A 56,487-nucleotide genomic window follows, 5' to 3' on the forward strand; every position below is an offset into this window, starting at 1 on the left:
CGGCGCCGTGCCGCTCCTCATCGCCAGCGGCGCGGGCGCGGAACTGCGCCAGGCGCTCGGCACCGCGGTCTTCTTCGGGATGATCGGCGTGACGGCGTTCGGCCTGCTCTTCACCCCCACCTTCTATGTCGTCTGCCGCGCGCTCGGCGACCGTATCGCAGCCCTGCGCGGCCGCGGCGGTGCTGCCGAGCCCGCGCTGCAGCCGGCGGAATAGATAGGGTCATGGCCAATATCCGTGTGTCCCCGCGAAGGCGGGGACCCATCACCGATCGGTTCAAAATAGCACCGGCCCGAGATGGGCTCCCGCCTTCGCGGGAGCACACCGCTTTCTTTTGAAGGCAGAGTTTCAGGAGACCTCCAATGCTTCTTCGTTCGCTTCTCATCACCGTTTCCGCGCTGACGCTTTCGGCGTGCGCGGTCGGGCCGGACTTCGTCGCGCCCACTCCCCCTGTGACGGCGTCCGGCCCCTTCCTCTCGACCAAGGCCGGGGTCACCAGTACCGCTGCCGCCGATGCCGAATGGTGGCGGCTGTACAAGGATCCGGTGCTCGACGGGCTGGTCGCGGACGCGCTCGCGGCGAACACCGATGTCCGCGTCGCGGTCGCCCGCATCGCCAAGGCGCGCGCGTCTTTGCGCGAAGTCCGCGGCGACCGCCTGCCCTCGACCAGCCTCAGCGCCGGTGCGACCTACGGCCGCGTCAGCGAGGGTCAGGTGCCCGCGGGCGCCGACCGCACCGGCTGGCAGGTCGATGCCGGGCTGACTGTCGGCTATGAGGTCGATCTGTTCGGCCGCGTGTCGCGCGGGATCGAGGCGGCGCGCGGCGATGTCGCTGCCGCCGAGGCCGACGCCGACGCGGTGCGCGTCACCGTCGCCGCCGAAACCGCGCGCGCCTATGCCGATGCCGCCTCGGCGGCCGAGCGGCTGGGGGTCGCCGAGCGGATCGTCGCCTTGCTCGACAAATCGGTCGCGCTGACCGCGCGCCGCGCCGAGGTCGGCCTGACGACGAAGCTCGATACCGCGCGCATCGCCGCGCTTCGCGACCAGCGCCGCGCCGACATCCCGGCGATCGCCGCCGAGCGCGACGCCGCGCTGTTCCGTCTCGCGACGCTGACCGGCCGTGCGCCCGCCGAACTGCCGCAGATCGCGGCGGCGCGGACGACGACGCTGCGCCTCGACCAACCGATCCCGGTCGGCGACGGCGCCGCGCTGCTGGCGCGCCGCCCGGACGTGGCGGCGGCCGAGCGCCGCCTCGCCGCCTCGACCGCGCGCATCGGGGTCGCGACATCGGACCTTTATCCGAAGGTCACGCTCGGCGCGTCGGTCGGCCAGACCAGCTCGGGGCTGGGCGACCTGTTCGGCGGCGGGCCGCTGCGCTGGCTGCTCGGCCCGCTGATCAACTGGAACTTCCTCAATCAGGAAGGCGCGCGCGCGCGCATCGCTGGGGCCGAGGCCGATACGCAGGTCTCGCTCGCGACTTTCGACGGCACCGTGCTCCGCGCGCTCGAGGAGACCGAAACCGCGCTCTCCTCCTATGCGCACCAGCTCGACCGGCGCACCGCGTTGCAGGCGGCGCGCGACCAGGCCGAGACCGCAGTGAAAATCACCCGCGCGCAGCAGCGCGAGGGGGCGATCGACGGGCTCGTCGCGCTCGATGCCGAACGCACCTTTGCCGAAGCCGAAGCCTCGCTGGCGCTTGCCGACGCGCGGATCGCCGACGCGCAGGTCGATCTGTTCCGCGCGCTCGGCGGGCGGTGGAACCGGAGCTGACATTGCCCTGTGTCCCCGCCGTCACGGGGACACAGAATTTGTTTCTGCGGGCATAGGCAATCCGCCCGGACCGCGCCTTGTCCGGCGACATTGGTTTCCCAATATAAACGATGCGCGCGGCACTTCCGCCGCCCCGCGATCCGCATCGGGAGTTTGTCACCATGCAGCGCTACGCCCAGAAAATCTTCGTCGCCTCCGGCCTTCGCACCCCCTTCGGACGCGGCGGCGGCGCGCTCGCCGACCATGACGCGATCAGCCTGTCGGTCCCGCTCGCCAAGGCGATGGCCGATATCGCGCGTCCCGACCTGTTCGTCTGGGGTACGGTGATCCCCAGCCTCGGGTGGAGCAATATCGGCCGTGAAGTGTGGCTCGACGCGAAGCTGGACCCGACCGTCCCCGCCTTCTCCGCCGTCCTCGCCTGCTCGACGAGCATGGTCGCGGCCTTCGCCGCAGCCGGAATGCTCGGCGGCAGCGCCGACCTTGCGCTTGTCGGCGGCGCCGAGGTGATGAGCAATCCGCCCATCGGCCTCAAGCTCGACGTATCGAAGCGGATCACCAAGCTGTTCCGCACCGACCCGCCCGCCGCGATCGCCGCCTTGCAGGCGCTGACCGCCGACGATCTGACCTTGCCCGTCAAGGGCTGGGCGAACCGCATCACCGGCCGCACGATGGGCGACCATATGGAGGAAACCGCGCAGGAGTGGGGCATCACGCGCGCGGCGCAGGACGATTGGGCGCTGAAGAGCCACCAGCGCGCGGTCGCCGGATGGGAGCGCGGCTTCTTCGACGATCTCGTCCTTCCGCTCCCCGAACTCGCGCGCGACGCCAATACGCGCGCCGACACCTCGGCCGAAAAACTTGCCGCGCTGCCCCCCGCCTTCGACAAATCGGGGAAGGGATCTTTGACCGCTGGCAACAGTTCGCCGATCACCGACGGCGCCGCCGCGCTGTGGGTCGCGACCGAGGCGGGGCTGTCGCGCCTGCCCGCCGGAACGCCCTTCGCCGAGCTGGTCGATCAGGAGATCGCCGCGGTCGATCATCATGTCGACGGGCTGCTGATGGCGCCGAGCTTCGCGATCCCGCGCCTGCTCGCGCGGCACGGCCTGCGCTACGAGGACGTCGCCTTGTGGGAAATCCACGAGGCCTTCGCGGCACAGGTGCTCGCCAACGTCGCCGCGCTCGAAAAGCCCGGCTGGACGAAGGACCGCGCGGGCGTCGATTTCGACTTCGGCCCCTTCCCGTGGGACCGCGTCAACCCGAACGGCGGCTCGGTCGCGATCGGCCACCCCTTCGCCGCAACCGGCGCGCGCGACCTCAGCCAGGCGGTCAAGGAACTGTCGGCGCTGCCGTCCGGGTCATGGGCGATCGTCAGCGTCTGCGCCGACGGCGGCCACGGGACGGTGGCGCTGCTGCGCACGCCGTAAGGCCAGCGATCGTTCGTCGATTTCGGAAAACTGGAGCGGGCGAAGGGATTCGAACCCTCGACCCCAACCTTGGCAAGAAATTACTGCAAATACCCCAGAGCTTCTTTTTCTACGCCAAGGTACGAAAAACCAAGCTTTTGTTGACTTCAGCCTACGATATTCTATCCTCGACCTACCCTGCGAAGCGGTGATTTTCTATTACGTCCTTATTACTTTTCGAATCTGCCACCCTCGCGTAATATGATGGAGGAACTTGTGGCGCTTGCAAAGCTCAATAAGCGGACGGTCGATGCGCTGGCTGCACCAGCGACAGGCCAGGCATTTCTTTGGGATACCGAGATCAAAGGTTTCGGTGTCCGTGTCGGCGCAACCGGGACGAAAACCTTCGTCATCCAGTATATGAATGAGGAAGGCCGGGTTCGGCGAGTGAAGATCGGGCGCTTCGGCGTGATGACGGTCGAGCAAGCCCGCGAGTTGGCAAAGATCCAGTTGGGCAAGGTCGCCTCTGGCGAAGATCCCGCAGAGGAGTCGCGCCGGGTACGGAAGGATCTCAATGTCGCCGAGATGTGCGAATGGTATCTCGTCGAAGCGCGGGCCGGCCGCATTCTTGGACGGAAGAACCGCCCGATCAAGGACACCTCGCTCAACATGGATGAGAGCCGCATCCGGACGCATATCATCCCGCTGACGGGTAAACGCCTCGTGCGGAAGCTGACGATCGCCGACGTCGAGGCCATGCAAAATGACATCGCCACCGGTCAAACCCGAAAGCCTCCTTCGGGCGGGCGCGGCGGCCGCCCGACGGGCGGTGCCGGCGTCGCCGGGAGGAGCCTCGGCACCCTTCAGGCCATTCTCGGCCATGCAAAGCATAAGGGACTGATTGCCGAACACCCCACGAAGGGCGCGAAGAAGCTCGCAACCAAGAAAAAGACCCGGCGTCTCAGCATCGCCGAGATCGAGCTGCTCGGTCGGGCGATCGGCCGGGCCGAACTGAGTTCCGAGAACCCCGTTGCGCTCGCAATTGTCAGGACTCTCCTTCTGACCGGCTATCGGCGGGAAGAGGCGCAGGCACTGCAGCGGCAGTGGGTCAACCCCATCTGCGGTTACGTCGCGTTCCCCGACACGAAGAGCGACGCGCAATATCGGGCGATCGGACCCGAGGCGGTCAAGATCGTTGTCGCACAGCCCGAAATTGCCGGCTGCCCCTACGTCTTTCCCGCGTCGAATGGCGAAGGCCCTTTTACCGCCGTCAGCGACTGCCTGGCTCGCCTGTGCCGCTCGGCCGGCATCGAGGGTGTAACGCCGCATACGCTGCGCCACACCTTCGGGAGCATGGCTGGCGAACTCGGCTTCTCCGAGCTCACGATCCGCGCGATGCTAGGCCACGCGTCGCAAAGTGTGACGCAGGACTATGTTCATATCGATGAAGCTGTGAAGCTGGCGGTCAGCCGCACTTCGGACGAGATCGCAAAACATCTCGAGACTGGCGTGCGGAAGGCGGCAAAGATGAAGTTCGCTCAATGACTCTTTCGGTCAGCGCATCCGGAGCGCGGATTGATCGGGTCGATCGAGTGCGCGGCTACTCCGGGAATGCGCTGGCCTTCAGCAATGTCATAGCTCATAGCGCCTCCCGGCAAGGTCGCCTCGTTCCCCTTTCGAAACCAGCATCGACTTGCTCCGCAATGCAGCCGGCAGGCTCGTGCAATCGGCGGCCCGGACGGGCCCAAGAATCCGGCAAACCTCGGCAAGATATTCGTCTGGAACCCGCATCCGGGCGCCTTGCAGGGCGGCATGAAGCATGACCGCTATCTCTTCTTGATTCAGCACGCCGCGCGTCACCGGACTCAGTAGCAATTCTGCCGAGCTAACGATTGGCAAGGCCGGGAAGCGCCGACTAGCGAGGCCGATCGCCTTGCGCTCGTCAATCATCGCGGTACCGCCGATCTGGAGGGCGTGCGCCAAAGTTGCGGCCTCACCATCGTCGAGCGTCTCGCTGATCGAACCGACGACGAACCCCATGAACAAGGCTTCTGCGTCCGCGTGCAGCTCGGCGACTTCGACCAGCCCCATCTCGATCAGCTCGGCCATCCTCTCGGCCGTCGCTCGCCCCTTGTCGCGGCCTCGCTCAAGTTCACCGAGCACAATGCGAGGCAGGATGGGCGGGCGGACAAGCGCTCGAAGGATCGCGATGGCCTGTCCCCCTGCGATGATGTTGATCCAGACGCTGGCATCCGCGACGAGCGGACGGCCGCCATCAAAGCAGGAACGAGGGGGACTCATCGGTCTCCGCTCCTTCCGCTTCGAACTCGTCGATCAGCGCGCGGGCATCCACGCGGTCGATATGCAGCAGACGCGCGACCTGGCCTTCGCTGATCAGCTCGCGGCGCCATGCCTCGCTCGCCATGAGGCTCATGCGCATCGACACCTGGCGCCGTGCGTCCGCGCGCGCATCGTCGGCCGGAATCGCGTCGCCGAGCACTTCGCGCGCCTGGACGTCGGTGATGCGGCCCTGATGCGCGAACCAGTCCCAGGTCCCCGCCTTAGTTAGGCCAAGTTCCTCGAGCCGGCGCACCATCGCCTCGCGCGACACACCGAAATAATGCGCGAGCAGGATGATATGGCGGCGAGTGAGCTTCGCCGCGCCCGCGGTCAGCTCTTGGAACTTGGCCGCAACAGCCCTCGCCGGGGTCAGGAAGCAGCGCCCGAACGCATTGGCATAACGCTCTTCGCGGCTGGATTCGGGGGAATTGGCATGGAGCGCGTCCGGCGACCTCCGGGTCGAAATGAAATGGCCAAGCTCATGCGCCCCGGTCTGGGTGCGCCGGTCGCGCGGATGGGCGGCGTTCAAAAGAATGCACGCGCCGATCGCATCGTCAAAGGCATAGAGACCCGAAATCTTCGGGTCGATGCGGCGGATGAACACTCTGGCGCCCAGCTGCAGTTCGAGCAAGGAGACAATGTCGTGGATCGGCGCCAGGCCGAGCCCCAGCAGCTGCCGCAGCTCCCACGCATCCTGTTCGGCCTGGAGCAGGACATTGCCCGGCAACAGTGGGCGCTCGGGCGGATCGAACCGCACGCGCTTGATGCCAAGGAGATTTTCCAGCTCGAGTTCGGCCTGGACAAGGCTGTTGAGCAGGTTGATCGCCGGATCGATCTCGTCGCCCTGCTCGCCGGCTTTGCGGAAGCGCGGCCGCAGATCGACCTTCGCGCTGTCCTGCCGGAGCAGCACGTTGAGCGAAGTTCCATAGAGCGCAGCCAGCTTCTGCAGTTCATCGACGCGCGCGCGGCGTTGCCCCTGCTCGATCGCGACAAGTGTGGTGCGGGCGACATTGAGCGCCGCCGCAGCCGCCGCCTGGGTCATCTTGGCATTCTCGCGCGCGTCGCGCAGCAGCTCGCCAATGCCTTCGGCGGTCAGGGATCCGGTGATCATTGCCATGGCGACACCATCGCGATCCGCGAGACGAACGATTCCTTGCCGAGGCTCGCGAGAAAGGCGAGCCATTCCGACCGGTGCCGTTCGAGCAGATCGAACATTTCCCGCTCGGCGACCGCCGCTTCTATCCCGAGCCCGTCGGCGGTTTCATGCGCAACGCGCCGCACTGCGCGGCGATGCAAGTCCGAGCGCGCGAGGGCGGCGAGATGATCAAGGTGAAGAATCCCCGCGATCGCATAATCCTCGAATGCCTTGCTCATCCGGGCAAACCCTTTGACGGTGCCGCCGTGAATGTCGCTCGCACCGAGATTTTCCCAGATATATTCGTCGGATGCCTCGACGATCCCGGCGGTGTGCATGCTCATGCGGCGCAGCATGCAGGCCGCGCAGATGCCGCACTGGCGTCGGCGGCCGCCGAAACTGACACGCCGCGAATCCTGCCAGCACGAGCGCGTGTCGTGCCAGGTCGGAGCAGCCTCCAGCGCGTGAGCCGCGGCAAGAGTCTCGCCCTTCGTATACCAGATGCGCGGATACTCGTAGGTCGGGACGCTTTTTCCCATGGCCGCGAACAGCTTCTCGATCCGCTGAGTGAAGGCGGGATGCACGCGATAATCGGGATAGATCTGACCGCTCGACGCGATGATCGGACCGAGTGCGCCTTGTCCGCTCTCGGTGACGACAATCCGATCGACCTTCGCCAGCTGCGCGGCGATGCCAGTGATCATCGCGAACTTGAACCCGCGTGACCGCGCGGAGGATTCGACGCGCTGGCGCTTGCCCAGCTTCACATCGAACGGAACCGCAGTGAACCGCCGCTGCTTGCGCGGCGTCCCTTTAGTGTCGGCCCCCTTGGTGCCGAGACGGACCCGCACCAGCCCGCCTTTCTCCTTTGCCGCGACGAGGGCGGCCACGGCCCGTGAATCGAGACCATCGCTATAGGGCATGATGATCTTGTCGGGGATCGAGAGATCAAGCTTACGCGGACCGACCTCGACGACATCGTGCTGGCGCCGGACGAAGCTCAACGCCCAGCGGTCGCCGGTGAGAAAGGCAAGTGCTTCCCCCAGCGCTTGTCGCACCGATGGCTTGTTCCAGAGGCTGTCGTCATGAACGGCGACGCGCAGATCGAAGGCGCGCGCCCAGCCCCACGCCGGACGGCGCACGCTCAGATCGCAATATTCGACGGCGGCAGCGATGATCATCAGGTCGACCAGCTCGGGATGCCAATCCGCGAAGAAGAAGTCCTTCAGCCCCTCAATCGACAGCGTGATGCTCTTGCCAAGGATCGCGCCCTGCGCCCCGTCACGCAGCGGCTCGTCTTCCTCCACGGCGTCGATCCGAACGCCTTCCGCATCCGCCACATGATAAGCCTTCACATTCACAGCGGCACTCCGTCGTCTAGGCCGGAATAGGTGGCAGCGGCCGGAGCCTGCGGGGCATCCGCGGTGCGAAGCACTTGCCGCGCCACCGCGGAAATATCGATCTCGCCATGCGCGCCTTCGAGACGCGACCGCACAGCGCGAGCGCGCTGGCCGGACGCCTCGCGGAACATATGCTCTTCGACCTGGCGAAATCCTGCGAGCAGCCGGTCGGAGACGGTGCCCTCGGCCGCCTGTTGCAGGGCGTCGGCCGGAGCGCAACCGTCATTGAGGGCATCGACCGCGTTCCGAAGGAAGCTCGCCTCCATCGGCGAACTGGCCTGGGAGTGCATCGCGCGGAGATCGGCAACGGGGAGGTCGCGAAATAGGCCAGGTTCATCAGGGCCGATGATCAGGCTGGACACCCTGCTGAGAAAGCCTGGCGACAATTCGGCGCGGCAATCCCGCTCGGCAGCAGCATGCAGCGCGTCGGCAATCTCGCGGGTCGAGAAAGCCTCAACATAAGCGCATTTGGCCGCGAGCTTCCAACGTGGCGACATAGGCAGTGAACGATAGGGCCCATCACTCATGGCAGATCTCCTGCCACGCTAACTAATTAGCAATCTGACATTGTCAATAATAATTTTTTATAAAGCTGACATTTCTCGCATATTGCCTTCCCCGAGCAGGCGCAGTCGGTCGCCAGCGGCCAACCCGCTGGTCGTCTCGGGGCCTCCGCAGACTTGTCGGTGCTCAGGCGGACTGCAGGTCCGGAAGCGACATTTCGGGTGCCTATTCGACGCTGGCGAAAGTCCGCGAACCCGATGGCAAACTGATCACGCCGGCTTCGCCGCCGTCGCGGGTATGCGGCATCCTCTGGCGGGGAGGTGTCGACACCGACCGGTTTCGCTTTGCCCTCAGCTTCTGCCGTCGATTCGGAACGGGGTACCTCCAATTCCGCCGCTGCGAGATGCGACAGCACCGCCGCGTAGCTGCCGAGACCGCGCACCGTTTCCGCCGAGATCAGGATTTCGTCATCGTCCGAGGCGCTGAAACGCCGAACGGTCGTGCCGTCAAAAACCACCCGCTCCGGGCCGAACGCCCCGGGAGCGCCGCCAGCCCAGCGCGCGAATACAAGGGCATGATCGACACAGAAAGTCTCGATCGCCTCGAACCGGCCCAAGGCAACATCATGGACGGCCAGGGTAAGCGTCCGGATCCCCTGGACAGGCAAAATCTGGGACAAAGCCGTCGTTAGCAGGTCAGACGGCGTCCGTCGGCTTTCGGTAAACGCGGACGTTCGATGAGCTTCCCTTCAGAGACGTGGGAGCCAAAGAGCAAGAAACGCCGCTGCGTTCAATTCGTAGCCAGCAGCGCGCGGGCTTCAATGGGCTTGTTTCTGCACTACCGCGCCCTGCGAATCCGGATCACCTGTACGAATGACCAAATAACGACGCTCGGCCGGGGCAGCATCCGCGACAATCTGGCGGATCGGCCCGACGGCGTTGACGATGGCGGCGCCGGCCGGATTGGTCATGAATTTGGCAAGAGGTTGAATCGCACCCGTCCCGTCTGCTTTGGTCGCCAGTCCAAGCGTGAACGGTTGCTTTGACGGCAGGCCCGCGACGGCGGCCTGCAGGATCTGGACCTGCCCCTGATCGAACAAAGTGACCTGGCTCTGGCCCTGGCCTGACAGGGTCAACTGGACCTTGCCGCTGGCCATATCGAGCGGGACCAGATTGGCCATGCCGTCGCCCGAAGGCACCGCGCCCGGCACATAGGCGACGCCCTGCGGCCCCTGACCGATAGGGATGGTCGTGAGCAGGCGGTTGGTCGCAGTATCGATGACCGCAACGCCGTCGCCATTCTCCAGCCCAACATAGATGCGGGTGCCGTCGCCCGAAGGCCATAACCCGTGCGGCAGCGCGCCGACCGGGACGGCGGCGACCTGCTCGAAAGTATCGGTCCGGAACACCTTGACGATATTCTGCGTGCCGACCGTCACATAGGCGAACTGTCCGCGCGACGTGCGGGCGATGTTGACGTGATTGGTGATGGCGCCGGTGTCGATCGTCTTAAGGACAGCGAACGGCGGCTTGGCATCGAACACCATCACCTTGCCGACATCTTTGAGCGTCAGCCAGACCTGCCTGCCATCGGGGGTCGCGGCGATGTCGGGGCAGAAGGGGCTAGCTTGGGCGACACGTCCGACAATCTTCTTGGCTTTGGTGTCGATTACGACCGTCTCGGGCGAGAAGCTCGAGCAAACGTACCCGTATTTGCCGTCGGGCGAGAAGATCGTCATGCCCGGGCCGTTCGGGACGGTGATGCGCGTGGCAGGTTCGAACGTCTTGCCATCGAGCACCTGGATATAGTCCTCGCCGCGAACGCTGACCCAGACCTCGCGCCCGTCGGGACGGAAGAACGCCTCGTGCGGCGAGCGGCCGACATAGGCGGTGTGCTTGACCGCGTTGGTGGCCGTATCGATGAAGGTCACCGAGTTCGACCCGATCGAGATCACCGCCAGCGTCCTGCCATCGGGTGAGAAGCCCATGCCGTGGACCAGAAGCTGACCCTTGTAGAGTGGGCTCAGATTGGCGGGCGTCAGATCGCCGAGCTTGATGACGCCGAGCAGCCGGTTGGTTGACGGGTCGATGACCGATACCGTGTTGGAAAACTGGTCCGAAGTATAGAAGCGGTCCTGCGAACTGATCGGCCGGTCGGGCGTCGCATTGGGCACCTGCTGCGCGGATGCGGTGTTTGCAAGCAGGCCGAGGGCGGACATGGCGAACGCCGTCTTGAGGTGATTCATAATCATTTTCCGTCTCCCTGATGCTGGTGAGGCACACTCGGCGGTGCGCCCTTCTCGGCAAGGATCGCCTGCATGACCTCGATCTCCTGACGCTGTTCAACGATGATGCCCTGCGCGAGACGGCGCAGGCGTTCGTCCTTGCCGTAGCGCAGCTGCGCCTGTGCCATCTCGATCGCGCCCTGGTGATGCGGGATCATCATCGCCGCGAAGTCGCGGTCCGGATCGCCGGACGGCGCGACCATCATCTCATGGTGCATCTGCTCCATCGCGGCGGCCATGTCGGTGGCGAAGTCCTGCGGCGCCGCTGCGAGCGCGCCTGCAGATGCCGCGAGGCCGAGGCCGGCAAGACCCAGTATCAGTTTCAAGCGCATGCCCCTTCTCATGATAGTCTCGCGATAACGCCTATGATGGCAGCCAGTGTCATCATCGCCGCCGGCAGCAGGAATATTTGCATCGTCGCCTCGCGGCCGCTGATCGTCAAGGCGAGGATTTCGACCGTACCGTTCAAGAATTCGCCGAAGCTACGCTGCCGCTCGCCCGGCACCGGACTGTCGGCAAGCAGGATGCCGCCCACGATCAGCGAGAAGTAGATGACCATGAACAGGGTCACCATCACCAGTACGCTGGCGGCATAGGCATCGCGTGCAAAGAAGGTCCAGAAGGACGCCACCATCATCGCGTAGAAGCCGACCAACGCGACCAGCACATGCGGATGCACGCCGCGATTGGCGACGCCGGGCGCCGGACGCTCCAGCTCCGCATAGGGATCGTCGGGCCGGACCAGCCGTAATGCTGGCTTGGCCGCCGGCTCGACCTGTGCCTCGGCCTGAAACTCGGTCTGCTTGATGCGCGTTGCCATGTCGGATCTCCGGATCGACAGCGCTGCGAAATGAAGCGTCGCTGTTCCTGTGATCAAGATGACGGCTCACCAGTCATCGATCCAACCGATGATACTTGTCGTTCCGATCACGAATGGAGATGAATGGCCTGGCTCGACGAACCCGACCTGATCAAGCGACGGCGGCAGTCCTTGGCGGATACACATGTCGCACAGCTCGAATGCTGGCGCGAAGGGCTGTTGGCCGACGGCAGACCTGTGCCGCATTTCGACCCGGCGGACGGCGGGATCGACGCCCGGCTGCTGTTGCTTCTCGAAACCCCGGGTCCCGGGCCTGAGCGCACGCGCTTCGTGTCGCGCGACAATCCGTCCGGGACCGCCCGCAATCTGCGGCGCTATCTCGACGAGGCCGGCATCGACCGGTCCGATTGTGTGCTCTGGAACACCGTGCCTTGGATCATGCATCCACCCGGCGCCCGCAATCGCACCGTGCGCAAAGCCGAGATCGATGCCGGGCTGGCCACGCTTCCCGGGCTTCTCGCGCTGCTGCCCAAGCTGAAAGTCTGCTTGCTGGCCGGCCGGGTGGCGACCAAGGCCGGACAACTCGTGTCGGCGCATGATGCTTCGATCAAGATCATCCCGATGCCGCACCCCAGCCCGGCCAACGTCTGTACAAGTCCGCAGGTTGGGGATCGCCTTCGCGCGGCATTCAGCGAAACAGCGGCCCTGCTCGACCAATCGTAAATGACGATTGGAACGATCCAATCAACAAGTTGGAACGATTGATCGCGCCGGTCTATTGATCCCTGCAGGAGATCGATATGACCCTCGAACAACTTCGTATTTTCGTTGGCGTCGCCGAGCGCGAGCATATGACCCGCGCCGCCGAGGCACTCAACGTCACCCAGTCGGCGGCGAGTGCCGCCATCGCCGCGCTCGAAGCGCGCCACGACGTGCCGCTCTTTCACCGGGTCGGGCGCGGCATTGAGCTCACCGAGGCCGGCCGCATGTTTCTGGACGAGGCGCGCGCCGTCCTTGGCCGGGCCGCGAGCGCCGAACTGGCGCTGTCGGAGTTCGGTGGTCTCAAGCGCGGTACGCTGCGGATCGTCGCGAGTCAGACCATCGCCAGCTACTGGCTGCCTGCGCGCCTCGCTGAATTTCATCGCCGCCATCCGCTGATCGGCATCGAACTGGTGATCGAAAACACCGACGGTGCTGCTGCGCAGGTGCTCGACGGCACGGCCGAACTGGGCTTTGTCGAAGGTTCGGTCGACCAGCCGGCACTTGCGCACTGGAAGGTCGCCGAGGACCGGATGCTACTGGTCGGCGCAGAGCGAACCAGGAATGTTGATGAAAACTGGATCCGCGAGGCCAACTGGATCGTGCGCGAACAGGGATCGGGCACGCGCTCGACCTTCGAGGAAGTGCTGCGCCATCGCGGCATCGATCCCGCTGACCTGCGCATCGGCATGACCCTGCCGTCCAACGAAGCGGTTCGTTCGGCGGTCGAGGCCGGCGCCGGGGTGGCGGTGCTGTCCGAGCTGGTCGTCCGCCGTGCGCTCTTGGCCGGGCATCTCCAAGATCTTGGCCTCGGACTGCCGGCGCGTCCGTTCGAAGCGCTGCGGCACAAGGAGCGCTTTCGCACCAGGGCAGCCGATGCGCTGACCGATCTCGTGAAGGAGCTTGGATGATGACCGGCGATCTCAAGCCCGTGCTCGACGGCCTGCGACCGCTCTCGCGGCTCGATCATCCCCGCGAGATGATCCGCCAGTTCACGCCCAACTGGTTCGCCGCGACCATGGGCACCGGCATCCTCGCACTGGCGCTTCCGCAGGTGCCGGGCATCGGCCCGACGCTGAAGCCGGTCGGCGAGGTGCTTTGGTTCTTCAATATCGCGCTCTTCGCGCTCTTCACCGGTATCTATTCTGCGCGCTGGATCCTGTTCGGCCATGAGGCGCGGCGGATCTTCGGCCATAACACGGTGTCGATGTTCATCGGCACCATCCCGATGGGCCTCGCCACGATCATCAACGGCTGCCTCGCCTTTGGGATCGCCCGGTTCGGCGACGGCATCGTCGGTGTAGCGCATGTCTTGTGGTGGATCGACGTTGCGATGGCGGTGACCTGCGGTGTCGTCATTCCCTATTTCATGTTCACTCGCCACGAGCACAGCCTAGATGGCATGACTGCAGTCTGGCTACTTCCAGTCGTCGCGGCCGAGGTCGCGGCGGCGAGCGGCGGCCTGCTCGCGCCGCATCTCGCCGATCCGCATGCTCAGTTCGTGACGCTGCTCACTTCCTATGTGCTCTGGGCCTATTCGGTGCCGGTCGCCTTCAGTATCCTCGCGCTGCTCATCCTGCGCATGGCACTGCACAAGCTGCCGCACGAGGGCATGGCCGCGTCGAGCTGGCTCGCGCTCGGCCCGATCGGCACCGGTGCGCTGGGCATGCTGGTGCTGGGCGGCGACGCGCCCGCCATCCTTTCCGCACACGGCCTCGCGTCGATCGCCGGCGTGGCACAGGGCCTCGGCAGCATCGCCGGGCTGCTGCTCTGGGGCTTTGGGCTGTGGTGGCTGGCGCTCGCGATGCTGATCACCTGGCGCTACTGGCGCGCTGGCATCCCGTTCAACCTCGGCTGGTGGGGCTATACCTTCCCGCTCGGCGTCAACACGGTCGCAACCTTCCGCCTCGGTACGACCTTCGACCTCGCCTTCTTCGGGATCGTCGGGACGGTGCTCACCCTTGCCCTCGCCATGATGTGGGTGGTAGTCGCCGCCAAGACGCTGACCGGCGCATGGAAGGGGCATCTCTTCGTATCGCCCTGCATCGCCACACCCAACTGATCGCCTGAGGCGATCAAAATCGAAAATCCGATCGCTTGGCTCGACGAGCCGGGTCGGCCACGTTCGCCCGAAGAAGGGAATGCTATCATGGACAAGCTCGACACCTGGCTCGCCGCGCAAAGCAGTCGTCGCCGTTTCCTCGGCCAGGCCGCACTGGGCGGTGCCGCGCTCGCCGCAGGCCCAGCGCTCGCACAGAGCCTTGTCGATCTCCATCTGCCAGGTGGCAATGCCGGACGGCCGATGACCAGCGCCTTTCCCGGCAAAGGCAGCATGATCCTCCAGCGCATGCACCCGCCGCTGCTCGAGACCCCGATGGAGGTGTTTGACCGCGACGTGTTCACTCCCAACGACCAGTTTTTCGTGCGCTGGCACTGGGCCGATATCCCGACGTCGATCGATGTCGATACCTTTCGGCTCACCGTTCGAGGCCACGTCAACCGGCCGCTATCGATCAGCCTTGCGCAGCTGCTCCGCCTGCCGCGCGTCGAGATGGCCGCGGTCAATCAGTGCTCGGGCAACAGCCGCGGCCTGTTCCAGCCGCGTGTGCCCGGCGCACAATGGGGCAATGGTGCGATGGGCAATGCCAAATGGCTCGGCGTGCGGCTGCGCGACATCCTCGATTTTGCCGGCGTGAAGCCGGGCGCGGTGCAGGTGCGTTTCGGCGCGCTCGACCAGCCCGTCGTCGCCGGCGCGCCGGATTTCGAGAAGGCGCTCGACATCGATCACGCCCACGACGGCGAGGTGATGATCGCCTTCGGCATGAACGGTGAGCAGTTGCCCTTGCTCAACGGCTTTCCCTGCCGGCTGATCGTGCCGGGCTGGTATTCGACCTACTGGGTCAAGATGCTCAACGACATCGAGGTGCTGCCCGGCCCCGACGACGAATATTGGATGGCCAAGGCTTACAAAATCCCGGCGACGCCTGGCGCCAATGTGAAGCCCGGTGCCAAGGACTTCCCGACCGTCCCGATCAACCGGATGATCCCGCGCTCCTGGGTAACGAGCCTCGGCGAAGGACAGGCCATTGCCTTTGACCAGACGATACCACTCGGTGGCATCGCGATGGGCGGCGATTGCGGGGTCGCCAAGGTGGATGTCTCCACCGACGGCGGGCGTACCTGGTATCACACCCGCCTCGGTCCCGATCACGGCAAATACAGCTTCCGCCGCTGGGACACGCAGGTGCCGCTGCCGGCGCGCGGAAATGTGCGGCTGATGTCGCGCTGCTGGAACACGGCCGGGGTCGCGCAGCCGATGGCGCCGATCTGGAACCCGGGCGGGTTCATGCGCGGCAATATCGAAACCACCAACATCACTGCGTCCTGAGGAGAGCCGAGATGAAAGTCCCTTCGATCGGCACGCTCTCGTTCGGCGCAGTCGGCCTTGCTGCCCTCGTACTAATCGCGATCGGCCCGCCCGGCAGCCGTGTAGCCCCGCCACCTCCGGCTCCCAGCGGGCCGGCGCCATCGAGTGTCGCGTTTGGAGGCTTCACACTCACATCGGACGCGGTCGACCTGCCGCTCGACGACCAGCAATATCCTGACGGACCGCACGCCGACGTGATCAATGCGAACTGCACCTCGTGCCATTCGGCCAGCATGGCGCTGACCCAGCCCGCGCTCACGGCCGACCAGTGGAAGGCGACGGTCACCAAGATGAAGGAGGTCTATAAGGCACCGGTCTCGGAAAAGGATATCCCGGCGATCGTCGACTATCTGACGGCGCTGAGCGCGAAGCAGGGCAGCGCGGCGCCGGCCGGCAAGGAATCCGGAAGTCAGGGCGCTCCCGACGCGTCGGGCGGGACTGGCTGAGTGACTTATCGCCGCGCGCCGCGTTGCTTGAATGAAGGAGGCGCCCGATGCGTATCGAGAAATTTGTGCATAGCTGCCTGCGGCTGACGCTCGACGGCAAGCGGCTGCTGTTCGACCCGGGCAAATTCTCGTTCGTCGATGGGCGCGTCGATCCTCGCGACCTCAGCGACGTGGATTTCATCCTATTTACGCACGGCCATCCCGATCATTTCGACTGCGAGGCGCTACGCACCATCGTCGGCGATGGCGAACCGCGGATATTCGGAGGCAACAAGGTCGCAGCCACGTTGCGCAGCCAGGGCTTCACCGTCAGCGAGGTCGGAGAGGAAGGGCTCGACCTTGGACCATTCACGGTCCGTGCCCTGCCGGTGCGCCATGAGCCGATCCTCGCCGAAGAAATCCCGGCCGTTCTGGCATTCGTCGTCAATGATCGCCTTCTCAATCCCGGCGATAGCTTTGATGAACGGCTCCACCAATTTGCTGGAATTGAGGCGCTGGCGCTGCCGGTGATGGCGCCGTTCCTGACCGAGATCGGCGCCTACGAGTTCGCCAGCTCCATGCGTCCAAGCCATGTGCTCCCGGTCCACGATGGCTATGCCCGCGACTGGTTCCTGACGCAGCGCTACGATACCTATGAGCCCTATTTCGAGAAGGCTGGCATAACCTTCCACCGGCTCCAGCAGCCCGGTGACGGGTTCGACCTGTGACCGACGACACCCCGCCGGACCCGGCAAAGCCCGCCCACGCGGCCAAGCAGTTGGTCAAGAGCGCCGACAAGCTCGCGACCAGCGCCGAGCAGCAGACCAACAGCGCCGATCGCCGCACAGTACTTGCTGCGGATCGGACCGTCCTCGCGGCCGAACGGACCTATGCCGCCTGGGTGCGAACCGGGCTCGCTGCTTTGGCAGCCGGCATCGGTGCTCGCGCCTTGCTCGACAAGCTGGTGCCCGACTGGATGATCGCGGGCACCGGCTCGGTTCTGGTCCTATTCAGCGCCCTGTGCTTTATCGCCGCGATCTGGCGCGAGTTCGCACCGGGTGTGCCGCCGCCCAAGCCCGACACGGCGAAGCTACCCGGCTGGCTATTGATCCTCGTCAACGGATTCCTGGTCATGGTGTCGATCGCAGCGCTGATCGGGCTCTGGCTCGCCTGATCGCGGCGTCGTCAGCTGTAGTACCGGATGCGCGCTCGGCGCAGGATCTTGTCTTCGAGTGAGTAATAGAGCCAGATAAGCGCAATGGCTGTGCGGATACCCTCGAACCACTGCGGTCGCCTTCACGGCCGCAGGCAATAATTTCGAGCTCGCAATCGCGGTCGCGATCGCCGCCTTCGGCCTCGCCTCGCCAGTCGCGTTTGCAGCCGTCATCGGCCCGCTCGTCGAAGTCCCCGTCCTCATCCTGCTCGTCAGCGTCGCATTCCGTCTCGGACGGCGCTGGTTCCCGGCAAGCACGCCTTCGGAAGCCTGACACTCATGACCGAACAAAATTTCACGCGTCTGCGCGTCCTCGCCGACGCAGACCATCTCCCGGCTCTAAGCCCCGAATATACTCGCTCGCAACCCGCACTCGGCCTCGGGCCGCTCGATCCGGCGCCGCGCATCCTCCTGCTGTACGGAAGTCTGCGCGAACGATCCTTTTCACGCCTCGTCGTCGAGGAGACCGCGCGCCTGCTCCAGCTCTTTGGCTGCGAAACCCGCATTTTCGACCCGTCCGACCTGCCCCTTCCCGACCAGGTTGCCGATGACGATCACCCGGCGGTCGAGGAACTCAGACAGCATTCGATCTGGTCCGAAGGTCAGGTCTGGTGCAGCCCCGAGCGCCACGGCCAGATCACCGGCATCATGAAGGCGCAGGTCGATCATCTGCCGCTCGCCTACAAGGGCGTTCGCCCGACGCAGGGCCGCACGCTCGCGGTGATGCAGGTGTCGGCGGGCTCGCAGTCGTTCAACAGCGTCAATACGCTCCGCATCCTGGGTCGCTGGATGCGGATGATCACAATCCCCAACCAGTCGAGCGTCGCCAAGGCCTGGCAGGAGTTTGACGAGGCGGGGCGCATGTTACCGTCGAGTTATTATGATCGCATCGTCGATGTCGCGGAAGAGCTGGTGCGCTTCACCGTGCTCACGCGCAGGCATGCCGACCAGCTCGTCGACCGCTATTCGGAGCGCAAGGACCGCAACGAACCGGTCGCGACGCCCGCCGACCTGGCGGACCTGCCCAGGGCCTAGCGGTTTGCGCTGCGGTCCAATCAGCGCAGCAGGCCGATCAAGGGCGCTTCGATCAGCGGTTCCCACAAGAGCGCAATTGCCGTCAGCAAGGTCGAAACGCCGAGCAGGATGAGGGTCGACGCGGCCGCCTTCCGCCCGGTTGCCCTGGACTGCCGCCAGACGATGAACCATGCGGCGGCGACGACAATCACCGAGAGCGCGCGCAGCCATGGCGCTGCCCCTTCGAGCCAGCTCAATGCGGCTCCCGCGCCCGCGAGCGCCGCAGCCGGCAGGGCGAGCGGAAGCACGCAGCAGGCCGCGCAGCTCAGCACCGCCGCCGACGACGTCATTGTCGCTGCGACCCCGGCGCCCGTTTCGGCCGAGCCAGTCTGCTCCGGCATTTCCATGCGCGTGGCCATCAATTTGCCCCTTCCGGCTTGCAGCCGCACGATCCGTCGATTTTGCAGGTCGCCGGAGCCTGCTGGCGCCGACGCTGTGCGACATAGGCGGCGGCGACCGCGGCGAGCAAGAGGCTGCCGATGAGGATGGCGATCCCGTTCCCGCTCGCGATTCCGAGTGCGCCTAGGGCGCTGGCCCCGAAAAGCAGCGGAAAAGCGCAGCATGCCGCGCAGGCGGCGCCCAGCCCGATAGCCATTTTCCACTTCATCACATTTTCCTTCCCAGATTTCCGGCTCAGGATTATGCCTATGCGGCCTCAAGTAGCTTGAGGTGCAAGCGATAAATGAATGGCCTTTCCCATGACGCGTGAAATGATGATCGGCGATGCCGCCAAAGCGGCGGGCTGCTCGGTTCCGACGATCCGCTACTATGAGAGTGTGGGATTGCTTGCCGAAGCCGCCCGTACCGCCGCGGGGCACCGCTCCTACCGACGGCAGGATGTCGAGCGCCTCACGCTCATCCGTCGCTGCCGTGACTTCGGCATGTCGATCAACCAGGTCAAGACGCTGATCGCGATCCGCGAGAGCCCGTCGTCGTGCGACAATGCACTCGAGGCCGTGACTCTTCATCGCGAGCAGTTGAACGCCCGGATAGCCGACCTCAAAGCCCTCGACCGCGCCCTCGCGCTGATCGTCGCGCGCTGTGAGGCGGATTGTGCGGGCGGTGCGTCATCCTGCTGCACGATCTACGACGATCTCGCGGTCGCTTGAGATGCGCGCCATGATCGCCCGAACGGCTCGAACGAAACGAGGCGCGACAAGCATAGCATCGAACTTCAGCCCGACCGCGCGAGGACCGTTTAATATATGACGCAAAGCGAGCTGCGCGACCGTTTGGAAACCCATCAGGTCGCAATATATTTCGCCGTCGTTCTACTCGGCGCATCGGCGGGCGCGTTCGTTCCGGGCGCGACGGCGCTCGAGCCGGCGATCAACCCCGCGCTCGCCTTCATGTTGTTCGTGACCTTCCTGCAAGTTCCGATCGCCGCGCTCGGACAGGCGCTTCGCGACGTCCGTTTTCTGGCAGCGCTGCTTGGGGTCAATTTCATCGTCGTGCCGCTGCTGGTTGCCGGATTGATGCCCTTCGCACCCGACGACCCGCTCATTCGCCTCGGGATCCTCATCGTTCTGCTGTGCCCCTGCATCGATTATGTCGTGACCTTCGCGCATCTCGGCCGCGCCGACGCACGGCTGCTCCTAGCCTCGACGCCCGCGCTTCTGATCGTGCAGATGCTGTTGCTGCCCGTCTATCTTGCGGCGTTCCTCGGTGACGACGCGGCCGACGTCGTCCAGGCCGGGCCCTTCGTCCACGCCTTCCTGTGGCTGATCGCGCTGCCGCTGATCCTGGCCATCCTGTGCCAGCTTTGGGCGAGGCGGAGCCCGGCGGGCGAACGGATAACCGCCTCGCTCGGCCTCCTTCCCGTTCCGGCGACCGCGCTGGTGCTTTTCATCGTTATTGCCGCCGTCGTGCCACAGCTCGGGGCCGCGATCCCCGCCGCGACAAGCGTGCTGCCTCTTTATATCGCCTTTGCGGTGCTCGCCCCGATCGCCGGCTGGCTGGTCGCGCGCGTCGCAGGGCTGGACGCGGCTGGTGGCCGTGCTGTCGCTTTCAGCGCCGGCACGCGCAATTCGCTGGTGGTGCTGCCGCTGGCGATGGCCGTCCCCGGAGCGCTCCCGGTGCTGCCCGCCATCATCGTGACGCAGACGCTGGTCGAGCTCATATCCGAGCTCGTCTATGTGCGTGCGATCGCGCGATTGGGGCGCGGAGCATCATCGAACTGATTGGCGGCTCGGCGAAGGCACCAAGCCTTTGTCCCGATGGGTGGTGAGAGAGCCTCCCTCGGCAGACGATAAAAATTCCGCCCGGGCGCTTGGAATTCAGTGCGTCAAACCTGTATAGACGAGTTATGGATTTTCCCTCTCGCAGGCCTGCCAGCGGCTCTCGGCTTTCAAACAATTCCACAGGCGCGCAGCGCGGCGATCCGGACGAGAGTGGAGACCGCTCCCCCCCGCGCTATGCCGCGATCAAGCAAAGCATTTGCGATGCCGTCCGAGACGGCCTCCTCAAGCCCGGCGACCGCGTGCCCTCGGAGGCCGAGATCGTTCAGCAGTTCGATGTGTCGCGGATGACGGCGAACCGGGCACTTCGCGAACTCCAGGCCGCGGGGGTTCTTGTCCGCCGAGCAGGCAGCGGGTCGTTCATCGCCGAGCCGAAGCCGATCGGCCAGATGATCGAGATCCGGAATATCGCCGAAGAAATCCGCGCCCGCGGCCATGTCTATCGCGCGCGCGTGGTGCAAAATGAAGAGATCAGGGCCAATGCCGAGACGGCGCCACTGCTCGAGGTGCCCGTGGGCACCAAGCTGTTCCACTCGATCATCGTCCATCACGAGGCCGAGTTCCCGATCCAGCTCGAGGAACGCTATGTGCTCGCATCGGCCGCCCCCGACTATGGCAAGATGGACTTCACCCGGATGACGCCGAACGAGTATCTGACGCGCACCGCGCCGCTCGAGCGGGTCGAGCACCGGGTCCGCGCCGAGATCGCCGACGCGCGGACGCATAGCATGCTCGGCCTGTCGGACGGGGAGCCGGTCTTGCGAATGACCCGCCGTACCTGGAGTCATTCGCGCCTCGTCAGCCACGCCTGGCTCACGCATCCCGGCTCGCGGTTCGAACTTTCGGCGGCCTTTTCGATCGACGATTGACGGCCGGGGTTCAGGCCGGGCTGCGCGTGACGACGGGCTTGCGCTTCCGGCGCAGCCAGCGGAAATCGGCGCGGCTGAAACTCTTGAAGAGCAGGTAGAAGCCCGTTCCCGATAGCCACAGCGCTCCGAAGGCGACGAAGATGATGAGCGGGTGGTTGAAGCTCTTTCGGTTCACATAATCCATATTGTGAAGCATCCAGAAGAAGTCCCACGTCCGCCAGGTGTCGCCACGCATCACGAGGAAGCGCGCGGTGTCGAGCGAGACGTAGGCGCTGCTGTTCTCGGCATCGGCAAAATCGACGCGCCACATCGCGCCGGCATGATCGCGCGATTCGAGATTGGCTTTCGCCAGCACGCTGACCTTGCGGATCGGCGCGTCGTTCATCATCGCGGCAACGTCGCGCGCCATTTGTTCGTCGACATGGACAAGCTCGCCGCTGGTCGCATCGACGAGACGGACGCCCTTTGCAGAATGAAGCTCGTAAACCGGCCGCGACCCGAGATCGCGCAAGATCACGCCGGTGACCGGCTCGCGCTGCGGCAAGGCCGCGATATTGAAATACTCCCCGGCAGGCAGCGGATGCGCGTGCGACATTCCGCCGCCGTGGCCGCCGACCTTATCCTTGTCGAGCAGCGCCATCACCGAGCCGCTGAGCGCCCAGAGCAGGAATTGCAGACCGAGGATCAGGCCGACCCATTTGTGAACGCGCCGGAAAAACAGCGGCGTCAGCCGAATGCGTTTCATGCCTTGTTCCTTTTACGGCGCTTGAAAGACCAGATCAGCAGCCATGCCCCCGTCAGCGCCATCGCGAAGGCGCTCCATGTTGCGACGCGGAGCAGCGGGTTGTTGACGTCGCTGCGCTCGTCATAGTCCATGATGTGAAGCATCCAGGCGAAATCGAAGATCCGCCACAGTGCATGCCGCCGCGAGATCAGCTCGCCGGTCTGTGGCGAGAGATAGAGTGTTGGGCGGTTCCAGCCCTCGAACTCGACCTGCCAATAGGGTGGTTTGCGCGACTGCATTTCCTGCGGCGCGTGGGTCAGGAGCCGCACCGAAACGATCTTGCCGTCGCCGGTGTAGATGCGCCGCGCCTGTGTCCGAACCTGGGACTCTGTCAGGTCAGGCAGCGGCGCGCCCGAGCGGGCATCGTAGAGCCTCGCGCCGTCGGGCGTCTCGGCGCGCCAGACCGGTCGGCCCGCGAAGCGCTGGAGCCTGAGTTCGGATACCCCTGGCGCCGCCGCGACGACCTGCGACGGCGCTGCCAGGCCGCCGAGGTCGAAGGGCTGGGACGCCGGGGCGCGCACCAGATGGTCGCCATGAATGGTGTCGATATGGACGACCACCATGTAGAAGCCCGTCAGCGTCCAGAGCAAAGCCTGGACGCCGACTACGAGGGCCAGCCATTTATGCGTTCGCCGGACGAACAGCGGCCAACGGATCGCCATGCCGTTGCCCTCAGAACGCTGTGCGGAAGCCGACATAGAAGCGCCGCCGATGCACGAGACAAATGGCTGTCGCGCGCGAGCACGGCGGAGGCGGACAGCGCGGAGTCTTCCGCGATCAGGCCGGCAGGACAGTGATGATGATGGATCAGCTCGCTGCCGCTCCCGGTCGGCGAGTTATCGTCCGGGGAGCCGTCGTTCGAGACTTCGACGCATGTCTGATAGTGCGCCTCGACCATCGTTCCCGGCACATTGTCGAAGGCCATGGCAGGCGTATCCACACCTGCAAAGAGCGCCGCAATGAGCAACAAGAACTGGATGAGGCCATTTCGCATCACCCGCCGGTTAGCAGCCGGGCGTGGTGCAGGCAAGTCGCCGTTCATGACGCATCCTGCTGGAGATAAGACTGCAGATCGTCGGGCACCGGCATCGGTGCGAATGCGCTGACCCGCGCGCGGCCGATGTTCCCCGTGGGCAGTCGGCCCGTAAGCGACCCGAGCGGCACCAACGCGATGCGAAGCAACTGTCCGACCACCTCGCGGCCATCACGGCGCGCGAGCGCAAACCTCAACATGTCGACATGCGATACCAGATGCAGCCGGAAGTCGGGTTGCGCAAGGATATGCGCGCGTTCCAGATGGCTCCAGGCCGCTGCCCATTGGCCGCCGTCCCGCGCGCGGCGATGGTGTTCCCGTTCGGCCGCATAGGCCGTGCGCCGGTCCTCGTCTCCGCGACCGCGGAGCAGCGTCAAGGCTGGGCTGGGCTCGGTCATGCTTTCCTCTCGCGTTCGAGTCGGCGCGACATCTACACCCTGTAGCAGCTACAGGGTCAAGGACCTGTTGATGGGGTTGCGAGGTCCATGGAATCGCGCGGGCGCCAACACGGCCATCGGACAGATACGCCGAGCACCTGCTTTTTGTCCGTCTAGCTTGTCAACTGGCCCGCCCCCCTTTAAGCGCCGCAATGTGCCTGGTCCTATCTCCTCTGCCCTGAACAGACCTATCTCCTCTGCCCTGAACAGATTGGTGGCGACGCTGTGCGTCTTGCTCACCTTCGTTTATGCGGCGACGATGCCGGTCAAGGCGAGCAACCAGATTCAGCACATGATGCCGGCCACCGTCGCACATCAGCATAGCGTGCTCGCCGCGGTCCCGGTCGATGTGGATCACGATCATGACGCCGTTCAGGCCGATCATGGCGCGCCGGACCCCTCCGACCATGATCGATCGGGCGGCGATGCCAATGGCGAGCATCACCATCATGGCGACAGCGGATCCAACATCCTGCTTCCCGCTGCCGCGACGACGCCCGAGCTGGCTCCGTCGACACGCCTCGAGGGGCTCGGCACGGAACGCGCCATTGCCGGCCTTCGCGCGATCGAGCCCGAGCGCCCCCCAAGACTCTCTTCGCTGAACGCCTGAGTTCCGGCGCTCTCAAGGGGGCGCGGGGTGTTTCCACGCCTTTCAGCGAGGCTGTCATACGATGTTTTGCTTTCACCGAGCGCGCTCCGGCGCGCGTGCCGTCCGCCGAGTCATGCTCTGCGGAGGCGCCCTGCTGGCTGCCGCCGCGCAGCCTGCCTGGGCCCAGACGCTAAATCTCGACGAGGCGCTGTCGCGCGTCGCGACGAGTGACCCCGCACTTGCCGCCAATTCCGCGCGGCTCGACGCTGCGGATGCCGCCATCCTGCAAGCCGATGTCCGGCCCCGCGACGTCCTCGGCGCCGACTTCGAGGATTTCGCGGGAACCGGCCCCTATTCGCCGCTCGGCCGGGCACAGACGACGGGCTGGTATGAACGGACGTGGGAACGCGGCGGCAAGCGCGAAGCGCGGATCGGCGCTGCGCGCGCCGAGGTCGCTGTCGTGGGCGCGCAGAATCGCATCCGCCTGCTCGACCGCCTCGCGCGCGTCCAGGCCGCATGGGTCGAGGCGCTCGCTGCGGAAGCGGCGATCCCGGTCGCCGAAACACGGCTAGCCGATCTCCGTCAGGTCGAACTCGACGTCGTGAAGCGGGTCGCGGGGGCGCTCGATCCCTGGTTTACGGCCGAACGGGCGCGGACCAATGTCGCTCAGGCCGAAATTGCGGTCGAGCAGGCGCGCGAAGCCGCCCGCATTGCGCGCACCAGCCTTGCCGTCTGGTGGGGTGGCAGCGGCGATTTCAAACTTGACCCCGCGGCCTTTCAAGCGTTCGACGTCACAGTCCCACCGCGCGCGGACGCTGCCGACGTCGCTGTCCTGACCGCCGAACTCGCAGCCGCCGAGGCGAAGGTGCGGCTCGCGGAAACCGGCAATATCGCCGATCCGAGCGCGCGCGTCGGCCTGCGGCACTTCGGCGACGGCAACGACCTGGCAGTCATGGTCGGCGGCTCGATCCCGCTCGGGAGCAAAGGCGCCAACCGCGGCAATGTCGTCCGCGCCCAGGCCGATCAGCGCGCCATCGCAGCGGATATGGCTGTAGCGCGGGTCGAGATCGAGCGCGAGATCGACCGGATCCTGGCCGATCGCGGGCTGATTGCCGCCGAAATAAAGCGCATCGATGCCGAAGTCCTGCCGAGCGCGACGCGGGCGGTGCGGTTGATCCGCGACGGGCTGGTGCGCGGCGGCACCGCCTTCACCTTCCTCGAATACAGCCAGGCGCAAACGGCATTGAGCGACGTCCGCTCGCGCCGCGTCGAATTGCTCCGGCGCTTTCACCTGCTCGGCGTGCGGCTCGACCGGCTGACCGGTCGCCATACGCCCCTTCTTGCCCAAATGGAGACGATCCGATGACCAAATATCTGTACGGGGCGGCATCGGTCATCGCCCTGGCCATGCTCGCCGCATGCGGCGACAGCGCGGTGAAAAAGGAGGCCAGCGGTGAAGCCGCGACGGCGGCCGGTGAATATGAGCGCGGCCCGCATCGCGGGCGGATGCTCCGCAGCGGCTATTTCGCGCTCGAGATCACCATTTTCGAAGATGGGGTCGAGCCCGAGTTTCGCGTCTATGCCTTTCGCGACGACAAGCCGATCAAGCCATCCGACGTGAAACTGACGGTCGAGCTCGGCCGCCTCGGCGGCAAGGTCGACCGGTTCAGCTTCACCCCGCAGGAAGATTTCTTGCGCGGCAGCGGCGTCGTCGCCGAGCCGCACAGTTTCGACGTTCGCGTGGCCGCATCGGAGGCGGGGAGGAACCATAAATGGGCCTATCAATCCTATGAAGGGCGGACCGTCATCGACGCCGAGGCGGCGAAGGCCGGCGGCGTCACGACCGAGGCGGCGGGAGCTGCGACGGTCAGCGACCTGATCGACATGGGGGGACGGATCGAGATCACCCCCGAAGGCAAGGCCGAGGTTCGTGCCCGCCTTCCGGGTCTCATCGTTTCGCTGAACGGCAAGCTCGGCCAGCAGGTGTCGCGCGGCCAGGTGCTGGCGCGCGTCGAATCGAGCCATTCGCTGCAAATCTACACGGTGACGGCGCCGATCAGCGGCACGATCATCGAGAAGAATGTCAACGTCGGCGACACCACCGGGGACCGCGCGCTGTTCACGATCGCCGACCCGACCAAGCTTCACGCCGAATTCTTCGTCTATCCGCGCGACGCCGAACGGGTGCGGGTCGGCCAATCGGTCAATCTCAAGAGCCTGTCGGGTGAAGGACGCTTCGAGGGTGCGGTCGAGGCGGTCCTGCCGACGGCCGACGTCGCGAGCCAGACCATGATGGCGCATGTCCATCTGCCACCCGCCGCGTCGCGCGAATTCCGGCCCGGCATGGGGGTGGAGGGTAGCTTTGCCGTCGCGCAGGCCAATGTCCCGCTGGCCGTCCGGACAAAGGCGATCCAGCGCTTCCGCGATTTCGAAGTCGTATTTGCCAAGGTCGGCAACACCTATGAAGTGCGGATGCTGGAGATCGGCCGCCGCACGCCCGAATGGACCGAAGTGCTCGGCGGGCTGGCGCCCGGCGACGTCTATGTCGTCGATGGCGCCTTCCTGATCCGCGCCGATATCGAGAAGCCGGGGGCCAGCCATGACCATTGACACCGCCACGCCGCCCGGCAGGGCGCATCTGCTCGAACGGCTGATTGCCGGAGCGATCCAGTTCCGCTGGGCCGTCCTTTCGATCGTCCTGCTCCTTTGCGCAATCGGCGTCTGGAGTTTCCAGCGGCTGCCTATCGATGCGACCCCCGACATCACCAACGTCCAGGTCCAGATCAATTCGTCGGCGCCGGGCTTTTCACCGCTCGAGGCCGAACAGCGTGTGACCTATCCCGTCGAGACCGCGATCGCCGGGCTGCCGGGGCTCAAATATACGCGCTCGATCTCGCGCTACGGCCTCAGCCAGGTCACCGTCGTGTTCGAGGATGGCACGAGCATCTACTTCGCGCGTCAGCTGATCAACGAGCGGCTGCAATCGGCGCGCGAGCAGCTTCCGCCGGGCGTTTCGCCCGAAATGGGGCCGATCGCGACCGGTCTCGGCGAGATCTTCATGTACACGCTGGAGGCCGAACCGGGCGCGAAAAAGCCCGACGGCAGCGCTTACACGCCCGAGGATCTCCGCACGCTGCAGGATTGGGTCATTCGGCCGCAGCTGCGCAACACCCCGGGGGTGACCGAGGTCAACAGCATCGGCGGCTATGAGCGCCAATATCATGTGACCCCGATCCCGGCGCGGCTGTCGGCCTATGGGCTCACGCTCGACGACGTCGTGCAGGCGCTCAATCGCAACAATGACAATCGCGGCGCGGGCTATGTCGAGCGCTATGGCGAGCAGTATCTGGTTCGCACGCCGGGACAGGCCGCGGGCATCGACGATCTGAAGTCGATCATCGTCAGCAACCGCAACGGCATTCCGATCCGCGTCGCCGATGTTGCCGATATCGGCCTTGGCGAAGAGCTTCGCACCGGTGCTGCGACCGAAAATGGCAAGGAGGTCGTGCTCGCCACCGTCCTGATGCTGGCGGGCGAGAACAGCCGCGTCGTCGCGCGGGCCGCGGCCGAGCGGCTCGAGGTTGCCGCCAAGGCGCTGCCCCCCGGCGTCAAGGCCGTGCCGATCTACGACCGCACCGACCTTGTCGAACGGGCAGTCTGGACCGTCGAGAAAAATCTTCTCGAAGGCGCCTTGCTCGTCATCTTCGTGCTCTTCCTGCTGCTCGGGAACGTCCGGGCAGCGCTGATCACCGCGGCGGTCATTCCGATCACCATGCTGATGACGATCACCGGTATGGTGCGCGGCGGAGTGTCGGGCAATCTGATGAGCCTCGGCGCGCTCGACTTCGGCCTGATCGTCGATGGCGCCGTCATCATCGTCGAGAATTGCCTCAGGCGGTTCGGCGAAGCGCAGCACCAGCTCGGGCGGCTGCTCGATCGGAATGAACGCTTCAAGCTCGCCGCAACGGCCACATCGGAGGTCATCCGCCCGTCGCTGTTCGGGATGCTGATCATCGCGCTCGTCTATGTGCCGATCTTCGCGCTCACCGGCGTCGAGGGCAAGATGTTCCATCCGATGGCGATCACCGTCGTGATGGCGCTGACCGCGGCGCTGATCCTATCGCTGACCTTCGTGCCGGCAGCAATTGCGCTGTTCGTCACCGGCAAGGTCGAGGAGAAGGAAAGCCGGCTGATGCTCTGGGCCCGCAAGGCTTATGCCCCGGCGCTCGACAAGGCGATCCGTCTTCGCACGGCCTTCATTGCCGTGGCCGTCGGCCTCGTTCTCGTCTCGGGCTTCGCGGCGAGCCGGATGGGCTCGGAGTTCGTCCCCAATCTCGATGAGGGCGATATTGCGCTTCATGCGCTTCGTATCCCGGGCACCAGCCTTTCGCAGGCGGTGCAGATGCAGACGGCGCTTGAGGCGCGGATCAAGCAGTTTCCCGAGGTCGAACGGGTGGTGGCGAAGATCGGCACGGCGGAAGTCGCGACCGATCCGATGCCGCCTTCGGTCGCCGATACCTTCGTCATGCTCAAGGACCGCAAGGACTGGCCCGATCCCCGAAAACCCAAGACCGAGCTCGTCCGCGAGATGCAGGCGGCGGTCGCGAAGATTCCCGGCAATAATTACGAGTTCACCCAGCCGATCCAGATGCGGTTCAACGAACTGCTGTCGGGGGTCCGCGCCGATGTCGCGGTCAAGGTCTTCGGCGACGATCTCGACGCGCTGCTCGAAGTCGGCAAGCAGATCGAGAGCGTCACGTCGGGGATCGATGGCGCGCAGGATGTCAACGTCGAACAGGTCACCGGCCTGCCGGTGCTGCAGATCACGCCCGACCGTGCCGCGCTGGCGCGCTTCGGGCTCAACGTCGGCGACGTCCAGAATGTCGTCGGGGTCTCGATCGGCGGGGTCGAGGCGGGGCAAATTTTCGAGGGCGACCGGCGTTTCCCGATCATCGTGCGCCTGCCCGAGGCGATGCGCGAGCGGGTCGACGAGATCGGCCGGTTGCGCATCCCGCTGCCCGCAATCGGGCCCTCGGCCGATGTGACGATGGGCGGCGCGCCCGACGCCGGACTGCGGGGTTTCGTGCCGCTCGCCGACGTCGCGAAGGTCGAGGTCGTCATCGGGCCCAACCAGATCAGCCGCGAGGATGGCAAGCGCCGCGTCGTGGTGACCGCGAATGTGCGCGGCCGCGATCTTGGTTCCTTCATCGATGAGCTCAGAACCAGGGTCGATGCCGAGGTCGAGGTCCAGACGGGCTATTGGATCAGCTATGGCGGCACCTTCGAGCAGCTGATCTCGGCGGCAAAACGGCTCCAGCTCGTGGTGCCGGCCGCGCTGCTGCTGATCTTCGGGCTGCTCTATGCGCTGTTCCGCTCGGGCAAGGATGCCGCGATCGTCTTCTCGGGGGTGCCGCTCGCGCTCACCGGGGGCGTCGCGGCGCTCCTCATCCGCGGCATGCCGCTCTCGATCTCGGCGGGTGTCGGGTTCATCGCCCTGTCGGGGGTCGCAGTGCTCAATGGCGTCGTGATGCTGAGCTTCATCCGCCAGCTACGCGAAAGCGGTGCAGGCCTTGAAGACGCGATCCGCGAGGGCGCGCTGACCCGATTGCGGCCGGTGCTGATGACCGCGCTGGTGGCGAGCCTCGGCTTCGTCCCGATGGCGTTCAACGTCGGGGCCGGCGCCGAGGTGCAACGGCCGCTGGCGACAGTGGTGATCGGCGGGATCGTTTCTTCGACGATCCTGACCTTGCTCATACTGCCGGCGCTCTATCGGCTCGTCCACGGACGTGCGGCCAAGATGGACGCCCCCCCGCCGGCCGAGGCCGCCGCGCCGCAACCGGTCTGACTCTCATGCCCCGCGCGCTGCCCGGCGCGCGGGGCCATAGCCATTTCAGGAGTTTATCGCATGTTCACGCGCACGATCGCCCCGCCGGGGACGACGATCCGAAACCTCATTCTCGCCGCCGCCCTGTTGCTGCTCGCCCTCGCGGCGGGCGCCGACGCCTGGGCACATGGCGTCGCCGAGGGCGACAAGGGCTATATCCAGGAAAGCAGCGGTGTCCTGTTCTGGCCCTTCGTCTATCTCGGTGCCAAGCATATGGTCACCGGCTACGATCATCTGCTCTTCCTGTTCGGTGTCATCTTCTTCCTCTACCGGATGAAGGATATCGGCCTGTATGTGACGCTGTTCGCGATCGGTCATTCCACGACGATGCTGTTCGGCGTCCTCACCGGCATCAGCGCCATCGCCTATCTCATCGACGCGATCATCGGCCTGTCGGTCGTCTACAAGGCGCTCGACAATCTGGGCGCCTATCAACGCTGGTTCGGGTTCCAGCCGAACACCAAGGCAGCCACCCTGATCTTTGGTTTCTTCCACGGTTTCGGCCTGGCGACCAAGATCCTCGAATTCGAGATCGCGAAGGAGGGGCTGATCCCGAACCTGCTCGCCTTCAACATCGGGGTCGAGATCGGGCAGCTGCTCGCGCTCGCCGCCATTCTCATCCTGATGGGCTATTGGCGCCGGACCCCGAGCTTCATGCGCCATGCCTTCGCCGCCAATGTGCTGCTGATGACCGCGGGCTTCGTGCTCGTCGGCTACCAGCTCGCCGGCTACGCCGTCAGCTAATCCAAAGGAAATTCCTCATGTTCAACAGTCAAAAGCCCCGCCTCGAAGACCTGCCGACCACCCGCCAGCTCCTGCGCGCGACCGTCATCGCCGCCGCTGCAGCCGGCGCGATCCTCGTCGCGATCGTCCTTCCCAGCGAATATGCGATCGACCCGACGGGCATCGGGCGCCAGCTCGGCCTGACGCAGATGGGCGAGATCAAGACCCAGCTCGCCGAAGAAGCGGCCGCGGACGCCGCAATGGGCGCTGCTGCCGCGCCTCTCGTGCCCACCACAGCTTCTTCCTCAGCCGCCGCGCCTGCCACGGGCGCGCCGCAGCGCTCCGACACGACCAAGATCATTCTTGCACCGGGCCAAGGCGCCGAAATCAAGGCGACGATGGCGAAGAATGCAAAGCTCGCCTTCACCTGGTCGGTCGCGGGTGGCCATGTCAATTTCGACACCCATGCTGACGCCCCCGGCATCGCCTATCATGGCTATGGCAAGGGCAAGGAAACGACCGGCGAGACCGGCGAACTCGTCGCGGCCTTCGACGGCAAGCATGGCTGGTTCTGGCGCAACCGCTCGGGTGCGCCGGTGACGATTACGCTGCGCACCGAAGGCGCCTATACCGACATCCGCCGCATCGTCTGACGCGGCCGCCTCGCATCCACAGACTCCGGCCCGGTCTTGCGATCGGGTCGGGGACGGATAGACAGAAGATCGCCGCTCGCGGAGTCAAGCCCATGCTCGCCGTTCTCGCCAACCGGACCTACCGCCATCTTTTCCTGGCGCAGATCATCGCGCTCGTCGGCACCGGCCTTGCGACCGTCGCCCTCGGCCTCCTCGCCTTCGAGATTGCGGGCGCCGATGCCGGCGCCGTCCTCGGCACCGCGATGGCGATCAAGATGGTCGCCTATATCGGTGTGGCACCCGTCGTCGGCGCCTATGCCAATCGGCTGCCGCGCAAGGCGTTCCTCGTTGCGATGGACGTGGTACGCGGCCTTGTCGCGCTCACTCTCCCCTTCGTCGACCAGGTCTGGCAGATTTACCTGCTTATCTTCATTCTCCAGTCGGCCTCGGCCGGCTTCACGCCGACCTTCCAGGCGACGATCCCCGACGTTCTTCCCGACGAGAAGGATTATACCAGGGCTCTCTCGCTGTCGCGGCTGGCCTATGACATGGAGAGCCTCGCAAGCCCGGTGCTCGCCGCCGCTCTCCTCGGCATCATGAACTTCCATTGGCTCTTCTCGGGCACCGCGATCGGGTTTGCCTGCTCGGCGCTGCTCGTCCTGTCGGTCGTGCTGCCGCGCACGTCCGGCACCGCCCTGAACGGCGGCATTTACGACAAGACCACTCGCGGCACACGCCAGTATCTGAAGACGCCACGGCTGCGTGGCCTGCTGGCGGTGACGCTCGCGGCAGCGGCGGCGAGCGCGATGGTCATCGTCAACACGCCGGTTCTCGTGCGCGGCGCGCTCGGGCTTGGCCAGAGCGAGGTCGCGATCACGCTCGCAGCCTTCGGCGGCGGCTCGATGATCGCGGCGCTGTTGCTGCCCCGCTTACTCGACCGCATCGCCGACCGCAGCATCATGATTGCGGCGGCGCTCTCCATGACCATCGTCCTCGCGATCCTCGCGATCGCCTGGTCGTTTTCCGACGAGACGAGTCATTGGCCCATCATCCTCGGCGGCTGGTTCGCGCTCGGCCTTAGCTATGCGGCGAGCATCACACCGGGCGGACGGCTGTTGCGCCGCTCCTCGGGGGCCGACGATCGTCCCGCGCTGTTCGCGGCGCAATTCGCGCTCAGCCACGTCTGCTGGCTCCTCGCCTATCCGCTCGCCGGACAGGTCGGTGCGCGCGCCGGCATGGGCGCGGCGCTGGGCGCCAGCGCGGTCCTGGCCTTAGTTGGCGCGCTCATCGCGATCGCGATCTGGCCGCGCGAGGATCCGGACATCGTCGCGCACCGCCATGACGATCTGCCGGCGAGTCATCCGCATATCGCGGACGATCATGCCCAAGGCCAAGCGAACCACGTTTATGTAATTGACGAGTTACATACGAACTGGCCGCGACGGTAATTGTGACGCCATGTGCGAGGGGGGGGGGGGACAAGAGTTCCCTGTGCCGTCTCTAGCGCGCCGCCAGTCGGATGGAAAGGCGCGGACCGCACCTCGGCATGATTGCCGATAGCGACGAATATCGAATTGGGGCGCCAGATCTTTCACTAGCCACGTCCGGCCTGAGAGCCCCGTGCGTGCCGCCTTAAATTTCCGGTCAAGGACGGTCAGGGTATGTCCCAACCTTTTAAACTGTGGAGAAAAGGGCCGGCCGACGGTCCTATGGTAAAGGGGCCGCAATGCAGCCCGGCTAGGCGGGGCAATGACTGCGCAGCGTCGCTTCGTCGCCGACGCCGCTCATGAACTTCGCACGCCTTTGAGCGCACTGACCCTACAAGCCGAACGAATTGGGACGACCGATCTCCCGGTCGAGGCGCGCGAACGCCTTGCTTTCTTGCGGAGCGGGCTGGATCGCGCGCGCATATTGCTCGAGCAATTGCTGGCGCTTGCAAGGATGCTGGACGCTGCGGCTGACGCTGACGCTTCCGCCCAACTAGGCACCGTATTACGGTCGGTCATTGCGCTGTTCATGCCACTCGCCGAAACGCGTTCGGTAGATCTGGGCGTCGTAGGCGATGTCGATATTGATGTGCCCATGCGCAATTTCGAGCTGTCGCTCTTGCTGCGGAACCTGATCGAGAACTCTCTTTATCAACGAGGTAGTCAGCCAGCTTGGAGGCCGGACGCAGATCGAGGTGCGCGATGATGCCCCTGGCATTCCAGCAAGCGAGCGCAAAGCGATTCTGCAGCCCTTCATCGCCTGAATTTGGACTCCGATGGATCCGGTCTCGGGCTGGCCATCGTCAAGGCGATCTTCGATCGCTGCCACGCGACGATAGCGACAGCGGATGCCAGTACAGGCGCGAGCGTCATCGTAGCGTTTCCTGCCGGTACCCCGCTCACATCAGCATCAGGGATTGCCCGAAATCGATAAATCAGGTGTCCGCGCGGGCCTTGAGGGGCGCAATCCTCCACATGATACTCCAGCACAGAAGAGCCCATCCACCGCCGAAAGCCCAACCGGCGAGGACGTCGCTCGGCCAATGAACGCCGAGATACAGACGCGAAATGCCGATCGACGCTACGAGCAATCCCGCCGCTCCAGCGACATAGATGCGGCTCGACCGGCTCGGCGCCAATCCGGCGACGAGTACGGCAATGGACAAATAGACGATGGCGGAATTCGCCGCGTGGCCGCTCGGGAAGCTCGCAGTTCCATATGAGGCCCAATGCTCGACGACAGTCGGCCTCGCCCTTCCAAACCATGCCTTCAGCAAGCTCATCACCAGCGCTCCCGATACGCATTGGGCGACGAGGAACAGGGCGAGTTGTCCTCGCTTGAGCGTCATGAGCAAGCCGGAGGAAAAAATGACGACCAGCGTCAGGGTGGTGACATCGCCCAATGCGGTCAGATCGAGCATCGCCGCGCGCATGCCGCTGCTCTCGCCGAATAAGGCGCGCACCCAATGCAGCCCGGGGGCATCATAGGCATTGAGTTCACCCTCGGTGATTTCCGATGCCAGCTTGAAGATACCGAGCGCGACGAACGCCGCGAGCGCTATCGCCGCCGTGAGGAGAATATCCGGCCGACGCGCCAGCAATCGCTCCGAGTTCAGCAGTTTCAGGATCTTCTTCAATTTCGCAACTCTCGCGGCATGGGTCGTTCAAACATCGGCCTGTCCTTTGACAAGAGGGTGCGCACGTCAAAATCCGGCTCGAATGCCCAATCGGACCGTCAGCGGTCGCAGCGGCGTGATCTGCTTGCCCTCAGCGACGGTGAATGGGTTGCCATAGGAGAAGGTGTTGCCGCTGGCGTTGAGCAGGTTCGTGGCGTCAAGCGAAAGGGACCAGCCTCGCGATGTGATGAGCGACGCGGACAGGTCGACCTGGGTCGTTTCGCCATGCTCCAGGATGAGCGGCGCCGTCGTCCCGAGGCTCGACGCGCCGATCAGGCGGGCCGTGCCGTCGAGCTTGAATGTCAGGCCGGAGGATAATGGCATTTCCCAAGCAGCGCTGAAACGCGCGCCTGTCCGCGCGATATTCGGCAGCGGCCGTTCGTCGGCTTCTTCGAGCCCCTCGGAAGGGTTGGTCAGCGCGCTGCGATTGACAAACAGCGCTCCGTCGAAGAACAGCTGATCGCTAGCGCGCCAGCGCGCATTGATCTCCGCGCCATAGACGGTTCCGCGTCCGATATTTTCGGTAAAGGGTAGTCCGTCGGATCCGATGAGGTCAGCCTGGATATCGGTCCAGATCGAATAGAAGGTCGTGATGCCTCCCGAAAAGCGGGGGCCTGTCGTGTCGCTTTCGTTCCCGAGCCTGATGCCGAGTTCGGCGGTGTGGATGGAATCCGAATCGAAACGCTGCGCGGCATTGACTTGTCCAGCAGTGATAGCGATCCCTCCGCTGCGGAATCCGCTTTGATACCGGAGGAAGGTCAGAAGATCGGAATTGGGTTTCCAAGACAGCGCCGCGGTGGGCAGGAACCGGACCTGCCGACGCTTCGGTTCGAAATCCTCGCCCGATCCCCCGATTAACTCGCCGATCGTCTCCGCAAAGACGACACGCCCGCCGAGCGTACCCGACAGGCGCGGAGCAATCCGCTGCGTTGCTTCGCCGAAGACGGCGACCTCGGTCTTCTGGTTGCGCAGCCTCGCCAGCGTAACGGGTGCGTCGAGCGGACCGAGGCGACGGTCGATGCGATCGATGTTGCGGACGAGACTGAACCCCGCGACCCAACTGTCGCCCAAAGATGCACGGTGCGAAAGGCGCGTCTCGTGTGTCAGCAGGCGGATCGCCTCATGGCCCTCGAATATCTGTATGTCGGGATTACCGCCATATCCGGTGGCATCGAAGGTCTCCGACAAGTCATGGTCGACGATCCCCGTCGATGAGATGAGCTTAAGATCACCCCAGTTCTTTGCGATTTCAACGCTGGCTGCCTTGAAATCATTGTCATGCGGTTGGGCGATACTGGCCGCGTGAGTCCGGATTGGCTGATCGGTTTCGGCATATTGGCCATCGCGCGTATCGATATTCTGGAGCAGCGCATTGATGTCGATCGTCCAATTGTCTCCGGGCTCGATGCGCAGGTTCGCGCGTGCGCCGTCGATACGCGTCCGATTTGTATTTCTCGCGCCCAGCGTCGCATTGTCGATATAGCCGCCTTCGACTTGCTTGTAGCCGACGAGCCGCAGGGCGATGCGATCGGCAACGATCGGTATGTTGATCATGCCGCCAAGATCATAGCCGGGTTCGGCATCGCGCGTGGCCGATCGCCCGGCCGTCGCCGACGCATGAAGTCCGCCATCGTCCGCCATCTTGGGAACGATCCGGACGATGCCGCCGAGCGCGCCCGCGCCGTATAGCGTGCCTTGTGGCCCTTCGATCACTTCGATGCGGTCGATGTCATATAGGCGCAAATCCGGCTCGGGCGCATTATAGGTAAGGCGCAGATCGCCAAGATAGAGACCTACCGTCGATTGGGTTGGTCCCGAAAAGCTGCTGTCGGCGATACCGCGCACGAACAATTTGTTGCGGCCCGGGCCAAGATTTGTCGAGGTCAGCGTCGGAATCCGGGCGACGAAAGCGGCCGTACCCTGACTTTCACCGAGGCCCGCGCTGCCGACCGACTGAATGTGCGCGGTGCCCGGATAGCTGTCGAGCGCCTGACCCTGCTTGGTTGCGGTAACGACGATTTCGGTGGGCGGCGCAGCGGCCTCGGGCCGCGGCGTTGCGGGTAAAACGGGTCTCCGCACTGCCGGCCTGGGATTCGCGCGCGGCGGGACTGCGACGATACGCACTGTCTGCGAATCGACGATCTGATAGGTGAAACCGGTGCCCCGCAGCATCGTGGTTAGCGCCTGCGCGATCGTCATTCGGCCGCGAACGGGTTTGCTGCGCGCGCCAGCGAGGCGCTGATCGATCCCTCCGATCGAGATCTGCGCCGCGTTGCCAAGCGTGATCAAGGCATTGTCGAGGCGTTGGGCCGGAATATCGAAGCGCTGGCTTTCGGCAGCGGACACCGGACTCGCAGTCGAGATCGAGATCGCGACGACAGGGAGGAAGTAGGTCCAAGTCACCGGATCAGCGCGTCAATTGCCATCCTTTGGCACTATGACGCGCACGGACGCCAAGCAAGGATTCCAATTGCCGGAAGAGCCGCGCTTCGTCACGATCGATGCGAATAACGCCCGAGAAACGGCGACTTGCGAGGTCCGGCGACACGGTCACCGGGGTGCCGAGAGATCGCGACAAATCCATAGCGATCGTCGTGAGCGGCGCATCGCGATAGCTCAGCCTTCCCTGTTGCCATCCTCCCACCGTGGCCGGATCGATTGCCGAGACGATGGCTTTCGAGGTTCCGCGTTTGACGCGGAGCTGCTTGCCTGCGGTGAGCGTCACGGCCTCGGAGCCCGGCTGGTATTGCACACTGCCTTCGGACACCGCGACTTCCAGCCCGTCGGCGGATTGCCGCACGTTGAAGATCGTGCCGACGTCGCGAAGTGTGCCATCACCGGTTTCAACGATGAACGGACGCGCGCTGTCATGTTTGATCATGAAGATCGCCTCGCCGCTTTCGAGGCGGGCGAAGCGCTCGGCCTTGCGGTCGAGCGCGATCGTCGTGCCGCCATTGAGCGCGATTTTTGATCCGTCGGCCAGCGCGATTTCGCGCGTCTCGCCCGGCTGGGTTGCGATCGATTCCATCCCTGGCGACTTCAGCAGCATAGGCGACAGGAAAAGGGCCAGAACGAGACTGGCGGCGATCGCCAGAAAAGCGCGGCCGCGATACCATGGCAACGCGCCAGGTTCATTGTCATTATTTGCCGGGGGCGAAGGGGTCGCGATCGTTCCGGCACCTGCAAGCTCTTCCGAAAGCCGGTCGTCGGCGAACGCGACCGCGTCATACGCATCGGCATGCGCGGGGTCGGCTTCCATCCAAGCCGTGAACTCAGCCCACAATGTGCCGTCAGCCGCAGGACTCTGCAGCCGCACATGCCATGCAATGGCCTCGTCAACAATGCTACCGGACGCCATCATCAATTCCTTCGGCCCATTGACGTTGCGGCGCGTCGATATCCACATCCAATTGCTGCTTGAGCTCCAGAACCGCTCGATAACCCCGTTGCAGATGTTTTTCGACCGCGCTGAGGCTGATCCCCATTTCGGCGGCAATCTGCTTTTGCGGGACACCATCAATCCGCACGGCGCGAAAGGCAAAGGCGGTGCGTTCGGGCAATGTATCAAGAACCGCATCGACTCGCCGAAGCTGGTCGCGAGCAACCAGCAGGCGATCCGCCGATGGCTGGGCGTCGCGGGGAGCTGCCATGCTGCCCTCGATATGGCCCTTCGTCCACTCCTGCTCGCGCGCGGTGCGGCGCTGCGCAGAGCGGCGGCGATCAAGCACCAGATTCTCGGCGGCGCGGTAAAGATAAGCGAGCGGCTCGGCGATTACGCTGGCATCGATATCCGCGAGTTTCAGCCACAGGTCCTGCAATATATCTTCGCCATCGCCGTCGCCGCGGAGACGAACGCGCAGATAGCGCGACAAGGCCGGCCGGTTGGCCAGGAATATCGCTTCTAGCCCAGAGGCTTCGGTCATCAGATCCTGCGCTCTTCCGTTTTCGCTCTCGCGGCAAGACTTAGCGTCTGCCCGATATGCGCGAAATAGGAAAGGCGTGTGACCGCGCGTCGCGCTTGTGGAGAGCAGCGGCATCATGCGGAATGGGCGGTGACACGCCACAGCGCGAAACCGAGCAGCCCTGCAGCGATCACAGCCTGCAGCAATGCGAGATAGCCTGCGCCTACCAGCCCGGCGGAACTGGTGAATAGCGGCAGCAGCGGCAAAAGGCCCAGCCCGGCAACCAGATTTGCCGCCACCGATAAACCGGGATGTCCAAGTGCTATTAGAGCTGCACTTGTTGGCGGTCCGGCCATCGCCACGACCCTGGCCAGCGTTAGCCAAATCATGATCGCCGCGGCGCCGGCAAAGGCCGGACCGGCGATCAGCACCGCAACCTCATGCGAGAAGAACGCCAAGACGACGACCAGAGGCAGCGCCGTTGCAAGCGCAATGCCGACACAGCGCGCGAGCGCATGGCGAATGGCTGTTTTCGCACCGTCTGCGGCTGCCAGCCGGGCTAGCTCGGCATAAGCCGCCTGGCCCAATATCTGCGCGGGCTGGGAAATGACGATCGTTGCGCGGTGCGCGATCGAATATAGGCCCGCCGCAGCCGGGCCAAGCATCGCGCCAACGATCAGCGGGGTAAGACGACCGGTCAGGTCGCCCAACATTATGTCGGCGTTGGCGGTCAGCATGAAGCGGCCAAGTCCGTCATGCTCGCACCGAGCGTCTGCAACCGCTCCGAGCAGGGGCTGGTCGAGCATATGGCGGCGCGCGAGACAGATCGCCGCGATCCAAAGCGACACGCCCTCAACCAGCGCAGCGACAAGCCAGGCAATCAGGAAGGCCGTGAGCCCCAGATCGAAGACGATGACCACGAGCGTGCCGAGCAGCCGCATCACCGGTGTCACAATATTATGGAGTGCAAGAAGGTCGAAGCGCCGCAGGATTTGCAGATACCCGCCGGGGGTCGCGCGCACGGTCGCAAGGACCGCAAAACAATAGGGTATGGCGAGAGCCTGCGCATCCGCCGACCATCCGAGGAGGGGGCCGACGATCGGCACTGCGAGCGCCGCTACGATCACCGCGACCAGCCCGGCCAGAAGCTCGACCGCGCCGACAAAGCGCAACAAGCGGATAAGCTTAGCGTGATCATTTTCAGCGGGCTGGACGCCGTAACGGACGATCGCGTGCCAGCCGGGAAAGGCGACGAGTCCGCCCACGAGCATCGCGAAATAGTTCACGAGGACAAGGACACCATATTGCTCGGGGCCGAGGATACGGGCGGCCGCAATGACATAGACGAGGCTGATCAGCCCCGCAGCCGCCTTGCCGCCGAGCAGCAGCCCGAGATTCTGGTAGATGCGGCGGACCGGTCCCGGCGATTTTTCCGCCGCGTCAGTGGGCAAGGCCGGCATCGATGGATCGGCCTTCAATTTCACGGCCGCGCGCGAGTGAAGCGATTGCGCGAGCGGCTCGCACCGACGATGGCTCGGAGGTGAGATCGAACGTGTGGTCGAAGAGCCGCCGCTGCACCCCCATATATCGTGCCGGATGATCCTTCACGGCTTCCTCCAGGCCGCGATCGAGATGGCGAGCGTCCGAGATCACCGGCCCGGACTGCCAGTGGGCGAAGTTGGGATCGTGGTCCGCGTCGATGCCGTGGCAGTTCAGAAAGAGGCAGGGTCGCGGGGTCCTGAGAAACTCATAAATCTGACTGCTGACGTCGCCGAGATAGATGTCCGCCCCGTTCGTGTAGCTCATGTCGGTCAACGCTGTGCTGCCAAGATCGATGTGAATGTTCGGCGCCGCTGCGTAGCGGGTGCGCAGCTTTCCGGGAAGGCCGAACCGAAGCTTGTCGATCGTGACCGCCATCCGCCGCTCGAACATCATGATATGCGGCGCGAAAATGAGATTGTAGCGGTCAGTGGCGAGGAAATAGTCGAGCACCGCGCGTCCCTGCTTATACCAGGACGAGAGATGCGGCGAGACGTGTGGATTGTAGAGGACGACAGGCCGATTGCTGCCGCGAAACTTGATTGGTCGCCCTTCCCCCGTCGCGATATCGAATTTGGGATAGCCGGTCATCGTCAGCCGGTCGGGACAGACGCCCGCCTCGCGGGTGAGGCGATCGCAGATTTTCGGGCCCGCCGCCAATATATGGTCGAATAGCGCCGCCGATTTGCCGAAGCCGATCGCCCGGTCTCCGGCACCATGGTCGGTCAGGATCATACGGAGCGATGATAGACCGTAGCGCGTTTTGAGGATCAGCGAGGTTCGCTCGGTCACGACGAGCAGGTCGAGCGAGCGAAAGAAGGCGAGATTGTCGCGGTAGACCAGCAATTTGGCGGCGGGGAGAATGGGTCCAAACATCGCATCGACGCTCCGCGACGCCGCCGAATGCAGACGCAGAGCAACGAATTGGATGCCTGACGGCACAGCCCCGCCCATCAGCCGCACGGCCTCACGCTCCAGAAGCTCGTTGGTGGTTGCGACAATGATCTCGGCGTCTGTGCCCGCCCGCGCAAGGGCAAGCGCGACCGGCATGCTGTGGGCCATCTGGTGAATCTGGTCATGATTGAAAAGAAAACCGATCCGCATGGGACGAACGACGCCGCAGCGTCGTGATATCCGCAGCAAGTGCGGAAAATAATTCGGGCGGCGTCCTACCTGCGGAGGAAATCGCCCATGTCATCATCCTGCCCGCTGTCGGTCTTCGATCTCGACCGGACGCTCACCATATACGGCACCTGGTCGCCGTTCCTGCTTTTTGCGGCGCGGCGACGCGCGCCGTGGCGGCTCGTCTTCGCCCCGCTGGTGGTCGGTCTCATGGCAGCCTACAAGGCCCGCCTCCTGACGCGCAAACAACTCAAGCAGGCAATGCAGCGGCTCATGCTCGGAAGCGCGGTCGATCTCGACCTCGTGACCGACCTCGTGGATGCCTATGCCGAGCATAGCATTGCGAATAATATTCACGCCGACGCCATCGCGAGCATTGCCGCCGAGCGCGCGGCGGGGCGTCGCGTCGTCATCGCCTCGGCCGCGCATCTCTTCTATCTCGAGGCGCTCGCCGAGCGGCTTGGTGTCGCAGATATCGTGGGCACCGCATCGACGTGGCGCGGGCGCGACCTCACGCCGCGGATTGCGGGTGAGAATTGCTATGGCGCAAACAAACGACGCATGCTCGAGCATTGGCTCGCCGGGCAGGAGATCGACCGCGCCAACGCCCATATCCGTTTCTTTTCGGACGATCTGTCAGATCTTCCGACCTTCGAATGGGCAGACGAGGCGGTGGCGGTCAATCCGTCCAAAAAATTGCTTAACCTCGCCCTGCGGCGCGGCTGGACGGTTTACGACTGGCGCCAGACAAAGGCCGCACGCGGTCGCTCCCTGCCGGCAAAGACAGCGCCGCAGCTGAACTAAACTCGCCTTAATCGCTGCCGTTTCGCGTGGCGAAGCGGAGCAGGTTCCACCAGAATGGCGCGCCCGCCTGCCACGTAAAGTGAGGGCGGTCGCGCACCTTGCTTGTCGATCTCTTACCCGGATTCGATCGGCCGGACCGGCGGGCATTGGACGTCATCGGCCGACCGAGAGCATCGACTTTTGGGTGGGAGGCAACCGCATCATCATGCGATCAAACGGTATCCAACGCGAAATCTGGCGTGCAGGACGGCTGGCCGACATGAGCGCCGCTTCGATCGCCCCCGGACCTTGGCTGCGCTGAAAGCGAAACAGGACAAATGCCGCCAGGGCAAAGCCGATGAGGGTCATCAATTGAAACAGCGGCGCCAGCGAATGAGCGCTATCTTCGATGGCAACGATCGCCTGAACAAACCCGACGATGAGCAGGATCCCGCATCCGAGGCCGAGCGCTGACGTCGATCGCTTCGGCGGAACCCCAAGCGCAAAGCCGAAGAAGGGAATCAGGACGATGAAAGCGGCCGTCACAAAACGGCTGCCGAGTGCGGCGCGTGCCGCCGTGCGCTCGGCAGCGATCGATCCATCGACGGCGGTGCGAATCAGGTCGCCCAGCATGAGCCGGTCGTTGCGGTGGCGCGCATTCTCGCGGACGGACTTTGGAGCCAGCAGTTGGATCGGCATCGCCATCGTCTGGAAGGACGCCATCTCGAGACGCCCGCCCGGTTTGCTGGCGATAACATGGCCATCGGCGAGACGCAGCAGCACGCCGTCGCGCCCGCCATTGATGACCCTGCCGTCCCGCGCGGCGACGGTCATATTATGATTGCGCAAGAAAAGACCGCGGAATTCGCCCGTGCGCCGATCGACGGCGTCGACGTGGAAAACCGTATCGGGGCGCGGGCTGAGAAACTCGCCCGGTGCGATCGACAGCCCGAGGTTGCCGATCGCGATCGAGGTGCCCAGCGCATCGAGCCGCTGCTCCCCAGCCGGTTCGGCATAGGCACGCAGCCCAACGTGTAAGAGGGCAATCGCTAGCCCGAAGAGTAGCGGCACGCGTAGCAGCCGAGCGGGCGAGAGACCGATTGACGCGAAGATGTCGAGTTCGCCGCTGATCGCGAAACCGCGAAAGGCGACCGCAACAGCCACGAACACCGAAATCAGAAGGCCGATGCCGAGATATTCGGGAACGAGATAGACCATGAGCTTGATCAACACCGCGACCGGCTTCTCGACATTGTCGAGCAAGCCCATCAACCGTCGACTGTTTTCGAGGCTCAGCAGCAATATGACGGTCGCACCGCTAGCGAGAAAGGGTCGCGCCAGCCGCCGCGCAATATAGAGATCGATCGCAGACATCAGGCGGCCGTGCGCAGCGGCGCCGCCCGCTCGCCATAGAGGCTGAAGAGCGCGTCGAAATGATCGTCGATAAGCGGGATGCCGGCAGCGCGCCGCGCCGTTGCCGCGGCCAGCCGTGGCCGGTCGCGAGACAGAAGCCGCCCGATCGCCCGGGCCGCGGCGCCCGCATCACCCGCCGCATATAGTTCGCCATTGTCGTCGGCTACAAAATCGGAAGCCCCGCCCGCGTCGGGCACGATCAACGGCAGCCCCGATGCCGCCGCTTCCGCCGCGACGAGACCGAACGTTTCGGCCTCGCACCCATGGATCAGCGCGTCGGCGCTGGCCATGAGCTTCGCGAGCAGGAGGCGATCGGCGACGGGAGCGAGCAGATGAATATGCGGATTATTGCCGATATGACGCACGATCCGCCCTCGATCGCGGCCGTCGCCGACGAGCACGAGGCCAATCGGGCGATGCTGCGATGCGGCAAGGCAGGCGTCGATGACCAACGGCCAGCGCTTCTCGGCGCTGTGGCGGCCGACGCCGATGAGGAGGCTCGCATTTTCGGGAAGCGCGCAGCGCGCGAGAAGGTCGCGGCGAAGATCGACGTCGCGATGCGCCGGTGAAAAGAGGCAGGGATCGACCCCCATCGGAATAGTTACGATGCCGGCCACTCCGCCCGTCTGCAGCCGCGACGAGAGGTGACGGTTAGCGCTGACGACACAGTCGAAGCGATCGCCGAGCCGGCGCAAATGGCGCCAGAAGAGGTCGAAGCTCTTGTCGATCGCTTCGCGGCTGCCAAACCGGCCGAACCAGCGATAGGCATAGGCGGCCAAAGGATCGGCATGCATGATCAGCGAGCGCGGCGCGCTTCCCTGCCAGTCGGCAACGATATTGGCGGTGCGCCAGGGCGAGGAGGCTTCGACGAGATCGGGGCGCTCGGCATCGAGCCGGGCATGAACGGCGGCCGCATCGTCGAAATAGCGGTAGCGCCGATCGACAATCAACGGCGGGCTTGCGACGTGGATGATCCGGCCTCCGCCGGTTCGCCGCTCGACATGATCGTGCGAGCCAGGCGCGATGACGACGATCTCATGGCCCAGAGCCGCACCGATCGCGAGTTTGCGGTCGATATAGGTTTTCACACCGCCGCCGTGCGGCGTATAAAAGGCACAGACATCGACAATCTTCATTTGCGCTCCAGGGGCCGGTATCTGAGACCGCTCAGATAGTTCATGACGATTTCGGTGCGCGTCGGCCCCGCTCCCGCGAGCACCGAGGCCGACGCTGCCTTGGGCTTCGACCAGCCGAGCCTCGGGTTGCCGCCGAAGCCAAGGCCGTCGGACAATTTGTCCCATTTGAGATTGCGGTTGCGATCGTGGAGGACCGACAGGCTGTAGCGACCGGGACCGGGTAGGCGCAGGCAAAGGGTCACTGGCCCCGATGCGGGGAGGTCCAGATCCACCCTGCGGAATGTCTTGCGCGCGTTGATCAAGACCGCATCGTCGGCCAGAAAATCTCTGTCATTATCGGGATAGACTTCTGCGCGCAGCAGACCCTTGCGATCCTTGAGGCCGGTTATGCCAACGAGCAGCGCAGGACCCGCCTCATTCGGCCGGCACGCGGCTTCGGCCTTGCCCAGCGACGGGTCGGGCGAAACGGGCGCAGCCGCAATGAACAGCAGCGCGATGGGGGTTATCGCGGCCTTCACGAACGATGAGCCGTCGCAAGCTCGGCCATCGTCAAAATTGCGCCGAGAAGCAGGTGCAAAAGCAGGATCAGACCGGCGATCATCGCAATCAGCGCTCCGATCGCTCCGTCATGACCAATCAGGAACAGAGCGACGCTGGCGAAGACAATATCCTTGTTGGGCACGAACGGCAGGCGGGTCACGAGCAGTTGCAGCGTTGCGAGGATGAGCAACCAGCCCATCGACACCGAGGGCAACGCACTGTGCCACATGACGCCCGAAAGGAATGTCGTCAGCAGCAAACGGCCGATATGCATGCCGAAGATCATGCGCAGTTCGGTGCGGGGAAGCGAAAAGATGCGCTGCCGGAAAGCGAGAAGAGCAAGCGAGAGCCCGATAATCACCGCTGCGGACAACGCCACGGTGCGACCATGGAATTCAGGAGCGATTTGTCCAACGACCGGCCATGCGAGCGCCAACATCACGAGGGTCATGAGATTGCCGGCGACCGCCGACAGGATGCTGACATCCTTGATGGCGCCGAAGGGCGCCGCCGCCATCTTCGCGTGACGCCGCGCCCAGCCGTAGAAATAGGCCTCGCCGCTATAGCCGAACAGGATTTCGTTGCTGACGAGCTTGCGCAGCAGCGCGGCGAAGCCAGCAGGCGGAATGTTCCACAATCGCCGAAAGATCAGCCATTCGGAAGCCGGCAGGGCCAGATAATAGGCGGCAAAGGCAATCCAGAAGATTGGCGAGGCGGGAATGCCCCGCAAAAGCTCGGAGAAGCCGATAGTCGCCAGCTTGGACCCTAGTGCCGCCAGCAGCGCGAGCGACAGGCCAAGTGAGAGAAATTTCTGCCACGGATGCTGCTCCCGAAGCAGGGGACGGAGGCGCTCGGCCCATGTGCCCGGAGTTGCACGCAATGCTTGAGAGGCCATCAATCACCTTTTGGCAGCGGTTCCTGGGGGAGTGACGCCAAGCGTGCGCAAAATCCGCATCCGGAATTTTGAAAATCAGCTGGGCACCAGATCGCGGTAGGCGGACGGCCGATGCGAAAGCGCGAAGGCGGCGAGCGCCCTCGTAATTTCGCGCATGAGACGCGGCGAATCGACATCGTGCGGATGGACCGCGAGGCGGACGGTGCGCGCCCGCGCCAGCAATTTCGTCGCGAGGCGGGACCAGAGAATCGAACTCGCGATGCGAGCAGGCGAACGGCTGGCATAAGTGACCACGGGGCCCGTTGCGAGAACGGCCGAGTTCTGCGGGTTCCAGACACGAAAATGATCCTCGATCATCCGGATGTTCTGCGCCGCGAGAGCAGCAATGCTGTCCTCGCCGTAAAGCCAGGCGGGCGCGACGAACCCCGCAACAGGCCGTCCTATGAGCTGCTCGATCATGTCGCGCCCCTCGGCGATCCTTGCCTCGGCATCGCGGGTCGACAGTCCCAGAAACTCTCCTTCGCCCGCGGTCATGCGCGTTGCCTTCCACCGCGCGGTGGCGCCGACATGCTCACTCTCGTCGAGATGGGTGAAGCCATGCAGGAAGATCTCGCACCCCGCATCCGACCAGTCGCGCAAGCGCCGCCCGAACCGCGGGTCGGCGGTCAGCAAGCCTTGCCGGTGGAAATCGGGAACGACGAGCAAAGCATAGCGTCCCGGCCCTACTGCCTCCTCGACAAGCGATACGAGCCGGTCAAGGCGCGCTGCGTGGACCGGCGCGACGTCATGGATCGAGGCCAGCAGGCGGCGCGGCACGCTCATGCGGCGAGCCGGTCGAAGAGCGCCAAATAGTCCGCAGCCGAGGCACCCAGCCTATGCCGATCGGTCACCTCGCGGGCAGCCCCGGGCGACGGGGGAGATCGGCGCAGGCGCGCAACGATCGCTGCGGCAATCGCTTCGGGTTGACGCTGGCGGACAACCGCCCCCAGCTCGGGCGAGCGAAAGATTTCGGGCAAAGCGAGCGAACAATCGGTTGTGACGATCGGCACGCCAGCTGCAATCGCCTCGACGAGAACGGCAGGATAGCCTTCATAGTGCGAGCTCATTAAATAGAGATGGGCCTTCGCCAGATAGGGCGTGATGTCGGGCACATGGCCGGGCATCTGGACACGCGAGGCAACACCCAGAACCTGCGCCTCACGTTCGAGCCGGCCGCGCAAAGGCCCCTCACCAAGAATGAGCAGCCGCGCTTTCAGGGCTGGAGGCAGTTCGGCAAAGGCCCGGATCGCCGTTAGCAGATCCTTTTGCGGCGCGAGGCGCGCAGCGCATAGAATGAGCGGCGCGGGCTCATAGCTTGCCCGACTGTGCGGCTCCATCAACTGATCTTCAAGGATAGGCTCGGCAATTTCAGCAAGCCTGTGGCGGGGAAACACCGACCGCGCCTCCGCGAGCAACGATGGCGACATCGCCACCAGCACATCCGTCGACGCTGCAGCGAGCCGGATTGCGGCGTCGGCGAGCCCGCTTACGAGGCGCCGGAATCCGCCCCGGCGAATCGGATTGCTGAGTTTGCTGACGAAAACCGGCCGTTTCGCGAAGCGCTGGCGGGCGAGGAAGGCGAGAATGATGAGGTGGAAATTACCCGGCGAGAAAATGATGTCGGGTGCTTCGGCTCGGACGAGCCGCGCCATGCGCCAGCCGAGTTGCGCCCGCGACCAGGGGCTACGTATCGTCTCGGGCGAACAGGGTCTGACGGCGACCCCTGCCCCGACCAACGCGCGGGCCGCGCCCTTCTCGGTGCCGCAGATGATCGTGACCCGGCGGCCCATCTCGGCCCAGCGGTTCGCCAGGCGAATGGCAATGCGTTCGCTTCCGCCGGTCGAGAAATCGTGGAGGATGATCGCGATGTGGCGGGCCTTGGTCATGGTCAAAATTTCTGCCTCAGGAAAATCTGGACGCGCGCGTCCTTGTGCTGAATGTCGCGGTCCTGCTGCGCGCGAAAATCGATGCCGACCGACAGGCGTTCGGGGTCGCCGGCAGGATGTACGCTTGCGATCAGCCCCCAACCTCGCACCGCACGGGGCGCGCCGCCGGCGAGTTCGGCGATGCGCTCGACCGGGCTTCGACGTTTTGCCGGACCAGTGTCGAACAGGGTGGCTCCGACGTCGAAGCGATCGTCGCGGATCCAGTGAAACGCGACGGCGCGCTCATCGGTGCGATAATTTCTGCGCGGCGCGACGATGAAGGCCGCGCGCCGGCGCTCGACCGCATAAGTCGCGCCCAGCGTTAGCAAGTCACGCGCCGAGACCTCTTGGGTCGCACCCAAGCCAAGCGCCATCAACCCGAAACGCCGATATTCGAAAGTCTGCGCGGCGGAGTTCGCGGGCACCGACCGGCCGCGCATTGCCGTCAGCTTGAAGCCCCCGCCCGGCCACTCGGTGCCGGCAGATCGGTGCTTCACTGACCCGAGCGCTGCCATATCGACGGCTGGCACGCCTAAGCCGACGGGTATCGAAGACGACGAGGCGGGGGCCGGCAGTATGAGGGCTGGCGTCCTGCCGGCCGACCGCTCGGTGGCGGTGAGCGCGGCATGGGTCACTGCTACGCTTGGCGACGCCTCCTGTGCCAGCGAAGCAAAGGGAAACAGCAGCGCCACAATCGCTGCAGCACGGGTCGCAATCGCCGTCATCGCATATCCCCTGGATAAGCTCATCCGCCTGCCAGCCAGGCATCCGGGAAGTCTGACGCCGTGGCGCCGCGATTTCCGCACCGACCGCGCAAAGTGCGGATCGCCGCCTCCCGCGGCGTCAACCAGCAATTCTTGATGCGGAAGGAGTGACCTGGATGGAGACGAATATGGTGCGCCTGCACGGGTTGATGGCAATGGCGCCGCTACTGCTCGGCGCGGTCGTCCCGCACGCAGCCGCAGCGACCGCGCCGCGCCGCGCGGCAACTCCCGCAGCGACCGCACTCTCGATCATGGCCTATAATGTGAAAGGCCTGCCCTGGCCGATCACCTCCGATCGCACGGCAGACTTCACGCGGATCGAGGCACGGCTGCTCGCGATGCGCGCCCGGCACGCGCAGCCGCATGTGATCATCCTGCAGGAAGCGTTCACCTCTCCTGCCAAAGCTATAGCGCGGCGCAGCGGCTATCGCTATATTGTCGAGGGCCCGTCCCGCGATCTCCAGAGCCCAGTCGCACCGCGCGCCAGCGATCGCCCCTTCATCGATGGCGCGAGCTTCTTCAAGGGCGAGCGATCGGGCAAGCAGGTCGGCTCGGGATTGGTCCTGGCGTCGGACTATCCGATCCTGTCAGTTCATCGTGAGGCTTTCCCCGCCTTTGCCTGTGCAGGCTATGATTGTCTCGCCAACAAGGGTCTGTTGATGGTGACGATCAAGGTGCCGGGCAACGCGACGCCGGTGACGGTGGTCACCACCCATATGAACAGCAAAAAATCCTCGGGCGTCAGCCAGACGCGTTCGCTTTTCGCCTATCGGCGGCAAGTCGAGTTTATAGACGCTTTCCTCGCCCGCTACCGTAATCCCGATCTGCCTGTCATATTGGCCGGCGATTTCAACGCCAGCTCGGCCGAGCGGCGCTCGTTCCTGACAGCCCACAGCGCGGCGAACTGGACCACCAAGCGCCGCCTGCCCATCGATAATGCGCTGCAGCACTGCCTCAAGTCGGGCGCGCCTTGCGGGCGCGCCGTCCCGGCCATCGCCGCCACAGTGTTCCAGAAGGGCCGCGATTGGCAGTTCTTTTCGCCTGGCTATCGCGCCTCGATTCAAGCGATCGCAATGGCGGTGCCGTTCGGGCGCGAGCGCGACGGAACGATGCTGTCGGACCACGTCGGCTATCGCGTGACCTACCGCTTGACGCAGGCGCTCATCCCCCACACCCCTCGACGCCGCGCGATCATCTGATCCGAGCTGGCGTGTCCCTTAATCCGCAGGTGCCGGCTCGCGCGGCGCCAGCGCCAGCATAACCGCCGGCAGGAAAAAGAGCACCAGCGGCACCGCAGCAATCAGACCGAAGATGATCGCGGTAGCGAGCGGCTGCTGGAGGCCGGCGCCGCGACTGATCCCGAGCGCGAGCGGCGCCAGCGTCAGCACTGCAATAAGCGCCGACATCAGGATCGGGCGCAATCTCTTCTTGCCAGCTTCGAGCAGCGCCGCCGCGGTGACCGGCTTGTCGCGCTCCATCTCGGCGAGGAAGAAGATCACGAGTTCGGCGACCATGCCGACGACCATCGTCAATCCCATGAGCGCTGAGATATTGAGCTCGATGCCCATAATCCACAGCCCGATCATCACCGCAGCCGCGGTGAGCAGCACCGTCGAGATCGCGGCGACGGTCCACCCGGCGCGTTCGAACAGGAGGGTGATCAGCAGCGCGCTGAGCAGCAGCGCGGCACCGAACACCAGCGACAGATCGGTAAAACTCTTCTGCTGCTCGGCGTATAGCCCGCCATAATCGACGCGAACCGAGGTGGGGAGCTTGAGCCCGGTGACCGCGCCTTTGATTTCGGTCATCGCCGAGCCAAGGTCGCGGCCCTCAAGCCGTGCGGTGACGGCAATAAAAGGCGCAAGATTTTCGCGCGTGAGCTGCTTTTGCCCGCTCTGGATCGACACTGTTGCGACCGCCGCCAAACGCACACTGCTCCCTCCGGGTGCGATGAGCGGGAGATTTTCAATCCGCGCAACGTCACTTCGCAGGTCCTGCGGCGCGCGCACGCGCACGTCGATTAGCTGTGCGCCGATGCGCACCTGCGTCGCGGCGGTGCCGCCGATCGCGGTTTCGAGCTGCGCGGCGATACTGTCGGGATCGAGCCCATATTGCGCCGCCGCGCCGGGATCGACCGCGATACTGATCGCGTCACCGGCGACGCGCAGGCCGTCGATCACTTCGACAACGCCCGATATCTTGCCGATCCGCTCGCCGATCTTCTTTGCCGACGCTTCAAGCGCCGCCGTATCGTCGCCGAACAACTTCACCTCGATCGGCTGCGGGACCGCCGTCAGATCGCCGATCAGATCTTCCATCAGTTGGATCAGCTCGACTTCGAGTCCTGGCACCTCGGCGGCGATCTTTTCGCGCATGCCGGTCATCACCGCTTCGATGCTCCGCCGCGAGCCGCCTTTCAGCCGGATGAAATAGTCGCCCTCATCAGCCTCGGTCAGGCCGCCGCCGAGTTGCACCCCGGTTCGCCGCGAATAGCTCGCGACCTCGGGCGTTGCACTGATGATCGTCTCGACACGCCGCAATAGCGCATCGGTGTCTTCGAGCGATGCGCCCGATTGCGCTTTATAGTCGAGGACGAAACCGCCTTCGTCCATCTTCGGCATGAAACCCGAGGGGACGTTTCGCCATGCGACATAGCCGCTGACCGCGAGCAGCGCCGCGACGATGGCCGCGAACAGGACGGGCCGGCGGAAAGCGCGCCCGCTTGCCCGGCCGTAGCGATCGAGCAGGGGATCGAGAATGGCATTGGCGCGGTCGGCGGACTCGGCATCCTTGTCGCGCAGCCAATGAGCGGCGACGAGGGGGATGACGAAGCGAGCGAATAGCAAGGAGATGAGCAGGGCCGCGACCATGGTGACCGCAAGGGCCTTGAAGAAGCCGCCGGTCACTCCGCTGATGAACGCGAGCGGCAGGAAAACGACAATGGTCGCCATCGTCGAGCCAAGCAGAGGCATCCCCATTTCGGCCGCGGCGCCGAGTAGCGAATGGGGTTCGCTCAGACGCTGCTCCTGCATTCGCCGCATCATATGTTCGAGCATCACCACCGCATCATCGACGACCAGCCCGACGGCAGCGGCCATGCCGCCCAGCGTCATCATGTTGAAACTCATGCCCAGCGCGAACAGCAGCAGGCAGGTTGCCGCAAGCACGGCGGGGAGCATCAGGCCGGTGATGACCATCAGGCGCCCCGAGCGCAGGAAGACGAAGAGCACAATTCCGGCAAGAACCGCTCCCATGAGGATTGCATCGCGCACAGCATTGGCCGCGCCGACGACCAGCTCGGACTGGTCATAGAAGGTCGTGACCTTGACCGATGGCGGCAGATGGAGCTCGGCGAGGCGCGCGTCGACCGCCTTGACGATCGCGACCGTGTCACCCTTGAGCGCCTGACGGACGTTGACCAGCACCGCCTGCTTGCCGTCCGATGTCACGCGGCTGAACGCGGGCGCCGTCGAGGGCGTGATCGTCGCGATCTGCCCCAAGGTGACAACACCGGAACCGCCGGCTGCCGCCTTAACAGGGACCGCGGCGAGATCGCTTGCGTCCGCGACGCGGTTTTCGAGCAGGACGAGATAGAGACGATGCCGGTCTTCGATCTTGCCAAGTCCCTGCACCATATTGGCCTTGCCAAGCGTCGCCACGACATCGCTCAGGCTGATGCCGAGCGATTGCAGCCGCGACGGATCGACATCGACCGCGAACTCGCGGGGGCTGCTTCCCAGGATATCGACGCCGGCAACGCCTTCGACCGAGGTCAGCGCCGGCAGGATCTTGAGTTCCGCGAGGGTCCGCAGCGCCTCGGGCGCAAGGCTGTCGGACGTCAGCGCAAAACCCGTTACCGGAAAGATCGTCGGGTCGGAGCGGCGGACGTTGAAGCGTGTTCCCGCCGGGAGAGTGGGTAACAATGTCGCCAGCGCGCCCTGCGTCGATTGGGCGGCGGCGACCATATCGTCGCCCCATTGGAAATTGAGCGCGACCTCGGCGCTGCCCCGGCTCGTGACCGAGCGTACGCCGGTCACGCCCGGCACGGCGCGCAGCCCGATCTCGACCGGGCGGGTGATCTCGGCTTCCATTTGCGCGGCATCGCGGTCGCCAGCATCGACCGACACCACGACGCGCGGATAATCGATATTGGGAAAAAGCCCGACCGGGACACGCGTTGCCGATACGACGCCAGCGAGCGTGAGCAGGATCACCGCAAGCCAGATCGACCGAGCGTGCTTGCTGATGATGTCGGTCACTTCTTCGCGCTCTGAATGCGGACCTTCATGCCATCCTCAAGCGCGGTGACGCCGGCCGTCGCCACACGCTCGCCCGGTTTCAGCCCTGACGCAACGCTGATCCGGTCACCGGTGCGCGGACCGGCGACGATATCGCGCCGCTTGGCGACGTTCTGGGCGATGACGAAGACGTAAGGCTGGCCGCCATCGTCGAGCAGCGCGGCATAGGGGATGGTCATGCCGCCGGGGATATTGCCGAGCAGCACGCGGCCGGTCAGGCTCTCACCCGCGCCGACCCCGCTTTCATCGGGGATCTGGACATAGACAGATGCCAATTTGGTGACCGGGTCGACGACGCTATCGACCGACAGCACCGGAACGTTGAAAGGCGTTTTGCTGCCTGCGGCGGTGATTTCGACATAGCTGCCCTGGGGAATGCGCCGGGCGATCGCCGGATCGACACCGAAGCGCGCGCGCAGGTCGCCCTCCTTGACGAGCGAGACGATCGTCGTGCCGGGAGCGACGAGCTCGCCCGCACTCGCACCGACGATTTCAACGGTGCCACTCGCGGGCGCGCGGAGAACCAGCGCGCCATTGCGGGTGGCAAGGCTCGCGCGGGCCGCGTCGGCCGTCTGCTTGGCGGCGCGCGCGGTCTCGACATCGGCATCGCTGACAAGCCCGTCGGCGCGCAGCCGCCGCGCCCGCGCGTGCGCCAAGTCGGCGGCACTGGCATTCGCCGAGGCCGTGACGAGATCGAGACGCGCGGTCGGGCTGGGGCTTAGGCGCACCAATATCTGGCCGCGCCGCACCTGAGTTCCGACGGGCGCGTCGACCGCTTGGACTAGCGCTTCCATCGGTGCCGACAGCGTATATTTGCCAGCGCCATTCGCCTCGGCGGCGCCGTAAAGCGTGATTTTCTCGTCAATGTTGCCTGTGGTCACGAGAGCGACATCGATCGTCGCGACCGGGTCGGGCGCTGCGGTGTCGGCAGGGGACTGGCAGCTGCTGAGCATAAGGCCGCAAGTGAGCGGAAGGATAAGGAATTTGCGGATGATCATAGGGTCCAAGCTTCCTGGGGGGCGCCGACAAGCAGCTCGAGCGCGATGGTCTGTTCGGCGATCGCCTGTTCGGATTGAAGGAGCAGCAATTGGCGGTCGCGGAGACTCTGCTCGGCGACTTCGGCGGTCGCGAGTGCCAGATCGCCGCGCTGCGCCGCGCGGCGGCTTGCCAGCGCAAAGGTTGCAAGTGCCGGCATACCGTCGCGCAGCAGCGCAAATTGCTGACGCGCGATCGCGAGTCCCGATGCGGCGGCGGCGATATCGGCGCGGGTCTGGAACAGACGCACATCATATTCCTGGCGGAGCGCCTCGCGGGTCGCTTCGGCGATCGCAATGCCGCCGCGGTTGCGGTTCCACAGCGGCAGGGTGAAGGCGATCGAGGGTCCGACCAGCTTGTTGCCGCCGGTATCGCGCGCACCGTTGAGCGTGAGATCGAGGTTCGGGAACTGGTCGAGGATCGCGCGGCGAACGCCGGATTCTTGCGCGTCATAGCCTGCGCGCAACGCTGCAAGATCATCGCGGCCCGCCAGCGCGATTGCGAAGAGGCGGTCGGCATCGGGAACGGGGGCCGGGAGAGACGCGGGCGCCAGCTGAAGCGGATAGCCCGGCGGCAGGCCGAGCAGGCGGTGAAGTTCGGAGCGCGCCGTCGCAAGGTTCGTTTGCGCGCTGCGAAAATTGCTCTGGGCGTCGAGCGTAGCGATACGCGACGATTGAACCTGATCGGGGGAGATGTCGCCGCGCCCCGCCGCCTTCAGATAGCGGCCAAAGAGCGCCTCGCTGGCATCGGCGCTCGTCGCGGCATTCGCGAGCGCCTGCTCGAGCGCTAGTACACGCACCGCTTGGAGGCGCGCGTTGCACGCGGTCTGCCATTCGGCCCAGGCAAGATCGAGGCGTATCTGCCGCGCCTCGGCGACGGCCTGCGCGCGCTGTACCTTCTGGGTGCGCAGCGCATTGAGGCTGAAACCAAGTGCGCCGGCGATATTGTCGAGCGGGTCGGGGCCTGAGAGAATATGATCGACGCCAAAGCTGAAACTGGGATCGGGAAGCAGCCCCGCGGCAAAGACCTGCGCATCGCTTACCCCGGCGCGCGCGCGCTGCGCCTTGAGATCGGGATTGGCGATAACGGCAAGGATCGCGATGCCGTTCGGATCGAGCGGCGCCGACAGATCGAGCGCGACGGGTTTCAGATAGGGCCGTGCGATGGTCGCAGCGTCGCGCGACACGATATCGTTCAGCGGTGCCTGCAATACCGATGCACTCAGCGGATCGGCCGCGAGGGGCCGCGGTTCATAATGGGCGCAAGCTGCCAGCGGCAGGAACAGCAACAGGGTCGATGACATCCGGAACCGCTTGGTCATGCTCGAACGATAACTCCTTCGTCCGTTGCTGCCCATCACTAACGCCGCGACAATATTCGGTATTTCAGGGGCGGGCGGTCTGGACATTGGGCTGTTGACGCCGCTGATTGAGCAATCCCGCACAGGATACAGAAATCGCTCATCGTCAACCGCCCATCCGGTCATGCGGGCCGGAACGCGATCAGAACGACCCCTGCAGTGATCAAGCCGACGCCGAGCCAGGCGCGAAGCGAAAGCTGCTCGCCGAGAAACCACACGCCGAACAGGGCGACAAGCACGACGCTGATTTTTTCGACCGGCGCGACTTCGGCCGCCTGGCCGAGGCTCATCGCCCGGAAGTAGCAGAGCCAAGAGGCTCCGGTCGCCAGCCCCGAGAGGACAAGAAAAAGCCATGCGTGTCGTGGCACTGACGCAGGCGACTGGAAGCCGCCGCTTACAAGCAGCAACGCGGCGATAAAGACCGCAATCACCAGCGTGCGGATGAAGGTGGCATAATTTGGATCGATCTTCTCGACCCCGAGCTTGGCGAAGACGGCGGTGAGCGCAGCGAAACAAGCCGAGAGAAGGGCCCAGGGGAGCCAGTTCGAAAGCCATGGCGATGCCATAGCTTCGCATACAGCGCAGAGAAGGTACGGCGCAAGCATTCAGGTCACAGAGGCATCGGGCTGGCGGCTTTCTCGATCCTCGGCCAGGATGGCGTTGGAAATGATCAAGCGGAGCCTTTTCGCGACGCGTCCGTTTGCAGCCCATGACCATCGGCGACCGACAAAATTTGCACGCAACACTGGCCGATCGCCTCTCGGATTTCATCGCCGCGCCGGACTTTCCCTGCGTCGGGGCGAAGTCGGCAATGGCGGGGCAAAATCTCAAAAT

At 64.8% G+C, this 56,487-nt stretch carries 57 protein-coding genes and 1 pseudogene (2 of these 58 only partly in view); 27 read left to right on the forward strand and 31 right to left on the reverse strand.

All coding sequences use genetic code 11. The features are described 5' to 3' along the window. From ATE64_RS15825 to ATE64_RS15840, 4 genes are all read left to right on the forward strand, one after another. Positions 1-214: the 3' end of a multidrug efflux RND transporter permease subunit gene (locus ATE64_RS15825; protein WP_058455235.1), read on the forward strand. Its footprint begins 2,969 nt before the window's first position; only the last 214 of its 3,183 coding nucleotides appear in the window; its start codon lies beyond the left edge, outside the window; its stop codon occupies positions 212-214. Positions 215-360: 146 nt separating this feature from the next. Further along, a complete protein-coding gene (locus ATE64_RS15830) occupies positions 361-1,767 on the forward strand; it encodes an efflux transporter outer membrane subunit (protein WP_058455236.1) in 1,407 nt (468 codons plus the stop codon). A 161-nt stretch (positions 1,768-1,928) separates the two neighbouring features. Further along, positions 1,929-3,191 (forward strand): acetyl-CoA C-acyltransferase, encoded by a 1,263-nt coding sequence (locus tag ATE64_RS15835; protein ID WP_058455237.1) that lies wholly within the window; start codon positions 1,929-1,931, stop codon positions 3,189-3,191. Between the two features lie 255 nt (positions 3,192-3,446). Further along, positions 3,447-4,715, forward strand: a complete 1,269-nt coding sequence (locus ATE64_RS15840; RefSeq protein ID WP_156416560.1) for a site-specific integrase — start codon at positions 3,447-3,449, stop codon at positions 4,713-4,715. Positions 4,716-4,802: 87 nt separating this feature from the next. On the opposite strand, the gene ATE64_RS15845 is transcribed toward ATE64_RS15840, so the two are convergent. From ATE64_RS15845 to ATE64_RS15880, 8 genes are all read right to left on the reverse strand, one after another. After that, entirely contained in the window at positions 4,803-5,279 is a 477-nt protein-coding gene (locus tag ATE64_RS15845; protein ID WP_156416561.1) for a hypothetical protein, read from the reverse strand. 166 nt (positions 5,280-5,445) lie between these two features. After that, entirely contained in the window at positions 5,446-6,621 is a 1,176-nt protein-coding gene (locus tag ATE64_RS15850; RefSeq protein ID WP_197409123.1) for an XRE family transcriptional regulator, read from the reverse strand. Continuing rightward, positions 6,618-7,985, reverse strand: a complete 1,368-nt coding sequence (locus ATE64_RS15855) for a 7-cyano-7-deazaguanine synthase (protein WP_156416692.1) — start codon at positions 7,983-7,985, stop codon at positions 6,618-6,620. Before ATE64_RS15855 ends, ATE64_RS15850 begins: the two co-directional genes overlap by 4 nt. Before the next feature lie 17 nt (positions 7,986-8,002). Beyond that, complete coding sequence (locus ATE64_RS15860) at positions 8,003-8,572, reverse strand: hypothetical protein (RefSeq protein WP_058455242.1); 570 nt, start codon at positions 8,570-8,572, stop codon at positions 8,003-8,005. Positions 8,573-8,598: 26 nt separating this feature from the next. After that, entirely contained in the window at positions 8,599-9,165 is a 567-nt protein-coding gene (locus ATE64_RS15865; RefSeq protein ID WP_156418180.1) for a hypothetical protein, read from the reverse strand. A gap of 201 nt (positions 9,166-9,366) precedes the next feature. After that, positions 9,367-10,800, reverse strand: coding sequence for a YncE family protein (locus ATE64_RS15870; RefSeq protein WP_120694179.1), 1,434 nt, complete (start codon positions 10,798-10,800; stop codon positions 9,367-9,369). Further along, positions 10,797-11,165 carry a DUF305 domain-containing protein gene (locus tag ATE64_RS15875; RefSeq protein ID WP_120694178.1) on the reverse strand — a complete coding sequence of 123 codons (369 nt, stop codon included), beginning with the start codon at positions 11,163-11,165 and terminating at the stop codon, positions 10,797-10,799. The genes ATE64_RS15870 and ATE64_RS15875 overlap by 4 nt, the downstream gene beginning before the upstream one ends. An 8-nt stretch (positions 11,166-11,173) precedes the next feature. Continuing rightward, on the reverse strand, positions 11,174-11,653 hold the full coding sequence (locus ATE64_RS15880) for a hypothetical protein (protein WP_058455246.1): 480 nt from the start codon (positions 11,651-11,653) through the stop codon (positions 11,174-11,176). Positions 11,654-11,776: 123 nt separating this feature from the next. On the opposite strand from ATE64_RS15880, the gene ATE64_RS15885 reads away from it, so the two are divergent. The 9 genes and pseudogenes from ATE64_RS15885 (at position 11,777) to arsH (ending at position 18,512) form a co-directional block, all read left to right on the forward strand. Then, positions 11,777-12,376, forward strand: a complete 600-nt coding sequence (locus tag ATE64_RS15885; RefSeq protein WP_058455247.1) for a uracil-DNA glycosylase — start codon at positions 11,777-11,779, stop codon at positions 12,374-12,376. Between the two features lie 77 nt (positions 12,377-12,453). Next, entirely contained in the window at positions 12,454-13,323 is an 870-nt protein-coding gene (locus ATE64_RS15890; RefSeq protein ID WP_058455248.1) for a LysR family transcriptional regulator, read from the forward strand. Then, positions 13,320-14,474 (forward strand): TDT family transporter, encoded by a 1,155-nt coding sequence (locus ATE64_RS15895; protein WP_231729122.1) that lies wholly within the window; start codon positions 13,320-13,322, stop codon positions 14,472-14,474. The genes ATE64_RS15890 and ATE64_RS15895 overlap by 4 nt, the downstream gene beginning before the upstream one ends. Before the next feature lie 87 nt (positions 14,475-14,561). Then, entirely contained in the window at positions 14,562-15,800 is a 1,239-nt protein-coding gene (locus ATE64_RS15900; RefSeq protein ID WP_058455249.1) for a molybdopterin-dependent oxidoreductase, read from the forward strand. 11 nt (positions 15,801-15,811) lie between these two features. Continuing rightward, positions 15,812-16,285: a cytochrome c gene (locus ATE64_RS15905; protein ID WP_058455250.1), complete on the forward strand. Its 474-nt coding sequence runs from the start codon at positions 15,812-15,814 to the stop codon at positions 16,283-16,285. Positions 16,286-16,332: 47 nt separating this feature from the next. Further along, entirely contained in the window at positions 16,333-16,992 is a 660-nt protein-coding gene (locus ATE64_RS15910) for an MBL fold metallo-hydrolase (protein ID WP_058455251.1), read from the forward strand. Beyond that, a complete protein-coding gene (locus ATE64_RS22355) occupies positions 16,989-17,438 on the forward strand; it encodes a DUF202 domain-containing protein (protein ID WP_058455252.1) in 450 nt (149 codons plus the stop codon). Before ATE64_RS15910 ends, ATE64_RS22355 begins: the two co-directional genes overlap by 4 nt. Positions 17,439-17,517: 79 nt before the next feature. After that, positions 17,518-17,751 (forward strand): annotated as a pseudogene (locus ATE64_RS22395) (arsenical-resistance protein); the annotation flags it as partial. 5 nt (positions 17,752-17,756) lie between these two features. After that, positions 17,757-18,512 (forward strand): arsenical resistance protein ArsH, encoded by a 756-nt coding sequence (gene arsH / locus ATE64_RS15920; protein WP_058455253.1) that lies wholly within the window; start codon positions 17,757-17,759, stop codon positions 18,510-18,512. Positions 18,513-18,532: 20 nt separating this feature from the next. Here the strand turns inward: arsH and ATE64_RS15925 are convergent, their stop codons facing one another. Together ATE64_RS15925 and ATE64_RS15930 are read right to left on the reverse strand one after the other, a co-directional pair. Continuing rightward, a complete protein-coding gene (locus tag ATE64_RS15925; RefSeq protein ID WP_058455254.1) occupies positions 18,533-18,910 on the reverse strand; it encodes a hypothetical protein in 378 nt (125 codons plus the stop codon). Then, entirely contained in the window at positions 18,910-19,158 is a 249-nt protein-coding gene (locus ATE64_RS15930; RefSeq protein WP_058455255.1) for a hypothetical protein, read from the reverse strand. The genes ATE64_RS15925 and ATE64_RS15930 overlap by 1 nt, the downstream gene beginning before the upstream one ends. A 91-nt stretch (positions 19,159-19,249) precedes the next feature. Between ATE64_RS15930 and ATE64_RS15935 the strand changes: the two genes are divergently transcribed. The 3 genes from ATE64_RS15935 to hutC all read left to right on the forward strand — a co-directional run bounded on the left by ATE64_RS15935 (position 19,250) and on the right by hutC (position 21,657). Next, on the forward strand, positions 19,250-19,660 hold the full coding sequence (locus tag ATE64_RS15935; protein ID WP_058455326.1) for a MerR family transcriptional regulator: 411 nt from the start codon (positions 19,250-19,252) through the stop codon (positions 19,658-19,660). Positions 19,661-19,756: 96 nt separating this feature from the next. Beyond that, positions 19,757-20,731 (forward strand): arsenic resistance protein, encoded by a 975-nt coding sequence (locus ATE64_RS15940; protein WP_058455256.1) that lies wholly within the window; start codon positions 19,757-19,759, stop codon positions 20,729-20,731. Positions 20,732-20,856: 125 nt separating this feature from the next. Continuing rightward, positions 20,857-21,657: a histidine utilization repressor gene (gene hutC, locus ATE64_RS15945; protein WP_082657784.1), complete on the forward strand. Its 801-nt coding sequence runs from the start codon at positions 20,857-20,859 to the stop codon at positions 21,655-21,657. A gap of 10 nt (positions 21,658-21,667) precedes the next feature. Here the strand turns inward: hutC and ATE64_RS15950 are convergent, their stop codons facing one another. Genes ATE64_RS15950 through ATE64_RS15960 form a run of 4 tightly spaced genes read right to left on the reverse strand, consistent with a single transcriptional unit; the run spans position 21,668 to position 23,872 of the window. Continuing rightward, positions 21,668-22,402 carry a PepSY domain-containing protein gene (locus ATE64_RS15950; protein WP_058455257.1) on the reverse strand — a complete coding sequence of 245 codons (735 nt, stop codon included), beginning with the start codon at positions 22,400-22,402 and terminating at the stop codon, positions 21,668-21,670. Continuing rightward, on the reverse strand, positions 22,399-23,103 hold the full coding sequence (locus ATE64_RS15955; RefSeq protein ID WP_058455258.1) for a PepSY domain-containing protein: 705 nt from the start codon (positions 23,101-23,103) through the stop codon (positions 22,399-22,401). The genes ATE64_RS15950 and ATE64_RS15955 overlap by 4 nt, the downstream gene beginning before the upstream one ends. Then, on the reverse strand, positions 23,046-23,483 hold the full coding sequence (locus ATE64_RS21760) for a hypothetical protein (protein ID WP_156416562.1): 438 nt from the start codon (positions 23,481-23,483) through the stop codon (positions 23,046-23,048). The genes ATE64_RS15955 and ATE64_RS21760 overlap by 58 nt, the downstream gene beginning before the upstream one ends. Further along, the gene (locus ATE64_RS15960; RefSeq protein WP_082657785.1) at positions 23,480-23,872 is read right to left on the reverse strand and encodes a DUF3703 domain-containing protein; all 393 of its coding nucleotides are present in this window, start codon (positions 23,870-23,872) and stop codon (positions 23,480-23,482) included. Before ATE64_RS15960 ends, ATE64_RS21760 begins: the two co-directional genes overlap by 4 nt. Positions 23,873-24,125: 253 nt before the next feature. On the opposite strand from ATE64_RS15960, the gene ATE64_RS15965 reads away from it, so the two are divergent. The 8 genes from ATE64_RS15965 (at position 24,126) to ATE64_RS21245 (ending at position 33,932) form a co-directional block, all read left to right on the forward strand. Next, positions 24,126-24,521 (forward strand): hypothetical protein, encoded by a 396-nt coding sequence (locus tag ATE64_RS15965; RefSeq protein WP_058455259.1) that lies wholly within the window; start codon positions 24,126-24,128, stop codon positions 24,519-24,521. A gap of 112 nt (positions 24,522-24,633) precedes the next feature. Beyond that, entirely contained in the window at positions 24,634-25,866 is a 1,233-nt protein-coding gene (locus ATE64_RS15970; RefSeq protein WP_231729123.1) for a TolC family protein, read from the forward strand. Further along, positions 25,863-27,110, forward strand: a complete 1,248-nt coding sequence (locus ATE64_RS15975) for an HlyD family efflux transporter periplasmic adaptor subunit (RefSeq protein WP_058455261.1) — start codon at positions 25,863-25,865, stop codon at positions 27,108-27,110. The genes ATE64_RS15970 and ATE64_RS15975 overlap by 4 nt, the downstream gene beginning before the upstream one ends. 28 nt (positions 27,111-27,138) lie before the next feature. After that, positions 27,139-30,345, forward strand: a complete 3,207-nt coding sequence (locus ATE64_RS15980; protein WP_156416565.1) for a CusA/CzcA family heavy metal efflux RND transporter — start codon at positions 27,139-27,141, stop codon at positions 30,343-30,345. Between the two features lie 60 nt (positions 30,346-30,405). Then, entirely contained in the window at positions 30,406-31,128 is a 723-nt protein-coding gene (locus tag ATE64_RS15985; RefSeq protein ID WP_058455263.1) for a HupE/UreJ family protein, read from the forward strand. Positions 31,129-31,145: 17 nt separating this feature from the next. Further along, positions 31,146-31,760 carry a hypothetical protein gene (locus ATE64_RS15990; RefSeq protein WP_058455264.1) on the forward strand — a complete coding sequence of 205 codons (615 nt, stop codon included), beginning with the start codon at positions 31,146-31,148 and terminating at the stop codon, positions 31,758-31,760. A gap of 92 nt (positions 31,761-31,852) precedes the next feature. Continuing rightward, positions 31,853-33,187 carry an MFS transporter gene (locus tag ATE64_RS15995; protein ID WP_058455265.1) on the forward strand — a complete coding sequence of 445 codons (1,335 nt, stop codon included), beginning with the start codon at positions 31,853-31,855 and terminating at the stop codon, positions 33,185-33,187. A 301-nt stretch (positions 33,188-33,488) separates the two neighbouring features. Beyond that, the gene (locus tag ATE64_RS21245) at positions 33,489-33,932 is read left to right on the forward strand and encodes a histidine kinase dimerization/phospho-acceptor domain-containing protein (RefSeq protein WP_082657786.1); all 444 of its coding nucleotides are present in this window, start codon (positions 33,489-33,491) and stop codon (positions 33,930-33,932) included. A gap of 229 nt (positions 33,933-34,161) precedes the next feature. On the opposite strand, the gene ATE64_RS16000 is transcribed toward ATE64_RS21245, so the two are convergent. From ATE64_RS16000 to ATE64_RS16025, 6 genes are all read right to left on the reverse strand, one after another. After that, the gene (locus tag ATE64_RS16000) at positions 34,162-34,863 is read right to left on the reverse strand and encodes a phosphatase PAP2 family protein (RefSeq protein ID WP_231729124.1); all 702 of its coding nucleotides are present in this window, start codon (positions 34,861-34,863) and stop codon (positions 34,162-34,164) included. A 66-nt stretch (positions 34,864-34,929) separates the two neighbouring features. Beyond that, positions 34,930-37,305, reverse strand: a complete 2,376-nt coding sequence (locus ATE64_RS16005; RefSeq protein WP_058455266.1) for a TonB-dependent receptor — start codon at positions 37,303-37,305, stop codon at positions 34,930-34,932. Between the two features lie 4 nt (positions 37,306-37,309). Further along, entirely contained in the window at positions 37,310-38,308 is a 999-nt protein-coding gene (locus ATE64_RS16010) for a FecR domain-containing protein (protein ID WP_082657261.1), read from the reverse strand. After that, entirely contained in the window at positions 38,247-38,942 is a 696-nt protein-coding gene (locus ATE64_RS22260) for an RNA polymerase sigma factor (RefSeq protein WP_331458611.1), read from the reverse strand. Before ATE64_RS22260 ends, ATE64_RS16010 begins: the two co-directional genes overlap by 62 nt. Then, a complete protein-coding gene (locus ATE64_RS16020; RefSeq protein WP_058455269.1) occupies positions 38,939-40,264 on the reverse strand; it encodes a lipopolysaccharide biosynthesis protein in 1,326 nt (441 codons plus the stop codon). Before ATE64_RS16020 ends, ATE64_RS22260 begins: the two co-directional genes overlap by 4 nt. Next, a complete protein-coding gene (locus ATE64_RS16025) occupies positions 40,245-41,405 on the reverse strand; it encodes a hypothetical protein (RefSeq protein WP_231729125.1) in 1,161 nt (386 codons plus the stop codon). The genes ATE64_RS16020 and ATE64_RS16025 overlap by 20 nt, the downstream gene beginning before the upstream one ends. A 129-nt stretch (positions 41,406-41,534) precedes the next feature. Between ATE64_RS16025 and ATE64_RS16030 the strand changes: the two genes are divergently transcribed. Then, entirely contained in the window at positions 41,535-42,269 is a 735-nt protein-coding gene (locus ATE64_RS16030; RefSeq protein ID WP_058455271.1) for an HAD-IB family hydrolase, read from the forward strand. Positions 42,270-42,422: 153 nt separating this feature from the next. Here ATE64_RS16030 and ATE64_RS16035 read toward each other — a convergent pair whose 3' ends face one another. The 7 genes from ATE64_RS16035 to ATE64_RS16065 all read right to left on the reverse strand — a co-directional run bounded on the left by ATE64_RS16035 (position 42,423) and on the right by ATE64_RS16065 (position 48,888). Next, on the reverse strand, positions 42,423-43,622 hold the full coding sequence (locus tag ATE64_RS16035; protein ID WP_058455272.1) for an LptF/LptG family permease: 1,200 nt from the start codon (positions 43,620-43,622) through the stop codon (positions 42,423-42,425). After that, positions 43,622-44,797 (reverse strand): glycosyltransferase, encoded by a 1,176-nt coding sequence (locus tag ATE64_RS16040; RefSeq protein WP_058455273.1) that lies wholly within the window; start codon positions 44,795-44,797, stop codon positions 43,622-43,624. The genes ATE64_RS16035 and ATE64_RS16040 overlap by 1 nt, the downstream gene beginning before the upstream one ends. Further along, entirely contained in the window at positions 44,794-45,315 is a 522-nt protein-coding gene (locus ATE64_RS16045) for a DUF2141 domain-containing protein (protein ID WP_058455274.1), read from the reverse strand. The genes ATE64_RS16040 and ATE64_RS16045 overlap by 4 nt, the downstream gene beginning before the upstream one ends. Next, positions 45,312-46,232, reverse strand: coding sequence for a hypothetical protein (locus tag ATE64_RS16050; protein WP_058455275.1), 921 nt, complete (start codon positions 46,230-46,232; stop codon positions 45,312-45,314). The genes ATE64_RS16045 and ATE64_RS16050 overlap by 4 nt, the downstream gene beginning before the upstream one ends. Before the next feature lie 75 nt (positions 46,233-46,307). Next, entirely contained in the window at positions 46,308-47,054 is a 747-nt protein-coding gene (locus ATE64_RS16055) for a polysaccharide deacetylase family protein (RefSeq protein ID WP_058455276.1), read from the reverse strand. After that, complete coding sequence (locus ATE64_RS16060; RefSeq protein WP_058455277.1) at positions 47,051-48,157, reverse strand: glycosyltransferase; 1,107 nt, start codon at positions 48,155-48,157, stop codon at positions 47,051-47,053. Before ATE64_RS16060 ends, ATE64_RS16055 begins: the two co-directional genes overlap by 4 nt. A 2-nt stretch (positions 48,158-48,159) precedes the next feature. After that, positions 48,160-48,888 (reverse strand): hypothetical protein, encoded by a 729-nt coding sequence (locus tag ATE64_RS16065; RefSeq protein WP_156416563.1) that lies wholly within the window; start codon positions 48,886-48,888, stop codon positions 48,160-48,162. A gap of 188 nt (positions 48,889-49,076) precedes the next feature. Between ATE64_RS16065 and ATE64_RS16070 the strand changes: the two genes are divergently transcribed. Continuing rightward, on the forward strand, positions 49,077-50,159 hold the full coding sequence (locus ATE64_RS16070; RefSeq protein ID WP_058455279.1) for an endonuclease/exonuclease/phosphatase family protein: 1,083 nt from the start codon (positions 49,077-49,079) through the stop codon (positions 50,157-50,159). 18 nt (positions 50,160-50,177) lie between these two features. Here the strand turns inward: ATE64_RS16070 and ATE64_RS16075 are convergent, their stop codons facing one another. From ATE64_RS16075 to ATE64_RS16090, 4 genes are all read right to left on the reverse strand, one after another. After that, positions 50,178-53,219 (reverse strand): efflux RND transporter permease subunit, encoded by a 3,042-nt coding sequence (locus tag ATE64_RS16075; protein WP_156416564.1) that lies wholly within the window; start codon positions 53,217-53,219, stop codon positions 50,178-50,180. Beyond that, positions 53,216-54,256, reverse strand: coding sequence for an efflux RND transporter periplasmic adaptor subunit (locus ATE64_RS16080; RefSeq protein ID WP_058455280.1), 1,041 nt, complete (start codon positions 54,254-54,256; stop codon positions 53,216-53,218). The genes ATE64_RS16075 and ATE64_RS16080 overlap by 4 nt, the downstream gene beginning before the upstream one ends. Then, positions 54,253-55,614: a TolC family protein gene (locus ATE64_RS16085; RefSeq protein ID WP_231729126.1), complete on the reverse strand. Its 1,362-nt coding sequence runs from the start codon at positions 55,612-55,614 to the stop codon at positions 54,253-54,255. The genes ATE64_RS16080 and ATE64_RS16085 overlap by 4 nt, the downstream gene beginning before the upstream one ends. A gap of 161 nt (positions 55,615-55,775) precedes the next feature. Beyond that, entirely contained in the window at positions 55,776-56,219 is a 444-nt protein-coding gene (locus ATE64_RS16090) for an EamA family transporter (RefSeq protein WP_058455281.1), read from the reverse strand. Between the two features lie 143 nt (positions 56,220-56,362). On the opposite strand from ATE64_RS16090, the gene gntA reads away from it, so the two are divergent. Beyond that, the coding region annotated (gene gntA, locus ATE64_RS16095) for a guanitoxin biosynthesis heme-dependent pre-guanitoxin N-hydroxylase GntA (protein WP_058800168.1) crosses the window boundary (this coding region is incomplete at its 3' end): on the forward strand, positions 56,363-56,487 show 125 of its 671 nt. 546 nt of the annotated region lie beyond the right edge of the window.

This window comes from Sphingopyxis sp. H073 (genome assembly GCF_001468395.1).
Taxonomy (GTDB): domain Bacteria; phylum Pseudomonadota; class Alphaproteobacteria; order Sphingomonadales; family Sphingomonadaceae; genus Sphingopyxis.

Coding starts and splice junctions, on each gene's coding strand:
- ATE64_RS15960 (WP_082657785.1), bottom strand. CDS start 23,872: ATGACCGAGCCCAGCCCAGCCTTGACGCTGCTCCGCGGTCGCGGAGAC.
- ATE64_RS16025 (WP_231729125.1), bottom strand. CDS start 41,405: ATGGCCCACAGCATGCCGGTCGCGCTTGCCCTTGCGCGGGCGGGCACA.
- hutC (WP_082657784.1), top strand. CDS start 20,857: ATGGATTTTCCCTCTCGCAGGCCTGCCAGCGGCTCTCGGCTTTCAAAC.
- ATE64_RS16030 (WP_058455271.1), top strand. CDS start 41,535: ATGTCATCATCCTGCCCGCTGTCGGTCTTCGATCTCGACCGGACGCTC.
- ATE64_RS15875 (WP_120694178.1), bottom strand. CDS start 11,165: ATGCGCTTGAAACTGATACTGGGTCTTGCCGGCCTCGGCCTCGCGGCA.
- ATE64_RS16010 (WP_082657261.1), bottom strand. CDS start 38,308: ATGTGGATATCGACGCGCCGCAACGTCAATGGGCCGAAGGAATTGATG.
- ATE64_RS15895 (WP_231729122.1), top strand. CDS start 13,320: ATGATGACCGGCGATCTCAAGCCCGTGCTCGACGGCCTGCGACCGCTC.
- ATE64_RS15935 (WP_058455326.1), top strand. CDS start 19,250: ATGACGCGTGAAATGATGATCGGCGATGCCGCCAAAGCGGCGGGCTGC.
- ATE64_RS22260 (WP_331458611.1), bottom strand. CDS start 38,942: ATGATGCCGCTGCTCTCCACAAGCGCGACGCGCGGTCACACGCCTTTC.
- ATE64_RS15890 (WP_058455248.1), top strand. CDS start 12,454: ATGACCCTCGAACAACTTCGTATTTTCGTTGGCGTCGCCGAGCGCGAG.
- ATE64_RS16050 (WP_058455275.1), bottom strand. CDS start 46,232: ATGGCCTCTCAAGCATTGCGTGCAACTCCGGGCACATGGGCCGAGCGC.
- ATE64_RS21760 (WP_156416562.1), bottom strand. CDS start 23,483: ATGAACGGCGACTTGCCTGCACCACGCCCGGCTGCTAACCGGCGGGTG.
- ATE64_RS15880 (WP_058455246.1), bottom strand. CDS start 11,653: ATGGCAACGCGCATCAAGCAGACCGAGTTTCAGGCCGAGGCACAGGTC.
- ATE64_RS15850 (WP_197409123.1), bottom strand. CDS start 6,621: ATGATCACCGGATCCCTGACCGCCGAAGGCATTGGCGAGCTGCTGCGC.
- ATE64_RS21245 (WP_082657786.1), top strand. CDS start 33,489: ATGACTGCGCAGCGTCGCTTCGTCGCCGACGCCGCTCATGAACTTCGC.
- ATE64_RS15950 (WP_058455257.1), bottom strand. CDS start 22,402: ATGAAACGCATTCGGCTGACGCCGCTGTTTTTCCGGCGCGTTCACAAA.
- arsH (WP_058455253.1), top strand. CDS start 17,757: ATGACCGAACAAAATTTCACGCGTCTGCGCGTCCTCGCCGACGCAGAC.
- ATE64_RS16080 (WP_058455280.1), bottom strand. CDS start 54,256: ATGATCATCCGCAAATTCCTTATCCTTCCGCTCACTTGCGGCCTTATG.
- ATE64_RS16060 (WP_058455277.1), bottom strand. CDS start 48,157: ATGACCAAGGCCCGCCACATCGCGATCATCCTCCACGATTTCTCGACC.
- ATE64_RS15995 (WP_058455265.1), top strand. CDS start 31,853: ATGCTCGCCGTTCTCGCCAACCGGACCTACCGCCATCTTTTCCTGGCG.
- ATE64_RS15905 (WP_058455250.1), top strand. CDS start 15,812: ATGAAAGTCCCTTCGATCGGCACGCTCTCGTTCGGCGCAGTCGGCCTT.
- ATE64_RS15910 (WP_058455251.1), top strand. CDS start 16,333: ATGCGTATCGAGAAATTTGTGCATAGCTGCCTGCGGCTGACGCTCGAC.
- ATE64_RS15835 (WP_058455237.1), top strand. CDS start 1,929: ATGCAGCGCTACGCCCAGAAAATCTTCGTCGCCTCCGGCCTTCGCACC.
- ATE64_RS15925 (WP_058455254.1), bottom strand. CDS start 18,910: ATGGCCACGCGCATGGAAATGCCGGAGCAGACTGGCTCGGCCGAAACG.
- ATE64_RS15970 (WP_231729123.1), top strand. CDS start 24,634: ATGCTCTGCGGAGGCGCCCTGCTGGCTGCCGCCGCGCAGCCTGCCTGG.
- ATE64_RS15870 (WP_120694179.1), bottom strand. CDS start 10,800: ATGATTATGAATCACCTCAAGACGGCGTTCGCCATGTCCGCCCTCGGC.
- ATE64_RS15975 (WP_058455261.1), top strand. CDS start 25,863: ATGACCAAATATCTGTACGGGGCGGCATCGGTCATCGCCCTGGCCATG.
- ATE64_RS15830 (WP_058455236.1), top strand. CDS start 361: ATGCTTCTTCGTTCGCTTCTCATCACCGTTTCCGCGCTGACGCTTTCG.
- ATE64_RS15845 (WP_156416561.1), bottom strand. CDS start 5,279: ATGGCCGAGCTGATCGAGATGGGGCTGGTCGAAGTCGCCGAGCTGCAC.
- ATE64_RS15900 (WP_058455249.1), top strand. CDS start 14,562: ATGGACAAGCTCGACACCTGGCTCGCCGCGCAAAGCAGTCGTCGCCGT.
- ATE64_RS16070 (WP_058455279.1), top strand. CDS start 49,077: ATGGAGACGAATATGGTGCGCCTGCACGGGTTGATGGCAATGGCGCCG.
- ATE64_RS16040 (WP_058455273.1), bottom strand. CDS start 44,797: ATGAAGATTGTCGATGTCTGTGCCTTTTATACGCCGCACGGCGGCGGT.
- ATE64_RS15885 (WP_058455247.1), top strand. CDS start 11,777: ATGGCCTGGCTCGACGAACCCGACCTGATCAAGCGACGGCGGCAGTCC.
- ATE64_RS16035 (WP_058455272.1), bottom strand. CDS start 43,622: ATGTCTGCGATCGATCTCTATATTGCGCGGCGGCTGGCGCGACCCTTT.
- ATE64_RS15985 (WP_058455263.1), top strand. CDS start 30,406: ATGTTCACGCGCACGATCGCCCCGCCGGGGACGACGATCCGAAACCTC.
- ATE64_RS15940 (WP_058455256.1), top strand. CDS start 19,757: ATGACGCAAAGCGAGCTGCGCGACCGTTTGGAAACCCATCAGGTCGCA.
- ATE64_RS15955 (WP_058455258.1), bottom strand. CDS start 23,103: ATGGCGATCCGTTGGCCGCTGTTCGTCCGGCGAACGCATAAATGGCTG.
- ATE64_RS15930 (WP_058455255.1), bottom strand. CDS start 19,158: ATGAAGTGGAAAATGGCTATCGGGCTGGGCGCCGCCTGCGCGGCATGC.
- ATE64_RS15860 (WP_058455242.1), bottom strand. CDS start 8,572: ATGAGTGATGGGCCCTATCGTTCACTGCCTATGTCGCCACGTTGGAAG.
- ATE64_RS16085 (WP_231729126.1), bottom strand. CDS start 55,614: ATGACCAAGCGGTTCCGGATGTCATCGACCCTGTTGCTGTTCCTGCCG.
- ATE64_RS15990 (WP_058455264.1), top strand. CDS start 31,146: ATGTTCAACAGTCAAAAGCCCCGCCTCGAAGACCTGCCGACCACCCGC.
- ATE64_RS16055 (WP_058455276.1), bottom strand. CDS start 47,054: ATGAGCGTGCCGCGCCGCCTGCTGGCCTCGATCCATGACGTCGCGCCG.
- ATE64_RS16090 (WP_058455281.1), bottom strand. CDS start 56,219: ATGGCATCGCCATGGCTTTCGAACTGGCTCCCCTGGGCCCTTCTCTCG.
- ATE64_RS16020 (WP_058455269.1), bottom strand. CDS start 40,264: ATGCCGGCCTTGCCCACTGACGCGGCGGAAAAATCGCCGGGACCGGTC.